41 protein-coding genes are annotated in these 43,396 nt (G+C 62.0%); 28 read left to right on the plus strand and 13 right to left on the minus strand.

Going from position 1 to position 43,396, the window contains the following annotated elements; all coding sequences use genetic code 11:
• Positions 1–75 precede the first annotated feature (75 nt).
• Entirely contained in the window at positions 76–1,227 is a 1,152-nt protein-coding gene (locus V7Q53_RS12815; RefSeq protein ID WP_333829011.1) for an MFS transporter, read from the minus strand.
• A 353-nt stretch (positions 1,228–1,580) separates the two neighbouring features.
• Here V7Q53_RS12815 and V7Q53_RS12820 point away from each other — a divergent pair, with 353 nt between their 5' ends.
• On the plus strand, positions 1,581–3,188 hold the full coding sequence (locus V7Q53_RS12820) for an MBL fold metallo-hydrolase (protein ID WP_333828965.1): 1,608 nt from the start codon (positions 1,581–1,583) through the stop codon (positions 3,186–3,188).
• A gap of 18 nt (positions 3,189–3,206) precedes the next feature.
• Here V7Q53_RS12820 and V7Q53_RS12825 read toward each other — a convergent pair whose 3' ends face one another.
• Positions 3,207–4,106 carry an EamA family transporter gene (locus V7Q53_RS12825; RefSeq protein WP_333828966.1) on the minus strand — a complete coding sequence of 300 codons (900 nt, stop codon included), beginning with the start codon at positions 4,104–4,106 and terminating at the stop codon, positions 3,207–3,209.
• Positions 4,107–4,178: 72 nt separating this feature from the next.
• Here V7Q53_RS12825 and V7Q53_RS12830 point away from each other — a divergent pair, with 72 nt between their 5' ends.
• The gene (locus V7Q53_RS12830) at positions 4,179–4,712 is read left to right on the plus strand and encodes an MgtC/SapB family protein (RefSeq protein WP_333828968.1); all 534 of its coding nucleotides are present in this window, start codon (positions 4,179–4,181) and stop codon (positions 4,710–4,712) included.
• A 6-nt stretch (positions 4,713–4,718) separates the two neighbouring features.
• Here the strand turns inward: V7Q53_RS12830 and ftsY are convergent, their stop codons facing one another.
• Positions 4,719–5,738, minus strand: a complete 1,020-nt coding sequence (ftsY, locus tag V7Q53_RS12835) for a signal recognition particle-docking protein FtsY (RefSeq protein ID WP_333828969.1) — start codon at positions 5,736–5,738, stop codon at positions 4,719–4,721.
• Positions 5,739–5,910: 172 nt separating this feature from the next.
• Between ftsY and V7Q53_RS12840 the strand changes: the two genes are divergently transcribed.
• Together V7Q53_RS12840 and V7Q53_RS12845 are read left to right on the plus strand one after the other, a co-directional pair.
• Positions 5,911–6,978, plus strand: a complete 1,068-nt coding sequence (locus V7Q53_RS12840) for an alkane 1-monooxygenase (RefSeq protein WP_333828970.1) — start codon at positions 5,911–5,913, stop codon at positions 6,976–6,978.
• 72 nt (positions 6,979–7,050) lie between these two features.
• Positions 7,051–7,458 (plus strand): hypothetical protein, encoded by a 408-nt coding sequence (locus V7Q53_RS12845; RefSeq protein WP_333828971.1) that lies wholly within the window; start codon positions 7,051–7,053, stop codon positions 7,456–7,458.
• Between the two features lie 30 nt (positions 7,459–7,488).
• Here the strand turns inward: V7Q53_RS12845 and V7Q53_RS12850 are convergent, their stop codons facing one another.
• From V7Q53_RS12850 to radA, 4 genes are all read right to left on the minus strand, one after another.
• Positions 7,489–8,763: an NAD(P)/FAD-dependent oxidoreductase gene (locus V7Q53_RS12850; protein ID WP_333828972.1), complete on the minus strand. Its 1,275-nt coding sequence runs from the start codon at positions 8,761–8,763 to the stop codon at positions 7,489–7,491.
• A gap of 144 nt (positions 8,764–8,907) precedes the next feature.
• Positions 8,908–10,392 carry an amidophosphoribosyltransferase gene (gene purF / locus V7Q53_RS12855; protein WP_333828973.1) on the minus strand — a complete coding sequence of 495 codons (1,485 nt, stop codon included), beginning with the start codon at positions 10,390–10,392 and terminating at the stop codon, positions 8,908–8,910.
• A gap of 101 nt (positions 10,393–10,493) precedes the next feature.
• The gene (locus V7Q53_RS12860; RefSeq protein ID WP_333828975.1) at positions 10,494–11,057 is read right to left on the minus strand and encodes a CvpA family protein; all 564 of its coding nucleotides are present in this window, start codon (positions 11,055–11,057) and stop codon (positions 10,494–10,496) included.
• Positions 11,058–11,077: 20 nt separating this feature from the next.
• Positions 11,078–12,436 (minus strand): DNA repair protein RadA, encoded by a 1,359-nt coding sequence (gene radA, locus V7Q53_RS12865; RefSeq protein WP_333828977.1) that lies wholly within the window; start codon positions 12,434–12,436, stop codon positions 11,078–11,080.
• A gap of 253 nt (positions 12,437–12,689) precedes the next feature.
• Between radA and V7Q53_RS12870 the strand changes: the two genes are divergently transcribed.
• The 21 genes from V7Q53_RS12870 to V7Q53_RS12970 all read left to right on the plus strand — a co-directional run bounded on the left by V7Q53_RS12870 (position 12,690) and on the right by V7Q53_RS12970 (position 34,280).
• Positions 12,690–13,061: a MarR family EPS-associated transcriptional regulator gene (locus tag V7Q53_RS12870; protein WP_333828978.1), complete on the plus strand. Its 372-nt coding sequence runs from the start codon at positions 12,690–12,692 to the stop codon at positions 13,059–13,061.
• Between the two features lie 142 nt (positions 13,062–13,203).
• Positions 13,204–13,986, plus strand: a complete 783-nt coding sequence (locus V7Q53_RS12875; protein WP_333828979.1) for a phosphoadenylyl-sulfate reductase — start codon at positions 13,204–13,206, stop codon at positions 13,984–13,986.
• Between the two features lie 309 nt (positions 13,987–14,295).
• Positions 14,296–14,691: a hypothetical protein gene (locus V7Q53_RS12880; protein ID WP_333828980.1), complete on the plus strand. Its 396-nt coding sequence runs from the start codon at positions 14,296–14,298 to the stop codon at positions 14,689–14,691.
• Between the two features lie 5 nt (positions 14,692–14,696).
• The gene (locus tag V7Q53_RS12885; RefSeq protein ID WP_333828981.1) at positions 14,697–15,377 is read left to right on the plus strand and encodes a hypothetical protein; all 681 of its coding nucleotides are present in this window, start codon (positions 14,697–14,699) and stop codon (positions 15,375–15,377) included.
• Positions 15,374–16,279: a sulfotransferase family protein gene (locus V7Q53_RS12890; protein WP_333828982.1), complete on the plus strand. Its 906-nt coding sequence runs from the start codon at positions 15,374–15,376 to the stop codon at positions 16,277–16,279. Before V7Q53_RS12885 ends, V7Q53_RS12890 begins: the two co-directional genes overlap by 4 nt.
• Positions 16,273–17,718 carry a lipopolysaccharide biosynthesis protein gene (locus V7Q53_RS12895; RefSeq protein ID WP_333828983.1) on the plus strand — a complete coding sequence of 482 codons (1,446 nt, stop codon included), beginning with the start codon at positions 16,273–16,275 and terminating at the stop codon, positions 17,716–17,718. The genes V7Q53_RS12890 and V7Q53_RS12895 overlap by 7 nt, the downstream gene beginning before the upstream one ends.
• Positions 17,715–19,178 (plus strand): alkaline phosphatase family protein, encoded by a 1,464-nt coding sequence (locus V7Q53_RS12900; protein WP_333828984.1) that lies wholly within the window; start codon positions 17,715–17,717, stop codon positions 19,176–19,178. Before V7Q53_RS12895 ends, V7Q53_RS12900 begins: the two co-directional genes overlap by 4 nt.
• On the plus strand, positions 19,175–20,326 hold the full coding sequence (locus V7Q53_RS12905; protein WP_333828985.1) for a polysaccharide pyruvyl transferase family protein: 1,152 nt from the start codon (positions 19,175–19,177) through the stop codon (positions 20,324–20,326). The genes V7Q53_RS12900 and V7Q53_RS12905 overlap by 4 nt, the downstream gene beginning before the upstream one ends.
• A complete protein-coding gene (locus tag V7Q53_RS12910; protein ID WP_333828986.1) occupies positions 20,323–21,201 on the plus strand; it encodes a glycosyltransferase family 2 protein in 879 nt (292 codons plus the stop codon). Before V7Q53_RS12905 ends, V7Q53_RS12910 begins: the two co-directional genes overlap by 4 nt.
• Positions 21,198–21,989 carry a glycosyltransferase family 2 protein gene (locus V7Q53_RS12915; RefSeq protein WP_333828987.1) on the plus strand — a complete coding sequence of 264 codons (792 nt, stop codon included), beginning with the start codon at positions 21,198–21,200 and terminating at the stop codon, positions 21,987–21,989. Before V7Q53_RS12910 ends, V7Q53_RS12915 begins: the two co-directional genes overlap by 4 nt.
• A 47-nt stretch (positions 21,990–22,036) precedes the next feature.
• Positions 22,037–23,269, plus strand: coding sequence for a hypothetical protein (locus V7Q53_RS12920; RefSeq protein ID WP_333828988.1), 1,233 nt, complete (start codon positions 22,037–22,039; stop codon positions 23,267–23,269).
• Position 23,270: 1 nt separating this feature from the next.
• Positions 23,271–24,368, plus strand: coding sequence for a glycosyltransferase family 4 protein (locus V7Q53_RS12925; protein WP_333828989.1), 1,098 nt, complete (start codon positions 23,271–23,273; stop codon positions 24,366–24,368).
• A 44-nt stretch (positions 24,369–24,412) separates the two neighbouring features.
• Positions 24,413–25,480: a glycosyltransferase gene (locus tag V7Q53_RS12930; protein ID WP_333828991.1), complete on the plus strand. Its 1,068-nt coding sequence runs from the start codon at positions 24,413–24,415 to the stop codon at positions 25,478–25,480.
• Positions 25,477–26,631 carry a polysaccharide pyruvyl transferase family protein gene (locus V7Q53_RS12935; protein ID WP_333828992.1) on the plus strand — a complete coding sequence of 385 codons (1,155 nt, stop codon included), beginning with the start codon at positions 25,477–25,479 and terminating at the stop codon, positions 26,629–26,631. Before V7Q53_RS12930 ends, V7Q53_RS12935 begins: the two co-directional genes overlap by 4 nt.
• Positions 26,628–27,209, plus strand: a complete 582-nt coding sequence (locus V7Q53_RS12940; RefSeq protein ID WP_333828993.1) for a hypothetical protein — start codon at positions 26,628–26,630, stop codon at positions 27,207–27,209. The genes V7Q53_RS12935 and V7Q53_RS12940 overlap by 4 nt, the downstream gene beginning before the upstream one ends.
• Positions 27,199–28,161, plus strand: coding sequence for a nitroreductase family protein (locus tag V7Q53_RS12945; protein ID WP_333828994.1), 963 nt, complete (start codon positions 27,199–27,201; stop codon positions 28,159–28,161). Before V7Q53_RS12940 ends, V7Q53_RS12945 begins: the two co-directional genes overlap by 11 nt.
• A 4-nt stretch (positions 28,162–28,165) precedes the next feature.
• A complete protein-coding gene (locus V7Q53_RS12950; protein ID WP_333828995.1) occupies positions 28,166–29,065 on the plus strand; it encodes a glycosyltransferase family 2 protein in 900 nt (299 codons plus the stop codon).
• Positions 29,066–29,349: 284 nt separating this feature from the next.
• Positions 29,350–30,471 (plus strand): GDP-mannose 4,6-dehydratase, encoded by a 1,122-nt coding sequence (gene gmd / locus V7Q53_RS12955; protein WP_333829012.1) that lies wholly within the window; start codon positions 29,350–29,352, stop codon positions 30,469–30,471.
• Between the two features lie 6 nt (positions 30,472–30,477).
• Positions 30,478–31,449 (plus strand): GDP-L-fucose synthase, encoded by a 972-nt coding sequence (fcl, locus tag V7Q53_RS12960; RefSeq protein ID WP_333828997.1) that lies wholly within the window; start codon positions 30,478–30,480, stop codon positions 31,447–31,449.
• 24 nt (positions 31,450–31,473) lie between these two features.
• On the plus strand, positions 31,474–32,919 hold the full coding sequence (locus tag V7Q53_RS12965; RefSeq protein ID WP_333828998.1) for a mannose-1-phosphate guanylyltransferase/mannose-6-phosphate isomerase: 1,446 nt from the start codon (positions 31,474–31,476) through the stop codon (positions 32,917–32,919).
• Entirely contained in the window at positions 32,916–34,280 is a 1,365-nt protein-coding gene (locus V7Q53_RS12970; RefSeq protein WP_333828999.1) for a phosphomannomutase, read from the plus strand. The genes V7Q53_RS12965 and V7Q53_RS12970 overlap by 4 nt, the downstream gene beginning before the upstream one ends.
• 115 nt (positions 34,281–34,395) lie before the next feature.
• On the opposite strand, the gene V7Q53_RS12975 is transcribed toward V7Q53_RS12970, so the two are convergent.
• The 5 genes from V7Q53_RS12975 to V7Q53_RS12995 form a co-directional block, all read right to left on the minus strand.
• Complete coding sequence (locus V7Q53_RS12975) at positions 34,396–35,142, minus strand: glycosyltransferase family 2 protein (RefSeq protein WP_333829000.1); 747 nt, start codon at positions 35,140–35,142, stop codon at positions 34,396–34,398.
• Between the two features lie 110 nt (positions 35,143–35,252).
• On the minus strand, positions 35,253–37,472 hold the full coding sequence (locus V7Q53_RS12980; protein WP_333829001.1) for a polysaccharide biosynthesis tyrosine autokinase: 2,220 nt from the start codon (positions 37,470–37,472) through the stop codon (positions 35,253–35,255).
• A complete protein-coding gene (locus V7Q53_RS12985) occupies positions 37,469–37,933 on the minus strand; it encodes an arsenate reductase/protein-tyrosine-phosphatase family protein (RefSeq protein WP_333829002.1) in 465 nt (154 codons plus the stop codon). Before V7Q53_RS12985 ends, V7Q53_RS12980 begins: the two co-directional genes overlap by 4 nt.
• Positions 37,934–37,938: 5 nt before the next feature.
• A complete protein-coding gene (locus tag V7Q53_RS12990; RefSeq protein ID WP_333829003.1) occupies positions 37,939–39,021 on the minus strand; it encodes a polysaccharide biosynthesis/export family protein in 1,083 nt (360 codons plus the stop codon).
• Positions 39,018–39,440, minus strand: a complete 423-nt coding sequence (locus V7Q53_RS12995) for a hypothetical protein (protein ID WP_333829004.1) — start codon at positions 39,438–39,440, stop codon at positions 39,018–39,020. The genes V7Q53_RS12990 and V7Q53_RS12995 overlap by 4 nt, the downstream gene beginning before the upstream one ends.
• Before the next feature lie 473 nt (positions 39,441–39,913).
• On the opposite strand from V7Q53_RS12995, the gene V7Q53_RS13000 reads away from it, so the two are divergent.
• The gene (locus tag V7Q53_RS13000) at positions 39,914–41,032 is read left to right on the plus strand and encodes an MraY family glycosyltransferase (protein ID WP_333829005.1); all 1,119 of its coding nucleotides are present in this window, start codon (positions 39,914–39,916) and stop codon (positions 41,030–41,032) included.
• A gap of 37 nt (positions 41,033–41,069) precedes the next feature.
• Positions 41,070–41,624, plus strand: a complete 555-nt coding sequence (gene nusG, locus V7Q53_RS13005) for a transcription termination/antitermination protein NusG (protein ID WP_333829007.1) — start codon at positions 41,070–41,072, stop codon at positions 41,622–41,624.
• Here nusG and V7Q53_RS13010 read toward each other — a convergent pair.
• Positions 41,533–42,681 carry a helix-turn-helix transcriptional regulator gene (locus tag V7Q53_RS13010; RefSeq protein ID WP_333829008.1) on the minus strand — a complete coding sequence of 383 codons (1,149 nt, stop codon included), beginning with the start codon at positions 42,679–42,681 and terminating at the stop codon, positions 41,533–41,535. The two genes, nusG and V7Q53_RS13010, sit on opposite strands and share 92 nt — an antisense overlap.
• Before the next feature lie 149 nt (positions 42,682–42,830).
• Here V7Q53_RS13010 and V7Q53_RS13015 point away from each other — a divergent pair, with 149 nt between their 5' ends.
• Positions 42,831–43,229 carry a hypothetical protein gene (locus V7Q53_RS13015; protein WP_333829009.1) on the plus strand — a complete coding sequence of 133 codons (399 nt, stop codon included), beginning with the start codon at positions 42,831–42,833 and terminating at the stop codon, positions 43,227–43,229.
• The last annotated feature ends 167 nt before the right edge of the window (positions 43,230–43,396 follow it).

Here is a 43,396-nt window from a genome sequence, read left to right on the forward strand (position 1 = left end):
CGGACAACAGAAAAGAGCTTGACCAAAATGCCCGATTAGAGAAGCGGACGTTCGCTGCGTTTCGACCAAGTTCCGCTATTTGGTCATCATTGCCCCGCTGTTCAGAGCGCGTTCGTCCTCCGGCGACAATTCCGCGTAGCTGCGGACGCCGCGCAAATCGCTGAATAGCGCGGCGAGGAACGATGCCGTATATGCGAGAACGACAAAAACCAGTCCGGTTTGCGGACCCCAGTTACCCGCTACCAGTCCACCCGCCAAAGCGCCGAGCGGGCGGATGCCGTAGATTGCGGTTTGAATGACGGCGTTGACCCGACCCAAGCGCTCGGATGGCGTGACGAGCTGACGAACAGAGTTCTGTGTCACCAACCACATAGACGGCCCAAAACCAAGCAGGAACATGCAGGCATAGAAGAGCAGAGGTGAACCGCCAGAAGGGATCAACGCCATCCCGAGAGCCGCGAGAACGCTGCTTCCAGGTCCAAAAAGCAGGATTATGTTTGGAGCGATCCGGTCCGAGAAACGCCCGATGACCCATGTGCCGAGGATCATCGCCAAACCAAAAAAGGACAGCCCGATGCCGAACGCGCCCGGATCTATCAAGTAAACTTGCCGGATGACCGGAACGAGGACCACAAGCAAGGCCGCGAAGGCAAGATTCCAGAAGATCGCACAGAGCGAGATCGGCAGCAAAAGCCGATGACGAAGAACGAATGTGCCTCCTTCGACAATCCGCTTGAGGACGCGGGAACTGGCGGGCGGTTCCATCTCTACGGCCGGAAGCGAGCTGGTGAAACCTACCGCTAATAACGACCCGATCACGGCAATCGCGATGATCAGCACAGGCGGAACGGCGGTGAAATAGAGGCCGATCAGAAGCGGCACAACAAAAGAGGCGATGGCCCGTGGCACTTCGATTGCCGCGTTTGCTTTGGCAAGACCTTTCCGCACAGTAACCTTGGGAAGGATGGAAAGGGCTGAGAGGACAAATAGCACAACACCGAAGCCCGCTATGGTCACAGATGCACCGAAGAGCACAATGCTGTCGAGCATGATAGCGGCAACCGCCCCGATGAAGCCGGTCAGGGACCCTAGGCTCGCCGCAATCGTAAGATTTCGCTGTTGAACGCTATCCACCAGAATCCCGAAGGGAATGGACCCGACAAGGTGAGCCATCGACTGGCAAGCGACAAGGATGCCGATCATTTCCGGGGATGCATCGAAAACGATGCGCCGCGATCAGCGGGACCGACACAAGCGCGACCTGATCCGACAAATGCACGCCATAGGCGGCTCCGGTAAGGCGAGAAATCGTCTTCAAGTCTACTACTCCGTCAAAGGTATCTTTGGCGGCAAGGTAGTATTGCGAGGCGGCACCAGACGACCCGGTTCATGCGGAATGTCTATGTAGTGCAGCCATTCGTCTATGGCGCGGCATCAGTCACAGAGGGCTCAAAGCGGCCATTACTACACCGCTGACGAGACCTTCAGCCGGGTCCGATCAACACCAGCCGGACCTCTGCCATCCCCCCTACCCCTCCCCCCCGTCACCCGCTAGGCTCCGCCAGAAAAGGAGCCATCCCATGACCTTCCCCCGCCTGACATTCCACGGTGCCGCGCGTGCTGTTACCGGCTCGTGCTTCCGGCTGGAAACCGAACACGGCGCGCTGCTGGTCGATTGCGGGATGTTTCAGGGGCCGAAGACCGAGAAGGAGCTGAACTATCGCCCCTTTCCCTTTGACCCCGCCGCCATCCGCGCCGTTATCCTTACGCATGCCCATATCGACCATTCCGGCCTGCTCCCCAAACTGGTGCGCGCGGGTTTTGGCGGGCCGGTCCATGCCACTACCGCCACCACCGATCTGGCCAGCGTCATGCTGCCCGACAGCGCGCATATTCAGGCGGTAGAGGTGACGCAGCTGAACCGGCGCAAGGCGCGCTGGCATGATGACCTGATCGAGCCGATCTATGACGGCGCCGATGTCGAGCGAACGCTGGCGCAGATGGTGCCGCAGCCCTATGACCAGTGGTTCAACGTGCTGCCCGGTGTGCGGGCGCGGCTGTGGAATGCCGGGCATATGCTGGGCTCTGCCTCATTGGAGCTGGAAGTGGCGGTGAGCGGGCACAAGGCGCCGCTGCGGCTGCTCTTTTCCGGCGATATCGGCCCGGCGGCCAAGCTGCTGCACCCGGACCCGCAGGCGCCGACGGGCGTGGATTATGTCATCTGCGAGGGCACTTATGGGGATACCGACCGCCCCGCCACCTCGGAAGCGGCGCGCAGGCGGGCGCTGCGCGACGAGGTCCGCGCCGCGATCCGCCCGGACGGGGCGCTGCTGATCCCCTCATTCGCGGTGGAGCGCGCGCAAGAGCTGATCGCCGATCTGATGCAGCTTATGGCCGAGGGGGAACTGCCGCCGATCCCGGTTCATGTCGACTCTCCCCTTGCGCTGAAGGCCACGCAGGTTTTCGCCCGTCACCGGCGCGCGTTGCAGGATGGCAAGCGGTTCAGCGAGGGGCTGGCCTCATCGCTGCTGCACTTTACCCAGTCGGTCGAGCAAAGCATGGCGCTGGATCATGTCCATGGCTTTCACATCGTCATCGCCGCCTCGGGCATGTGCGAGGCCGGACGCATCCGCCACCGGCTGAAAAACTGGCTTTGGCGCGACGAGGCGACGGTGCTTTTTGTCGGCTATCAGGCGCAGGGCACGCTGGGGCGCATCCTGTTCGACGGCGCGCAATCGGTGCGCATTCAGGGTGAGGCCTTTGCGGTGCGCGCCCGTATCCGGTCAATCGACCTGTATTCGGGCCATGCCGACGGCGCCGAACTGGCAGACTGGATCCGCGCGCGCGAACCCATCGCGCAGGCGGTGTTTCTGGTCCATGGTGAGGAACCTGCGCTGGAAGGGCTGGTCGCGCGGCTTGAGGAAGATTACGGCAGCGCGCGGCTGATCCGGCCGGTGCTGGACGAGGGGTTTGAACTGACCCCCGCAGGCGCGAAACGGCTGGATGATTCCGCCGCCCCGCCGCCCCGGCTGAAGCCGCATCAGGTTGCGGTGCCGGACTGGCATAATGAGGTGTCCCGGCTGATTCTGGATGTCAACGACGCGCTCAAATCGACCGCCGATGACCGCGCCCGTTCGGTGCTGATCCGCAGGCTGCGCCGCGCGCTGGACGAGGGCCAGGGCGGATGAGGGCTAAGGCCCTCCGGCTCAGGCGGCCAGTTGCACCACTACCGCCCCGGCGGCGATCAGGCCCATCAGAAAGACCCGCCTTGGCCCGGTCTGCTCACCCAGCATCAGCCAGCCGAACAGCGCCGCGAAGACCGTCGAGGTTTCGCGCAGCACCGCCGCCTGCCCCACCTGCCCCAGCCGTGTCGCCAGCATGATCCCGCCAAAGCTGCCAAAGGCGATCACCGCCCCCAGAAGCCCGCGCCGCGCCAGCCAGATCCAGTCGGCCCGTGGCACGGCGCGCAGCCGGTTGCGCACCATCAGCGGAATGAACAGCCCGTCAATCACGAAAAACCACGCCAGAAAGGTGAAAGGGTCGGCGGTGGCGCGGATGCCATAGGCATCGAACGTGGTATAAAGCGCCACACAGGCCCCGGTCAGCACCGCGAAACCCAGTGCCGGCACCAGCGTATCGCGGTCCACGGTGATATGGCGCAGGTTATAGAGCGCAAGGCCGTAAATGCCGCTCAGCAGCACCCCCACGCCCAGCCATTGTACGGCATTGAAGCTTTCGCCGAACAGCACCCCCGCGCCGATCACCGCAAACAGCGGCGCCGTGCCGCGCACCACCGGATAGACCACGGTATAGGCGCCCCGGCTGTAGGTCATCGCCTGCAACACCTTGTAGAGCGCATGGATCACGAAGACGCCGGCAAAAATCGGCCACATATGCGGCTCTGGCCAGGGCACCACGAAAAGCGCCACCGGCAGCATCAGCGAAAAAGCCCAGAGGTCGATTGCGGCGCGCGAGACCCAGGGGTCGAACCGCCCTTTCTGAAGGGCGCCAAAGACCGCATGCAGCACCGCCGCAAGCAGCGCCAGCATCAGTGCAAGCGACTGGCCCGCCTCGGTTCCCTCAAATCCCGTCAGCCACGCGCTCATCGTGGCGCTGCGGAACCGCGCCCGGCCCCGGCGCGTTGACAAAAACGGCATTTGCACAACCGGCGGGCACACATGATCGACAATATGATTGACCAATCCTTTTCGGGCACGGCTCCGGAGGTGGCGCTGTTGCGGCTGGGCATGGCCGTGCTGCTGGGCGGGATCATCGGGTATGAGCGCGCGCTGCATGCCCGCACTGCCGGATTGCGCACGCATATCCTGATTTCACTGGCATCGTGCCTTTTCGCGCTTCTGACATTCGAGATCATGTCGCGCTTTGAAGACGAAGCCGCCGACCCGCTTCGCCTGATCGAGGCCGTCACCTCGGGCGTGGCGTTTCTGGCTGCCGGTTCGATCATTCTTGCCGGGAACCGGGTGGTAGGGCTTACCACCGGCGCGGGCATGTGGCTGGCGGGCGCGATCGGTCTGGCCTGCGGCATCGGCGCGCTGGCGCTGGCGGTGCTTGCCACGGTGATCGTGGTGCCGGTTCTGTGGATCCTGCGCCGCCTGTCGCACAGCCTTGAAAACGGGATGGCGGATGAGGACGAAGACAGACCGCGCGGGCATTCCGAAGCCGAGGCGCGCACCGAAGGGAACACGCGCTGACCGGCGTCAGACCCCATCTGTGACCCCCAGCAGGGCCGCAGCAAATTCTTCCGGTTCAAAGGCTTGCAGATCGTCGATCTGCTCGCCGACGCCGATGGCATGGATCGGCAGGCCAAAGCGGTCGGCCAGCGCCACCAGCACACCGCCGCGCGCCGTGCCGTCAAGCTTGGTCATCACCAGCCCCGTCACATCGGCCATGGCGCGGAAAATTTCGACCTGTTTCAGCGCGTTCTGCCCGGTGGTGGCATCCAGAACGAGAAGGGTGTTATGCGGTGCCTCGGGGTCTTTCTTCCGGATCACGCGAATGATCTTGGCCAGCTCTTCCATCAGATCGGCGCGGTTCTGCAGCCGCCCGGCGGTGTCGATCATCAGCAGGTCCGCGCCTTCGGCCTGCGCCCGCGTCAGCGCATCGAAAGCCAGCGAGGCCGGGTCTGACCCTTCGGGTGCGGTCATCACCGGCACGCCAGCGCGCGCACCCCAGACCTGCAACTGCTCAACCGCGGCGGCGCGGAATGTGTCCCCCGCCGCGATGATCACCGTCTTGCCTGCCGCCCGGAACTGCGCGGCCAGCTTGCCGATGGTCGTGGTCTTGCCCGCGCCGTTGACACCGACCACCAGCACCACCTGCGGGCGTTTGGCGTAAAGCGGCATGGGGCGGGCAACCGGGGCCATGATGCGCGCGATCTCCGCGCCCAGCAGGCCCTTGATCTCACTGGTGGAAAGCCGCTTTCCCAGCCGCCCCTCGGCAAGGTTCGCGGTGACCTTGAGGGCGGTATCGACCCCCATATCGGCCTGGATCAGCAGATCCTCCAGCTCTTCCAGCATGGCATCGTCCAGCACCCGGCGCGGTGCCTCCGGCCGTCCGATAAGCCGCCCCAGAAGCCCGGGGCGCGCCAGATCGGCTGCCGGTTCGGGCGTGGCGGGCGGCGTATCGCCGGCGCCCGCGGTCACCAGCGCATCCAGCCCCTCATCAAGCTTCGAGGATGAGCGGAACATCCGCTCCTTGAGTTTATTGAAGAAGGACATCGCAGGCTTTCCCTTTCGGGGCAGGGCTTTGTTAACGCCAGAGTGCTACCCCATGGGCGGCGGCGATGGAAGGGGCGAAAGGCCCGCATGGCAGCCTGCCCCGGTGCGCAGCGCGCCGGGCTGTGCTATGCAGCGCCCCGACAGATGACGCCGACAAGATGACGGAGTGCCGATGCCGATTGCCGTTTTCGCCCTTGCCTCGCTGACGCCCGCGCTGCTGCTGGCGCTTGGGGCGCTCTTTGGAGGCGGATGGCTGCTGGCGGCGCTGATCCATGTCACGCTCTTTGCCTTTCTGATGGACCGGCTGGTGGCCATCGTCCCTTCCGAGGGCGCTGAGTTTCCGGCGGGCGACGGGCTTCTGGTGGCGCTCGGCCTGTCACAGCTGGCGCTGCTGCCGCTGGGGGTCTGGGCGCTGACGACGCAGCTGAGTGGCACGCAATGGCTGGCGGGCTTTGCCGCCTTTGGCCTGTGGCTGGGGCAGATCGGCAATTCCGCCGCGCATGAGCTGATCCACCGCCGCAGCCGGGCGCTGTATCAGCTGGGGCGCTGGATGTTCACCGCCATCCTCTTTGGCCATCACACCTCATCCCACCGGCTGGTGCATCACCCGCATGTCGCCAGCCCCGCTGACCCCAATTCCCCGCGCCGGGGGCAAAGCTATTACGGCTTTCTGCCGCGCGCCTGGATCGGCTCGTTCAGGGCCGGGCTTGCCGCCGAACGCGCGCTTCTGGCCCGGCAGGCGCAGGGGCGACGGCGGCTGAACCCCTATGTCGTGCATGTCGGCGGGGCGCTGGCCTTCATGGCGCTGGCCTTCGCGACGCTGGGCTGGAAGGGGCTGGCGGTCTATCTGGCGCTGGCGTTTCATGCGCAGTCACAGATCCTGATGTCGGATTATGTGCAGCATTACGGGCTCAGGCGCCAGCGACGCGCCGACGGGCGACTGGAGCCGGTCAGCGCCGCGCATAGCTGGAACGGCGGGCAGTGGTTCAGCGCCGCCATGATGCTCAACGCCCCGCGCCATTCCGATCACCACGCCCATCCCGCGCGCCCCTATCCGCAGCTTCGCCTGCCCGAAGGCGCGCCGATGCTGCCCGCCCCCCTGCCCGCGATGGCGCTGGTGGCGCTTGTGCCCCCGCTGTGGCGCCGGGTGATGGACCCGCGGGTGGACGAAGTGCAGGCGGGGGTGCAGGCGGATGTCCGGGCAGGTATCGCTGCGCATGGCAGCATCGATTCCGCGTGAACAGAACGCGGGTGCGCTGGCAAAGGCGCGCGCGCTCTGGCACAGTAAAATACACGTCAACCGGAGAGCATCATGCGCCTGTCCCTTCTGCCCGCCGCCCTTGCCTGCCTGATGGCTTTCCCCGTTGCCGCCGCCGAAGAGCGGATGAACGCCGAGAGTTTTGAGCGCTACACCACCGGGCGCACGCTCAGCTTCAGCTTCGAGGGGGTTCCCTTCGGGATTGAGCAATATCTGCCGGGCCGTCGCGTGCTCTGGGCGTTTCTGGGAAATGAATGTCAGGAAGGCGTCTGGTATGAGCGCGAGGGGATGATCTGCTTTATCTATGATACCAACCCGGACGAACAATGCTGGCATTTCTATCGCGGCGAAGCAGGGCTTCGCGCGACATTTGTCGGGCCGGACGGGCCGGGCACCGAGCTTTACGAGGTTGAGCGCAGCGGCAAGCCGCTGATCTGCGAAGGGCCGGACGTCGGCGTCTGAGCGAAAGCGGCGCGTCTTGCGCGCCGCCCTTCAGCGGCGCCGGTCGGCAAGATGCCAGAGCGCGGCGCCGGTCCGGATGAACAAGCTGCGCGGCTGGCGCAGGCGGTCCGGCTCTGCGGCTTGCAGCGCGGGCAGCGCCGCCTCCTGCCCCAGCGCCACGCGGGCCAGAATCTGGCCCAGCACGGTTCCCGGCCCGATCCCGCGCCCGTTGTAACCCATAAACCCGAAGGCCCCCGGCCCCGGTTGCCAGAGGCGGGGCAGCGCATCCGGCGTGGTGCCGATCCGGCCAAACCACTCATGCGCAAAGGCCTGCCCCTTGAGCTGCGGATAGAGCCGCGCCATCTGCCGTGCGGCCCAGGCGGTATGCGCGCCACGGTCGGCGGCCCCCAGCGCGCCGACCGAGCCAATGATGAACCGCCCCGCCGCATCCAGCCGGAACGAGGTCAGGATCTTGGCACTGTCCCACGCCCCCTCGCCGCCCGGCAGAATGCCCTCGCGCAGCGCCTCGGGTAGCGGGTTGGTGGCGAAGTTGAAATAGGGCAGCACGGCCAGGGCCTTGGCAGGTTCTTCTGCCGGGCCCTGCGCATAGGCATTGGTAGCCCAGATCACCCGGGGCGCACGCAGGGTGCCGCCGGGCGTGGTCAGTTCCCAGATACCGCCGGACTGCCGGGCATCGGTCACCGGCGCGCGGGTGAATATCTGTGCGCCCGCCGTCAGCGCCGCCTGCGCCAGCCCGCGCACATAGCCAAGCGGCTGGATCGTGCCCGCGCGCGGATCAAAGAGCGCGCCGCGAAAGGCATCGCTGCCGGTGCGGGCGCGGGTCTGGGCGGCGTCCAGCAGCGCGACCGGCACGCCGCGCGCGCGCCATTGCATCGCGCGCTCGCTCAGCGCATCCAGCCCGGCGCGGTCAGGGGCGCAATGCAGGGTGCCGACCGGCCGCGCCTCGCAGTCAATGCCGTGGCGCTCGATCAGTGCCCAGACAGCGGCCGGGGCCTGCGCCAGCAGGGCGGGCAGCGGGCTGTCGGGCGTGTGGCGTGCAAGGCGCTTTTCCAGCACCTCGGGCATCAGCCAGAGCCCGGCATTGACCAGCCCGACATTGCGCCCCGAACCGCCCGCGCCAATTTCCGCCGCTTCAAGCACCACCACCCGCGCGCCCGCGCCAGCCGCCTCAAGCGCCGCCGCCAGCCCGGTGAAGCCCGCGCCGACAATGGCGATATCGGCCTCATGCGCGCCGGAGAAGCGTTCGGTTTGCGGTGCGGGCGGGGCGGTCTCGGCCCAGAGGCCCGGAGAATCGAGGGGGTGCATGCGGTGCTTTCGTCTGATGTCATGCGAACGATCAACAGGCCCGGCAGGCGGCGTCAAGAGGTGTTTGCGCAGGCGCGGGCGGGCAGCGCGAAAACCGGCCCGCGCCCGCCTCAACATCCTGGATGACGGTGAAGAAACAACCGTTTATTCGGCTGCGGCGCTCTGCACTTTCAGCTCAAAACCGCGCGCGATCATGTCGGTCGGCGCGACCGGGTATTCACCCGAGAAACACGCGTCACAAAACTGCGGACAGGACGCCTTGCGCCCGCCGCTTTCGCCCGCCGCCCGGTAAAGCCCGTCGAGCGAGATGAACTTGAGGCTTTCGACGCCGATGTAATCGCGCATCTCGTCCTCAGTCATGTTGGCCGCCAGCAGCTTCGAGCGCTCGGGCGTGTCCACCCCGTAGAAACAGGGCCAGGCGGTCGGCGGCGAGGCGATGCGGAAATGCACCTCCTTCGCGCCGGCTTCCAGGATCATCTGCTTGATCTTCTGGCTGGTGGTGCCGCGCACCACCGAATCATCGACCAGCACGATCCGCTTGCCCGCGACCAGCGCGCGGTTGACGTTCAGCTTGAGGCGCACGCCCATGTTGCGGATCTGCTCGGACGGCTCGATGAAGGTGCGGCCCATATACTGGTTGCGCGTGATCCCCATGGCAAAAGGGATGCCCGATTCATGGCTGTAACCGATTGCCGCAGGTGTGCCCGAATCGGGCACCGGGCAGACCAGATCAGCCTCGACCGGGGCCTCGCGCGCCAGTTCCACGCCGATCTGGTGGCGGGTTTCATACACCGATCGGCCACCCAGAATGCTGTCAGGGCGCGAGAAATAGACCTGCTCGAAGATGCAGAAGCGCGATGCCAGCCGCTCAAACGGGCGGGTGGAGGTGACGCCGGTCTTGTCGATCACCACCATCTCACCCGGCTCAATCTCGCGGATGAAATCGGCGCCGATGATATCCAGCGCGCAGGTTTCCGACGACAGCACCCAGCCGGCATCCTTTTCCGGCCCGATCCGGCCCAGAACCAGCGGCCGTACACCCAGCGCATCGCGTACGCCGATCAGCTTGGTGCGGGTCATGGCGACGATGGAAAACGCGCCTTCAATGCGGCGCAGGGCGTCTTTCATGCGTTCAGGGATGTTCTTCTGGATCGAACGCGCCATCAGGTGAATGATGCATTCGCTGTCAGACGAGGACTGGAAGATTGAGCCGCGCTCGATCAGTTCGCGGCGGATCGCATGGGCATTGGTGATGTTGCCGTTATGCGCAATCGCCGCCCCGCCCATGGCAAACTCGCCAAAGAAGGGCTGCACGTCGCGCATGGCGGTGGCGCCCTTCGATCCGGCGGTGGAATAGCGCACATGGCCGATGCCGATGGCGCCCGGCAGCGTGTCCATCAGCCGTGCCGAGGTGAAATTGTCGCGCACCAGTCCGAAACGATGGGCTGACTGAAACCCCTGCTCGGGTGAATGGGTGATGATTCCCCCGGCCTCTTGCCCGCGGTGCTGAAGCGCGTGAAGGCCAAGGGCGACGAAATTGGCGGCATCCTGCACGCCGATCACGCCAAAAACGCCGCATTCCTCCCTCAGTTTGTCATCATCGAAGGGGTGGCTGAGCCATTGCTGCATCGGCGTGAATCCTCGAAGCTGCGTTCGGGCCTGCTTTAGGCCGTCGCGCGCCGCCAGACAAGCCCGCGACGTCACAGCCTGTCACAAAGTTGAAGAACTTTTCAGCCCTGCTGCGCAGTGCAGTTGCCCACGAGCTCCTCATAGCGGTCAACGATCCAGTTGGGCGCGTTTTCCGGAAGCGCATCGGTAATCGCGTTCTGGACACGGCCAAAGATGACGGCGGAGCGGCTGTTGTCGACCATTTCGACATTGCCCGGCGGCACCGCACGCTCAAACACCATCAGCGCCACCGCAACAAGAATGATGCCGCGCAGCACGCCGAAGAAAAAGCCCAGGCCCTGATCAATGCCCCCCAGCGCCGAGTTGCGGATCAACCCGGAAAAGACCGGCGTGAACAACGCCACAACCATCAGCACGATGGCAAAGACCGCCGCAAAGGCCGCAATGATCGTCAACTCGCAACTGTCACCCAGAATGCTGCCCAGATAGGGAATTTCGCGCATCAGCGGCTCTACCGCAGGTGCCAGCACAAAGGCGAGCATCGCTGCCGCGATCCAGCCAAGGATGGCCAGCGATTCGCGCACCAGACCACGCGAATAGGCCAGAATGGCCGAGACCACGATGACCAGCGCCACCACGCCGTCCACGAGGGTGAAGGCATCCATGCGTTACTCTCCTATAGGCGCTAACCTGCGCCGAATATCTCGCCGACGAAACCGGCCAGATCCGCGAATGCGCGCAGATCGACCCCGGTGTCCTCGCTCTGTTTGCCGCCCGCTGGCAGCATGGCGCTGGTGAAACCAAGTTTTCGCGCCTCTTTCAACCTGTTTTCCGACTGGCCGACCGGGCGAAGCGCCCCGGAAAGCGAGATTTCTCCGAAAACCACCGTTTCGGGCGGGATTGCCACGTCTTCGCGCGCACTCAGAAGTGCGGCCGCCACCGCCAGATCGGCGGCGGGCTCGTTGACCTTCATGCCACCGGCGACATTGAGGAACACATCCAGCTCGGTGAAAGGGATGGCGCAGCGCGCCTCAAGCACCGCAAGGATGGTGGAAAGGCGCCCGCCATCCAGCCCCACAACGGTACGGCGCGGCATCGACAGGGTTGAGGGGGCGACCAGCGCCTGAATCTCGGTCAGCATGGGCCGCGTGCCCTCGATCCCGGCGAACACCACCGAGCCGGGGGCGTTCTGCCCACGCTCGGACAGAAACAGCGCCGAGGGGTTGGCGACTTCGGCCAGCCCCTGCCCCGTCATCTCGAACACACCGATCTCATCGGCCGGGCCAAAGCGGTTCTTGACCGCGCGCAGGATGCGGAACTGATGGCCGCGCTCACCCTCGAAATACAGCACGCAATCGACCATATGCTCGACCACGCGCGGCCCGGCGATCTGGCCTTCCTTGGTGACATGGCCCACCAGCACGACTGACACACCGCGCCGCTTGGCGAATGTCACCAGCTCATGCGCCGAGGCGCGCACCTGCGCGACCGAGCCGGGCGCGCTTTCCACGCTGTCCAGCCACATGGTCTGAATGGAATCGATCACCACCAGATCCGGGCGCTCGGTATCCAGCGTGGTGAGGATGTCGCGCAGACTGGTCTCCGCCCCCAGCCGGACCGGCGCATCGCCCAGCCCCAGCCGCTGGGCGCGCATGCGCACCTGCGCCGCCGCCTCCTCGCCCGAGATATAGAGGCACGACAGCCCGGCGCGGGCAAAAGCCGCCACAGCCTGCAGCAGAAGCGTGGATTTGCCGATCCCCGGATCGCCGCCCACCAGAATCGCCGAGGCCGCCACCAGCCCGCCGCCCAGCACCCGGTCAAATTCGGCCATACCCGAAAGCGCGCGGGGGGGCGGGGTTTCCTTGGTCTGAAGGGTGCTGAGCTCGATCACCTTGCCGCGCGCACCCGGGCTGCGCGGCCCGGTGGCCAGCGGCGTTTCCTCGATGATGCTGTTCCATGCACCACAGGCCTCGCAGCGGCCCATCCATTTGCGATGGCGCGCGCCGCATTCGGTGCAGGTGAACTGGGGCTGTGCTTTGGCCATGCCCGGTTATTGCCCGTCGCGCCGGGCGGTGCAAGCGCCGGATGGGGGCCCGCGCAGCCAGCCGCGCTCTGCGCGCGAAGGTTGACCGACAGGAAAAAGTGGATTCTTTTAGAGGGTATTCGCAAGTGCAGCATTGTGATACCGCTCGAAACTGAGCGATGCTGATGATTCAGTCCTTGCCATATACTTCTTCCTCTGCTGGGCGCCCCTCGGGCAGGTCTTGTGCGGTAGCCTTTGAAGAGCGTTTCCCCTGATGGCCGGCGGTCGCCGCAAGATCAACGAAGATGCGCGTTTCCGGGTTTTGCGGCTGCTTCACGAAGACCCCGAGATGTCGCAACGTGAACTCGCAAAGGCGGCCGGAGTCAGTGTGGGGGGACTGCACTATGTCCTCAGTGCGCTGATCGAAAAGGGTTTCGTGAAGCTGGGCAACTTCACCGCCGCCCGCGACAAACGCCGCTATGCCTATAATCTGACCCCGAAAGGCGTCACCGAAAAGGCCGTTCTGACCCAGAAATTCCTGACCAGGAAGATGGCGGAATATGAAGCGCTGAAGGCAGAGATCGCCGAGATCGGCAAAGACCTTCCCGCCAAGGAGTCGGACAGGATCCGCCCGAAAGCGCGCTGAGCAGACAGCATGCCATTCGCAGGGGCCATGCCGAGGGCCGGAGCAGGCGTACGCGTGCAAGTTCCGCAGCAGCAACACGCGATACGTGTTGGGCACCATGGCCGTGCGTGTGAATATTCAAAGAATCACAGGGGGTTGCGACATGAGTTCAGGGCATAACCAGCCACCGCTATGGCCCGAAAGCTGGCCGCCCGGCGGGCATGATACCGCGCTGACGTTGCTGCAGATGCGCCACCTCGCTGACCTGACGCGGCAGGATATTCCGAGCCTGCTGCAGGATCCTTTCCTTGGCACACGCGCGATCGTCTCGTCCTTTGGCGCCGAAAGCGTTGTTCTGCTGCATTATGTGTCCCGCATTCTGCCCGGGGTTGATGTGATCTTCCTTGATACGGGAATGCACTTTCCCGAAACCCTGGAATACCGCGCGACACTGGCTGAACGGCTGGACATCAACATCGTGGATATCCACCCTGAGCGCGCCCTGCGCGACGAGGTTGACCCCCAAGGCACGCTGCACCTGCGCGATCCCGACGCATGCTGCCGGGTGCGCAAGACCTTTCCGTTGCAGGACGCGCTGGCGGGGTATGACAGCTGGATCTCAGGCCGCAAACGCTTTCAGAGCGACACCCGCGCCGCCTTGCCCGTGCTTGAACGCGATGGCAGGCGCATCAAGCTGAATCCGCTTGCGCATTGGTCTGCCGAAGAAATCACCGCCTATCAGAAGCGCCATGACCTGCCGCCTCACCCGCTCCAGTCCCGTGGCTATCGCTCCATCGGCTGCGCCTGCTGCACCCGGCCCGTTGCCGAAGGCGAAGACCCCCGCGCCGGACGCTGGCCGCAGATGCCTGACAAGGTTGAATGCGGAATCCATCTTGGGCCGGACGGGCGCTTTCACCGGAGCAAATCGAGCGGGGTGACGGAATGATCATTTTACACTCAAAGAAAATCATCTTTGTTCACGTAAGCAAGTGCGCTGGAATGTGGGTTTCAAGCGTCATGAAAAGTAATTCCGAGAGGGGGGATTATTTTCTTACGGGGCCAAATGGGCTATATATTGATCAAAGAATAAAAAATAAAGCTACATAATATTGAGCGGTCGTTTCTGCGAAAATACGGAAAAGAAAAGATTTTAAAGCATTCTTTTTCGAGTGAAATAAAGATCCAATACCCGAATGAATGGTCAACATATAGATCTTTCGCAGTTGTGCGGGATCCGGTTGATCGGGTTCTCTCGATGGTCCGTTACGCTCGTGAATGCAAAGTTATGCCTGCGAACAAAAAATTGAGAGCAATATTCGAGTGGATGCGTCGCTTCAATGATCCTGAAGAAATCTTCTTTTCTTCAGAATTTTCCACTTTGTCCTCGCAGAGATTTTTCTCAAGCCAAGCTGATTATATTTGCGACGGCAACGGCAAGGTGGTCGTCAGCGATGTTCTTTATCAGAAAAATCTTGCCCGCAGCATTCAGAAATTCCTGCATGTTCCGGCAAACTTGTTAGATCAAAAGATCAATGTTTCGAGCGATGGCAGCGACACCTCACCAAAGGTTCGGGCCAGAATAGAAGATGTTTATCGTGCAGACATCGATTTGATCCATTCTCTTCAAAAGCACCCCACCCAACCGAGTTAACACCCGTGCATCCCAAGACCCATATAAAGCACCTGCTCCAGCGCACCGTTCCCACGCGCATTCCGCCGCTGATCGTGGCAAGCATGGGCCGCTCCGGTTCCACCGTTGTGTGGGACGCCGTGCGCCATGCCGTGGCCCAGTCTCGTTTCCCCGGCCCGCTGAAAGCGCAGGGCCTGCGTATGGTGTCTGATCAGGCCTGGGACCTCGACAAGACACAGTTCGCGCCGGGCGTTGTTTACAAAACCCATGGTCTGGCGCAGGAGCTGCCCGACAGGACGGGCGCCAAAGTGGTCTTCCTGTTCGGCTCGGCCACCGATGCGGCGCTTTCCGTACTTGCTTGCCGCGACCGTTATGGTCCTGACTGGATCAAGCTTCATTTCGAGCATCTGCGCGCCTCGGGTCCGTTCGATGACCTCGCCACCCGCGACGTACTGCGCTTCAGTGACCAGCTGGACGGCTGGATCGGCAAGGCAGGAACCCGGCGCTTGATCCTGCATTATGACGCGCTCTGGGACCATCAGGACACGCTCTCGGACTTCGTCGGCGTCCCGGTCACGCTGCCTGAGCGCCGGGCGCGAAAAGGTGCCACCGCCGCCGATCCGCAGACCCGGTCTCGATTCGAAGAGACCTACGCGGCCCTTGACGCCCGCATCGCCGCCCTACCCGCCTGTCAGGTGCTGGAATGAGCCGCAAACCGGATTTCGTAGTCATAGGCGCGCAGAAAGCCGCCTCGACCTTCGTGCAGTTCTGCCTGTCAGATCATCCGGACATCTGGATGCCGCATGGCGAAACGACCTATTTCGAAGACCCTGATTATGGCCTTGCGCCCCCCGATTACTTTGATCGTCTGTTCAGGGGCCGCCCGGAAAAGATTGTCGGAATAAAGCGCCCACAATACATCGGCCGCAGCGAAGTTCCTTCCCGGATCTGCCGTGACCTTCCCGATGCAAAACTGATTGCCGTCTTGCGTGATCCGGTAGATCGCGTGGTCTCTGCCTATTATCACTACATCCGGGGCGGGTTTCTTCCCGTTGCAGACCCTGAAGCCGGGCTCACAAAGCTGCTTGACGGCGATCAAGCGCTTTTGTCTGCCTATCCGCGAAGCTGGGAAGTTCTGGAGTTTGGCCTTTATCACAAACACCTCCAGAATTTTGGCCCGTTCTTTGAGCGCGGACGCATTCATGTTCTGCTTCAGGAGGAGATTACCGGCGATCCGGTTCGCATAAGCGCTGATCTCTATCGTTTTCTGCAGGTTGATGACAGCGTCTTACCAAAGAGAACATCCTCCCGTCCACAAGCAGTGATCTATAACACCCGCAGGCTGGCTTTGCTCCGGCGCATGGCGCTTCTGACCAGCCGGTACAATGCCGATAAAACCCGCTCATATGGAGCAAAGAACGCCATCGCGCGCGGTGTGCAGATCGGATATTCGCTTTTCGATGCGGCTGTTCTGGCGAGGGTCTGGCCTAGTGCGCGTCCGACACTGTCACCCCGGCTGCGCGCACGGCTTGCAGATTTCTACCGGTCCGACGTTGAAGGCCTGTCGCTGCTCATCAACCGCAACCTCTCCCACTGGTTGCCATGCTGAAGCAACGCGCCCTTTCCGCCACCTTTTGGTCCGCGATTGAGCAGATAGGCGCACGCGGGCTCAGCACCATTTTCATGCTGATCTTCGCCCGGCTTCTGACGGCAGAGGACTTCGGCATTTTCGCGGCTGGCACACTTGCCATCGGCTTCGCTTCAAGGCTTGCCGTGTTTGGCCTCAATACCGTTGTTGTTCAGCGCTCTGAGTTGGATACTCGGGCGCTGAGCACCGCGTTCTGGATAGCGCTGTCGGCGTCAACGCTGCTGGCGCTTGCCCTTGTGGCCATGGCAGAGCCCCTGGCCGCTCTGTTTGAAGAGGCGGCAATCGCACCGCTCATTCCGGCACTTGCGCTGGGTATGGTGCTTTCCAGCGCGACATCGCTGGTCACAGCGCTTTTGCGCCGCGAGTTGAACATGAAGGCCATCGCACGGCGCACTCTGCTTGCGAACGCCCTCTCGGGGCTGATCGCAATGCCGTTCATCCTCAATGGTTACGGTGCATGGGGACTCGTGGTGCAGTCCGTCGGGGGCGCGGCGCTTACGCTGATCCTGACGGTCATGCTGGTTGGCTGGCCTGTGAAGGCAGTGTTCGATACGGGTGTCGCGCGCGAGATGCTTCGCTTCGGCGCGCCGGTGACCGGGGCAGATCTGCTCACCTATTACAACCGCGAAAGCCCCAAACTTTTTGTCGGCCTCATGCTTGGTGTCGAGGCGCTGGGGCTTTTCGCAATGGCAATGCGGGTCATGAACCTGCTGCTGCAGGTTCTGGGCGTGACATTGACGAAAGTCACCTTGCCGGTGATGTCACAGGTCAATCGCGCGACACCCGACCGTATGGGCGAGATCTACCTGCGGCTGGTACGGCTTGCCGGGGCTGTGATCCTGCCGATCTTTCTTCTGGTCATCGTATTCAGAGAGCCGCTGGTAACCGCCCTCCTAGGCGCGCGCTGGGTTGAGATCATTCCCGTCGTCGCGCTGCTGTGTGGTGCCGGGCTTCTGACGACCTTCAATTATCTGAACGGCTCAACCATCGTTTCCCTCGGAAAACCGCAGGCACGCTTATGGTTTTCGATCATCCGCGCCTCTGTCGGAACGGCCTTGTTCCTGCTTGCCACCCCCTTCGGCATTGTTGCCTCTTCGGCGGCCTTCCTGTTGCGGGGTGTCATCGTGGAGCCGATTCAACTGTTGTACCTGCTGCGCAAGCTGGGCCTGAGTATGCGGACCTATCTGAGTCAGACCGGGCGTTCGGCATTGGCCACACTGGCTATTGTAATTATCGGAACCGGGAGCACCTTCGTCCTGCAAGGCCTGCCGCCCCTCGTCATTCTGATCATCGGCAGCAGCCTTTCCGTGCTGGGTTACGGGGCCGCCCTTTATCTGTTTGACAAGTCGCTCATAACCGAGTTGCGCGGAATTACATCGTCACGCCGGAGGGCAAAATGAAACTTCTTATTGTGGGAATCGATGGCGGCACCGCCGGGATTTTTGATGCTTTCGACATGCCGTTCTGGCAATCGCTTCGGAGAAACGATGTGACATTTGATGTCACCGAGGATCTGAACCAGCGCGGCTGGGCGCGCATGCTTTCCGGAAAGGGTGCCGAGGAAACGGGTGGGCTTTATATGCGCCCGAAACTGGATAGCAGCCGCAAATTCGATATCTCTTACGGCTATAAAGACCTGGCCAAGACTCCCGGTTTCACTCCGATCTGGAAACTTGCAGAGAATGCGGGCGCGCGCATTGGCATGATGAACGTACCAACGACATCTCCATCGCAGGCTGTGAACGGATTTTATGTCAGCGGTGGCGGTGGCGGGATAATGCAGGGCAGCATGCCTGCAAATGCAGCCTATCCGGAGGTGCTTGCCGCTGAACTTGATGAGATGGGATATATTTTCGACACGCGTCTTGGCGCGCAGAGCTTTGACGATGCAAGAACTCTGAGCGAACGTCTGAACAATATGATGGAGGCGCGCGGACGCTGCTTTGGTACGATCGCGAAGAGAGAACAAGTCGATTTCGGCTTCCTCGCCTTCCGTGCGCCGACGGTGCTAATGTATCTGGCAATGTCAGAGATTGCGCATATCATGCGTTTTCCTCCTGATCATCCCGAGCGCAAGAGCTGGTCCAGCCCGTGGCTGAAGCTTGTGAACAGTCATATGAGAACTCTGGATGATACAATGGCGCGCTTGTTTGACACGCTGCAACCTGAGCACCATATTATAGCATCAGATCATTCCATCGTGCCTTGGACTCACAATGTGGATTTCAATGGATTTCTGTCTGAATCCGGGCTCTCAAAGAGAGTGGGCACTTCAAGATCCATGGCTCGCAACGCCGCGCGCGCTGCCTTGCGCCCCAAGTTCCGCAAACAACTGGGGCAGCTACCGTTTGGCAAAATGACAGCGGCACTGAGGGATGCAGGGGCGCCTCTGGCGCGCGATACACGCGCCTTCTCCAGCACCTATGTGTACGGCATCTATGTGAACGACGCAGAGCGTTTTGGCGGTCCCGTTCGTGAAAGCGAAGTCCATGGCGAGACCGAAGCGATTGTTGATGCCTTCAACTGGTCAGCGCTGCGCCATGGAATGGACATGCGCGCGGCCCCTTATCGCGAAGTCTATGCGGGAGCGCCGCAAGAGGCCGTGCTTCCGGATGTTACCATCCTGCAATCAGGGCATGCTTTCCCAGCCAGCACCGTTGGGCACTGGTACGTACAGAACCCGAATTTCGGACCCGTCCTGTCTGTCAAAGGTGTCGGCGGCATGCATTCGGGCCAGAAGGGCCGCCACCCCATTCTGATGGCGAACAAGGCGCTGGCAGGGCGCCATGATGCAGATGTGCCTGCGGATCTGCGCCTTGTGCATGCCCTGACTGCTGCTGTGTTCGAAGGCGCATCATGACCGGAACCGCGTATATCCTGACGCATTTCGCCGTTCCTAACTTCGGGGCGAACCTGCAGGCATGGGCAACCGCGCGCGCCCTTTCCTCGCGTGGTTTCTCACCTCATTTCGTTGATTTCCGCCCTGAGGAGCTGGAGCAGAAATACGCGAAATCGGTTTCCGAAGCGCAGCGCGCGGCCCATACCGCGTTTGTAGCCGAGCATCTGACAGTGACCGCCCCCGTCGCCTCGCAGGAAGCCTTTGAAGCGCTCTGCGCATCGGCACCGGCGGACCTGTACCTGACCGGGTCGGATGCCGTATTCCGACTTGCCCCAGACAGCCAGCGTGAGGATCTGCGCTTTCCCAACCCCTACTGGCTGGTGGGGGCGGCAGGCGTGGATGGCGCAGCGGCCCGCAAGGTATCGGTCGCGCCAAGTGCGATGGGTTGCGCGCTCTCCGAGTTTCCGGAAAGCACACGTCAGAAAATGCGCGCGGCACTCGACGACTTCGCCCATGTCTCAGCCCGGGATTCGTGGACGGCGGGGCAGATCGCGGCGATCGGGTACAAGGGTGCTGTGACCGAGGTTCCTGATCCGGTGTTCTCGCTGGCGCCGGTCCTGCGCGGCCTGAGAGACAAGCGCGCCTCCGGCCGCCCCTATATCGCGCTCTGCACCCAGGGCCGCAAACCGCGCGCCTGGGTCGAGGCCTTCACGCGCAAAGCAGCGGCGGCAGGCTATGACACGCTCGCCCTGCCCACGCCCGAGGGCCGGCTGGACGAAGGAACAACGCGCCGCGCTAACCTGCCCCTCTCACCGCTGGACTGGGCCGCGCTGATCGCCGGGGCCGAAGGATATGTCGGCGGGCGCTTCCACCCGGTTGTGATCTCGCTGGCCACGGGGAATGCCGCGGTCGCGCTGGACCTGTATCATCGCCATCCTTTCGAGCGTGCGCGCTCCAAGACCTGGCAGATCATGCGCCGGTTCAACACCTCCCAGGCCTGCCACAGCCGCGCCATGCACAGGTTTCTGACCCCGGGCATGGTCTGGGCACAATTGCGCGGGCAGATGCGCAACCGCGCCGCGCGCCTTCGCACCGCCGATCTGCTGGCAGCAGAGGTGACCGCCTGGTATGACCGCGTATGCGACACCAGCAGGCCTGACGCATCATGACCGCGCCCGTCAGCTGCATCATCACCAGCTACAACAAGCAGCGCGAACTGCGTGCCGCTGTGATGTCGGTGCTGCGCCAGACCCTTCCCGTCGCCGAGATCATTATCGCCGATGACGGCTCCTCCGACGGCTCGCGGGAGATGATCGCCGCGCTGGCGCAGGAGCATGCCTGCATCACCCCCCTGTTGCGCGAGCGCAATCTTGGCGTATCGGCCAACCGTGACCTTGCGATCCGCGCTGCCAGCCAGCCCTTTGTCACCCATCTTGACGGCGACGACCTGTTCGCGCACGGCAAGATCGAAGGCGAGTGGCGGGCGCTGGAGGGCCGCACCGACGCGGTGGCCTATTCGCTGGTCGCCCGTGTCTGGCCGGGGAAATGGTGGCGCAGCCGCGTGCTGGACCCTGCGGAAACCGTGGGCAACCCGCAGGACGCCTTCGCCCGCCTGCTGGCGCGCGCCGGGGCCATTCCGCGCGACATGATGCTGTCGCGCGCCTTGTTCGAAAGCGCGGGGGGCTTTGACCATTCGGTACCGCTTTATGAGGACTGGGATTTCAAGCTGCGTCTGGCCGGGAAAGCGCGGGAGTGGCGGGCCAGTGGTGTGGTAGGGACCTTGTATGTCCAGCATGCAAGCGGCCTTTCCTCGGCAGACCGGGCACGGCATGCTGAGTGGATGGCATCGGTGAGACAGCGGTTCCTGCCACAGTCAAGGCGCATAGACCCCGTTCAGCCGGTATCGGGGAGTGTGCTCAACAAGGCTTCCAGAAAACTTCATCAGCAGATCAGAAGCACAGTTCAGAGGCTTGGCGCCATAAGGCATCACAAAGAACTATTCTCAAATGAGACTGTACTCATTGAAAGAGGGCGTAGAACGTGAAAGTTTCAATTGTCATCCCAACCTATAATGCCGAGAAATTCATTGAGGATACGCTGACAAGTATCGCCCGCCAGACGCATTCAGACCACCAGGTGATCATCTCTGACGGAGGTTCCACCGACCGAACACTCGAGATTGTACGGAGCTTCTCGTTCGCGGATATCAAGATAGTTTCCAAGCCAGATCGTGGAGTCCCTCACGCGCTCAACCGTGGCTTCGCTCTAGCCGATGGAGAAATAGTGTGCTGGCTCAACAGCGATGATGTCTATGTCTCAAGACATTGCCTGTCAGAAGCAGTCACTACCATACGGAATGGTGCTGATGTCGTCTTTGGTCATTGTGCCGTTCTGGATGCTGAGGGAACTATCAAGCGGAAAGTCTATTCTTTTATATCCTCCCTGGGCCCTGAAAGACGTAACTCAAACCTCTTCACTGGTGCCTTGTTCTTCAGGAAAGAAGTCTGGGAAAGCTTCGGAGGTTTTTCCGAGAAGTACCAACTGTCTTTTGAGTCAGAAATATATATTCACGCACTAAGAAACCACAAAGTGGAAGTTAACAATGGCGTCCTGGCGGGTTTCAGGAAGCATGGGGGCGGCTTAAGCGATGTTTATCGGGAGAAACTTGCCAGAGAGCGGGATATGATTTATTCCGATTTTCGAGAGATTTCACCCTTATCAAGAAAGCTGCACCGAATAATTGCCCACATCAAGCAGCGAAATTTGCATTTTGTAATTTCTAACGCAGTACGCTCTAGAGTGGCTGGTGCTTCTTGGAGAGAAATTGACTGACACAAGGGCATCACTCAAGACTGCCGGCATCGACTTGAGTGCCACATGTGATCCGAAAACTCGAACAACGACGGACAATTCACTTGCCTATTAGCCACGCATTTATTCTCTGCTTTGGGTTCGTCTTTGGCAGCTTGATCGCTGAATCCCTCAAAGCAAGTGGATTTTTGAATTATCCATTTTATGTAACTTATTTACCCGGAGAGCGAGAGTTCAGCTTTGCCTTGATCCAATGCATTGTTTTCTGCGCAACGGTTTTGGCAGGGCAGAGGTTGTTAGGAAAACCAAAATTTGATGTAAAGACTTTCTTTCACAGCAAACCCCTGCTAATCAAGCATAGGCATAGAGTCTTATTTCTTGCATTCATTATTGTTTACGGCACGATGATAACAATCTATTCATGGGACTCTCTCTCCGCAGAATATGCGTACAGACATTCGGGGAATCACGACTTATCACGATTCACGCTCCTTTTGGTAACCGCCTCTATTGTAGTGTTCTCCGGCGGAAGTTACGCCTTCCGATTGATGACATGCCTTTTCCTCATCTATCTCGGCACCTTATCTGGTGCGGCCGGTGCAAGCCGTTCTACCGCCATTCCTTTTCTACTGGTTTCGTTTTCTTTCTTACAACGAAAGAATTATGTAACCGGAGCCGTATTCTTCTACCTTTCTTTAATCGCCATCCGAACAGCCTTCGCGGTACGTGGCGATCCATCTTTTCTTAATTACTGGGAGGGATTTTTCTATGGAACTATCTCATTCGAGCTTATCAGTGTCTCAAGATCAATTATGCAAAGCTCGTTTCCCGGACTTGCGACAATTCAGGCTTCGATGACTGAACCAGGAACTTTTTCTATAGACTCAGTTTTCTGGTTCTTGGTCTACGTTTCGCCAGTTCCCTCATCGTTCCTTCCAGGTTGGCTTTTTTCTAATCTCAGCCTTTCCTACGTTCTCGGGATTGATAAATCCGTACTGGGCATTAACTACGATATATTCTCCGAAGGAATATTTTGGTTCGGCACAGGATTCGCTTGGATTTACACTATTTTCCTAGGCATCATTGTTCTGTTGCCGTATTATTGCGCTACGTATCTCGTCAAAGCACAGTCTTCCTCGATTTATGTTCTTTGCCTTATGGTAAACATGTACATGGTTTATGGCGGACAGGTTTTCATCCTGCGCTCGGGATCCAGAGCGGTGTTTGCTTTGTCCCTATTGTTTATTGCGTACTGGCTCGTTCGCCGATTGAAGTTCAGACCTGTGCATTACAAGCTCTGACATGCCCAAAATCCTCCACATCCAGCCAGCCCTCCCCCGCTACCGCCTCGATTTCTTCGAGCGGCTCAGCCAGCGGTATGGGGCGGATATGCGGGTCTGGTACAGTCCCGGCTCTCTGGGGGCCCTGACCAGCCCCGTGCAGGCGGAATGGGCGATTGCTGTCGGCCCTATGCGCCACCTTCCGGCTGGTCTTGTCTGGCAACCGGGGATCGCGTTTCTGCCGGTGCGCGGGGGTGATGTCGTCGTGCTGTCGGGCAATCCGCGGTACCTCAGCACGCTTGTTCTGCTGCTCCGCGCGCGACTGCGTGGGGCGCATGTTGTCTGGTGGGGACATTACTGGAGCTCGACCAGCCGCCGCTGGCGCCAGCTGCTGCGCTACCTGCCGATGTCGCTGGCCCATGCGCTGCTGTTCTACACCGATGATGAGGTCGAAGCCTTTCGCGCTGACGCTCTGGGGCTTGGCAAAGGGGCGGTTCTGGCGGCGCTGAACAACGGGATTGATATCGCCCCGATCCGCGCCCTGCGCACGCCCTACCGCGCGCCGGACCGTGACCGCGCGCTTCTGTTCATCGGCCGCCTGACCGTCAAGGCGGATCTTGCGCTGGGGCTGGAGGCGCTTGCACGGATGGGGCCTGAGGCGCCGGTGCTGCATGTGGTGGGTGATGGTGAAACCCGTGAGGCGCTGGAAGCACGGGCCGCGCAGCTGGGGCTGGGCGAAAAGGTGGTCTGGCATGGGGCGCTGACCGATGAGGCGCGTATCGCCGCCGTTGCCAACCGTTGTCAGGCGTTTCTCTATCCCGGCGAGGTGGGGCTGAGCCTGATCCATGCGATGGCCTATGGGCTGCCAGCGCTCGTTCATGACACGCGCCGCCACCATATGCCGGAAATCGCCGCGTTCCGCGACGGCGTGACCGGGCAAAGTTTCCGGCACGGGGATGCGGCGGCGCTCGCGGTGGTGATGCAGGACATGCTGGCCGATGCGTCGGCGCTGGAGGCGCTGTCAGGCGGCGCGAGGGCGGCCATCGGCCCGGATTTCACGACCGAGGGCATGGCCGCCCGCTTCGAGGCGCTGGTCCGCACACTGGAGGAATCGCGTTGAGAATTGTCCATGTCGCTTCGGCCCTTGTCAGGAAAGCCGCCGGAGTGCGCGAGGTTCTTCTGGGTCTTGCGCGCGCGCAGTCAGAGGCTGGTGCGGATGTGACGGTTCTGGGGCTGGACCATCCGGACTGGGCAGCGGAACAACACGAATGGGAAGGGATCAGGACACGGGTGGTGCCTGTGGCAGGCCCTCTGCGCCGCCTTGGCTATTCCGGCAAGATGACGGAGGCGCTGCGCGCGCTCGACCCTGACATTGTGCATCTGCACGGGCTCTGGATGCATCCGGGCCGCAGTGTTCTGCAATGGCACAGGGCGACCGGCAAGCCCTATATCCTCTCGCCGCACGGGATGCTGTCGGATGTGGCCCTGTCCTACGGGCGCAGCAAGAAGGCTGCCATTTCGTGGTGGTTTCAGAACGCGGTTTTTGCCAGCGCCGAGCGCATGCATGCCACCAGCGAGGCCGAAGTGGCGGAGATCCGCAAGAAGTGCATTGCCGCCCCGGTCTGTGTGGTTCCCAACGGCATTGCTGACCCCGGCGTGCAGGATTACCCCGCGACGCCCGGCAGGACGATCCTGTCGCTTGGCCGCATTCACCGCAAGAAGGGGCTGGATTTTCTGATCGAGGCCTGGAGCACGCTTGAAGCGGATTTTCCCGGATGGTCCGTTCAGATCGTCGGGCCCGATGAGGGGGGGGAGGCTGCGCGCCTGAAAGCCCTTATCGCCAGGCTGGGTGTGAGCCGGATCGCGCTCACCGGGCCGGTGTTCGGCGATGAGAAGCTGGCGCTGATGCGCCGGGCGGGCATCTTTGCCCTGCCCACCCGCAGCGAGAATTTCGCGCTGACCGTTGCGGAAAGCCTGATCCTTGAAGTGCCGGTCGTCGCCTCGGAAGGGGCGCCATGGGCCGGGCTGGAAACCGAAAGATGCGGCTACTGGGTGCCCATCGGAGCCGCGCCCATGGCCGAGGGCCTACGCAGGATGATGACACTGGATGACGGCGAGCGCCGCCAGATGGGGGAGCGCGGGCGTGCATGGATGCTGGGCGCCTATTCCTGGCAATCGGTCGCGGGTGATTTGTTGAAATGCTACGCGCAAACACTGGAACGCACGCCATGAAAGTCGGCCTTCTCACCTACCATTTCAGCGACAATTACGGTGCGCTCATGCAGGCCTATGGGCTGCGCCAGTGGTTCCTTGATCGCGGTATCAGCGCGGAATTCGTGAACTATGAGCCTCCCTATGTCGAAGAGGGCGGACCGCTGGACCGGCCCTGGAAACCGGCGTTGTGGCGCAAGAACGCGACGATTCTGTATATGAAACTGTCGCATGTGCAGCGTCAGCTGTTCGGGAACCGCGCCCAGCGGGCCGCTTTCGCTGATTTCCGGGCAGAACATCTGGGAATCAAGGGGGCGCGCCTACGCGATGCGGCCTCGACTTCACCCGGGATCGGCGGATTTGACATGCTTGTCTGCGGGTCTGATCAGATCTGGAACCCCTCGATCCAGCGCGGGCTCGATCCGGTTTACTTCCTTGATATTCCGGGCGCGGAGAAGGCGCGGAAAGTGGCTTATGCGCCCAGCTTCGGGCGCAGCAGCATCGAGGCCATGCATATGCCTGAGCTGGCGCGTCTGGTTCAGGGGCTTGATGCGGTTTCGGTGCGCGAAACCAGTGGCCTGTCCATCCTGCAACAGGCAGGTATCGAAGGGGGTCAGGCACATGTTGTCCCCGATCCGACCGTTCTTCTGGGGGCTTTTCCGAAACTTCTGAACCAGCCCCTTGTGCCGGACGACAGTATTTTCTGCTACGCCCTGCGCAGCGATGCCGTCATCCGCGACGTGGCCACCGCAGCGCAGACGCATCTGGGAGGCCGCATCATCGGGCCGCGCAACACACGTCAGCGATGGGCCGATATCGGTGAAGGGGTCATTCCCGGCCCGGTGGAATGGCTTCAGATGCTGGCACGCGCGCGCATGGTGGTGTCGAACTCATTCCACGGTGTTGCGCTGAGCCTTGTGCTGAACCGCCCCTTCATCGCCGTCGCCCTGCCGGGAAAGCGCGCGGGCATGAATGCGCGGGTTCTGAACCTGCTGGAACTGACCGGGCTTAAGGAACGGCTGGTGGAAACCGCCGACCCTGCCACCATCCGCAGGCTTGCCGACACGCCGGTTGACTGGTCGATGGTCAATGACCGGCTGGCACATCTACGCGCGGATGCAGAGGCCTATCTGGAGGCCGAGATTGCCCGGCTGCGGGCACAAACCGTATGAAGCAATATAAATACGTCAACCATCTGTCGCGCCGGAATCAGATGGCGCGGCTGATCTGGGGCATAAGCTGCGGGCTTCTTTTTCGCCCGACACCACGCTGGGCGCTGAACGGATGGCGCTGCACGGTGCTCCGGCTGTTCGGTGCGGAAATCGGAACGGGCTGCAGGATCGACCCCAAAGTGCGTATCTGGGCGCCGTGGAACCTGTCGCTGGGCGATTATGTCGCGCTTGCTGAAGGGGTGGATGTCTATTGCGTTAGCCGCATCACCATCGGCTCAAAAGTGACAATCAGCCAGCGCAGCTTCCTGTGCACCGCCAGCCACGAGACAACCAGTCTGAACCGGCCGCTGATTCACGCACCGATCAGAATTGGCGATCATGTCTGGGTCGCTGCCGAGGCAATGATCCAACCGGGCGTCGTGTTGCATGAGGGTGCGGTTGTCGGTGCCCGGGCGGTCATTCGCCGCGACGTTCCGGCATGGACGATCTGGGCCGGAAACCCAGCGCGCGAGGTCGGAAAAAGACGGATCGCCGAACAGGCAACACAGATATCATCGGAGCAGCAACGTGCGCGGTAAGATCATTCGGATTGCCAAAATCTTTCAGGTATTTGGCGAATATGCTCAGGATATCTGGCTGTTCCTGCGCCACAACGGGTTTTCACCCTTTGAAGAGCAGGCGCGAAGGCTTTCGCACAAGACGATCATCGAGGCACATACGATCGAAAAGGGGCTGGCGCTGCCACGTCCGAAGCCACATTTCGGGCAGGACAAGATCAAGGCGCTGCTCGACATGAACAAGGGCTGGACGCCCCCGGCAAACGATCTGTCGCGCAGCATGCTGCTGGGCGCGCTGCGCGATTACCGCACAACATTCGCGGCGATTGATCCGCCCAGTCCCGCACTGGCTCAGGATGTCGCGCGCTTTCTTGAACAGCCGGAAACGGCGGGCGCTGCCGGAGGGGTGACAACCCATGCGGGGCATGAAATCGCCCGAAACGCGCAGGCGATCGACTTTCTTGGGAGCCGGTTTTCGGCGCGTGACTTCGGCCCTGAACCACTGAGCGCCGCGCAGGTCCGGGACGTGGTGGAGCTGGCCCAGAAAGCACCATCCCAGTGCAACCGCCAGTCCGTGCGCCTGCATGTTTACCGTGACCGCGCGATGATCACCCGGTTGCTGGAACTTCAGGGCGGGGCGCGCGGCTTCATGGAGGTTGTTCCGACCCTCTTTGTCGTTACCTCGGAAATAACAGCCTGGGGCGGGCCGCAGCAGCGCAACCAGCTTTATGTGGATGGCGGTATCTACACCACCATGCTGCTGCTTGCGCTGGGGGCACATGGCTTTGCCTCCTGCCCGCTGAACCTTGCGGTGACCAACGGCACGGAAAGAAAGATCAAGGCCACAGGTGGCATTCCGGGCCGGGAGCGCCTTGTGGTGATGATCGCCGCGGGCTCACCGCCGGAAGGCACGCTCAGGGCTGCACGCTCGCCGCGATGGGCTGCCGATGCCGTGCTCAGCCTGCACGACTGACGCCATGACCCTGACCACCGTCATCCTGACCTTCAACGAAGAGCGCCATATCGCGCGCGCCATCGGCGCTGTCGCCGCGGTGTCGGACCGGGTTGTGGTGGTGGACAGTGGCTCCACCGATGGCACGGTCGATATTGCGACAACGCTTGGCGCGCAGGTGCTTGTTCATCCGTTTGTCACGCAGGCCAGGCAATTCAACTGGGCGCTGAGCCAGCTTCCCGCAGATACGGACTGGGTGTTCCGGCTGGATGCGGATGAAGTGGTATCCCCGGCGCTGGCGCAATCCCTCGCCGCTTTTGTCGCGCAGGACGGCGCCGGTGCCGCCGGTGCCGAGGTTCTTCGCCGCATCGCCTTTCTGGGCAGGCCCATCCGCTGGGGCGGGCTGTTCCCGGTGCCCATCGTGCGGGTGCTTCGCTTTGGCAAGGGACGCTCGGAAGACCGCTGGATGGACGAGCACATTCTGCTGGATGGTCCGGTTGCCGCCCTCAAGGGTGAACTTCTGGATGATAACCTGAACTCGCTCACCTGGTGGACGGCGAAGCACAACGCCTATGCCAGCCGCGAGGTGGTGGAACTGCTTGATCTGGAACATGGATTCCTTCAGCGCGGCACCGCAAATACCCTTGGCGGCGGGCAGGCCGGGCTGAAGCGGTGGCTGAAGGAAAAGGTCTATTCCCGCCTCCCCGGCGGGCTTCGGGCGCTGGTCTATTTCCTTTACCGCTACCTGCTGCGCGCCGGTTTCCTTGATGGCCGCGAGGGGTTCGCCTTTCATGTGCTTCAGGGCTTCTGGTACCGCTTTCTGGTGGACACCAAACTGTCGGAGGTGCGCGCCTATATGGCCCGCCAGTCCTGCAGCGCGCCCGACGCCATTGAGGCGGTTCTGGGCATAGACGTCACCCGCTAACCCCCGCGCAGGTTTTGTCCGTCAGCCAATGCCGGGCATATGCGCCCCAACCTGCCAGCTACGGCTGGGGATCCCTGTCACCACACGCGGCCCAGTCAGCGCGCCGCAAGGGCCTGGCGCTGCATCCCCGGCTGCATCCAGTCACAACACCAAGGCCGGGCCAGCCAAAACCCTGTTTCCCCTGGCGCTGACCACCCTCCGTTCTCACAGGCATTAAGCCTGAGGTCGGTAGAAAACTGGCCGCGCGCCACCACTCTCCAAACTTCCAAAAAAAGGCATGAATGATGACCAAACGGGCACTCATCACCGGAATCACTGGCCAGGATGGCTCTTATCTGACCGAGTTCCTTCTTGAGAAAGGCTATGAAGTGCATGGCATCAAGCGCCGCGCCTCGCTCTTCAACACGCAGCGGATTGACCATATCTATCAGGGGCCGCAGGAAAGTCACCGCCGCCTGAAGCTGCATTACGGCGATCTGACCGACAGCTCCAACCTGACCCGCATCATCGCCGAGGTTCAGCCCGACGAGGTCTATAACCTTGGCGCCCAGTCCCATGTCGCGGTCAGCTTCGAGGCACCGGAATACACCGCCGATGTCGATGCAATGGGCACCCTGCGCCTGCTTGAGGCGATCCGGTTTCTGGGGCTTGAAAAAAAGACCCGCTTCTATCAGGCTTCCACTTCTGAGCTCTACGGCCTGGTGCAGGAAATACCGCAAACCGAAACCACGCCTTTCCACCCCCGCAGCCCCTATGCTGTGGCCAAGCTTTACGCTTACTGGATCTGCGTGAATTACCGAGAGGCGTATGGAATGTTTGCCTGCAACGGCATCCTGTTCAACCATGAAAGCCCGCGGCGCGGTGAAACCTTCGTCACGCGCAAGATCACGCGCGGGCTGGCCAATATCGCGCAGGGGCTGGAGACTTGCCTGCATATGGGCAATATCGACAGCCTGCGCGACTGGGGCCATGCGAAGGATTATGTGCGCATGCAATGGATGATGCTGCAGCAGGACGCGCCGGAAGATTTCGTGATCGCCACCGGCACGCAATATTCGGTGCGCGAGTTCATCACCTGGGCGGCGTCAGATCTGGGGATCACGCTGGAGTTTTCGGGCAGCGGCGTGAATGAGACCGCCACTGTGGTCTCGGTCAAAAGCAACATGGCTCCGGCAGTGAAGGAAGGCGATGTTATCGTCCGCATCGACCCGCGCTATTTCCGCCCCGCCGAGGTGGAGACGCTGCTGGGCAACCCCGCCAAGGCCAAGGCCCGTCTGGGCTGGGAGCCTGAGATCACGGCGCGGGAGATGTGCACCGAGATGGTCATCGAAGACCTGAAGACCGCGCGGCGTCATGCGCTGCTCAAGGAACACGGCATGGAACTGCCCATGACACTGGAAGGGTGAGGGAACATGCAGAAGATCTATATCGCAGGGCATCGCGGCATGGTCGGCAGTGCCATCCTGCGCCGGCTTCAGGCACGCGCGGCGGCGGGCGAGCCGCTGGCGCTGATCACCCGCACGCATAGCGAGCTGGACCTCACCGATCAGGAGACGGTGCGCGGCTTCCTGCAATCCGAGCGGCCGGATGTGGTGATCCTTGCCGCCGCCAAGGTCGGCGGTATCCATGCCAACAACACCTGGCCTGCCGATTTCATTTATGAAAACCTGATGATGGAATGCAATGTGATCCATCAGGCCTTTCTGGCCGGGGTGCGGCGGCTTCTGTTTCTGGGCTCATCGTGCATCTACCCGCGCGAAGCTCAGCAGCCGATGGCCGAGGATGCCCTGCTGACCGGCGTTCTGGAGCCCACGAATGAGCCCTATGCCATCGCCAAGATTGCGGGAATCAAGCTGTGCGAAAGCTATAACCGGCAGCATGGCACTGATTACCGCTCGGTCATGCCCACCAACCTCTATGGGCCCGGTGACAACTTCCACCCTGAGAAATCGCATGTCCTGCCCGCGCTGATCCGCCGTTTCCACGAGGCAGCAGCCGCGGGCCGCGCCGAGGTGGTGATCTGGGGCTCAGGCACGCCCCGGCGCGAATTTCTGCATGTCGATGACATGGCCGACGCCAGTCTTTTCGTGCTGGATCTGCCGCGCGACACCTATGAGGCGAACACGCAACCCATGCTGAGCCATATCAATGTCGGCGCGGGTGAGGACATCTCGATTCTGGAGCTGGCGCAGCTTGTGGCCCGTCTGACGGGGTTCACTGGCCGGATTGTCACCGACCCGTCAAAGCCTGATGGAACACTGCGCAAGCTGATGGATGTCAGCCGTCTGGCCGCCATGGGCTGGCGCGCCGGTATCACGCTGGAGGACGGCGTGGTTGACACCTATCGCTGGTATCTGAACAACCTTGAAACGGCACGGCTTTAAGTCACACTTAATAGGATACTTCCAATGACAGTTCTGGTGCATCCCGTTCTTTTGTGCGGCGGTTCCGGCACGCGGCTCTGGCCGCTGTCGCGTAAGTCTTTTCCCAAGCAGTTCGCCCGCATCACGGGTGACACAAGCCTGTTTCAGGAGGCCGCGAAACGGCTTTCAGGGGCGGGATTTGCCGCGCCGATGGTCATCACGGGCAATGATTTCCGTTTCATCGTGACCGAGCAGCTGGCGGCGATCGAGATCGCACCCCAGGCCATCCTGATCGAGCCGGAGGGGCGCAACACCGCGCCCGCCGCGCTGGCGGCGGCGCTGGTTCTGGCCGCGCAGGACCCGAAAGCGCTGATGCTTCTTGCGCCCTCTGACCATGTCATCCCTGATGCGGCAGCCTTCCGTGCCGCCGTCACCGCCGCCGCGCCGCGCGCGCTGGCGGGTGACTTCGTGACCATGGGCATCACCCCTACCCGCGCGGAAACCGGCTATGGCTATCTTGAGCTGGCGCCGGGCGGCCACCCCGATGCCACCGAGCCGCAACAACTGGCCCGTTTCATCGAAAAGCCCGATGCGGAGCGTGCGGCGCGGATGATCGCCTCGGGGAACTTCCTGTGGAACGCAGGCATCTTCCTGTTCACCGCAGCCACGCTGATCTCGGCCTTCCGCACGCTCGCCCCCGAAATTCTCGGCCCGGTCGAGGGGGCGGTGGCCGAAGCGCAGCCTGACCTGTCGTTCCTGCGCCTTGCCCCCGGCCCCTGGGACAAGGTGCCCGATATCTCAATCGACTATGCGATCATGGAGAAATCCGCCAATCTGGCGGTGATGCCCTATTCGGCGGGCTGGTCCGATCTGGGTGGCTGGGATGCCGTCTGGCAGGAAAGCGGGCCGGACGGGGCGGGCAATGTCACCTCGGACCACGCCACGGCGATTGATTGCCGCGATACGCTCCTGCGCTCGGAAAGCCCGCGCATTGAACTGGTGGGCATCGGGCTGGAAGACATTCTGGCCGTCGCCACCACCGATGCGGTGCTCATCGCCCATAAATCCGAGGCGCAGCGGGTGAAAGAGGCGGTGTCGGCGCTCAAGGCGCGCAAGGTGCCGCAGGCCACGCAGTTTCCCACCGACCACCGGCCCTGGGGCATGTTCGAAAGCCTGATCACTGGCCCGCGTTTTCAGGTCAAGCGCATCGTGGTGAAACCCGGCGCGGCCCTGTCGCTGCAATCGCATCATCACCGCTCGGAACACTGGATCGTGGTCGAGGGCACCGCGAAGGTGACGATTGATGACAAGGTGCAACTGGTGACCGAAAACCAGTCGGTCTATATCCCGCTGGGCGCCGTGCACCGGATGGAAAACCCGGGCAAGGTGCCGATGGTGCTGATCGAAGTGCAGACCGGCAGCTATCTGGGCGAAGATGACATCATCCGCTACGAGGATGTCTATGCGCGCGGACAGGGTGCCAAGGGATGAGCCTGACCTGCTTCAAGACCTATGACATCCGCGGCCGGTTGGGTGTCGATCTCGATGAGGGTATCGCCTTTCGCATCGGGCGTGGCTTTGCCCGGGCGCTGGGGGCGCGGCGCGTGGTGTTGGGCCGCGATATCCGCGCCTCGTCCGAAGCGCTGGCCGCCGAAGTGGCGCGCGCGCTGGTGGCCGAGGGCTGCGAAGTGCTGGATCTGGGCCTTTCCGGCACCGAAGAGATGTATTTCGCCACCACCCATTTTTCGGCCGATGGCGGCATCTGCGTAACCGCCTCGCATAATCCGATGGATTACAACGGCATGAAAATGGTGCGCGCGGGTTCTGCGCCGCTTGATGCGGCTACCGGGCTTGCCAGCATCCGCGCTTTGGCCGAGGCGGATGAATTTGGCCCCGCCCTGCCCGGCGGCAGCCAGCGCGATGTCGCCACTGAGGCCCGCGCGGCCTATGTGGCGCAGGTGCTGACCTTCACTGACCTCACTGCGCTCAGGCCGCTGAAGATTGTCGTCAATGCGGGGAATGGCGCAGCGGGGCCGACCTTTGACGCCATCGCCAGCGCGCTGGCCGCGCGCGGCGCCCCGCTTGAATTCATCCGCATGCATCACGAACCCGACGGGCGCTTCCCCAACGGAATCCCCAACCCGCTGCTGGTGGAAAACCGCCCCCCCACGGCGGAAAGGGTGCGCGCCGAGGGGGCTGATATGGGCGTGGCGTGGGACGGCGACTTTGACCGCTGCTTCTTTTTCGATCACAACGGCGACTTCGTGGATGGCGAATATATCGTCGGCCTGCTGGCGAAGGTCTTTCTGACACGTGAGCCCGGCGGCTGCATCATCCACGACCCGCGCGTGATCTGGAACACGCGCGATGTGGTGGCGCAGGCGGGCGGGCAAGCGGTTCAGGCGCGCACCGGGCATGCCTTCATCAAACAGGCAATGCGCGATCAGGGCGCGGTTTACGGCGGCGAGATGTCGGCGCATCACTATTTCCGCGATTTTGTCCATTGCGACAGCGGCATGATCCCCTGGCTGGTGATGGCCGAACTGATCAGCCGTGAAGGCCCGCTTGCCGCCCTTGCCGCCACCCGCCGCGCGGCCTTCCCGTCGTCAGGCGAGATCAACTTTCACCCTGCCGACCCGCCCGCCGCCATGGCCCGCGTCCGCGCCCGGTTTGAACCGCTGGCGCACGCGGTCGATGAAACCGACGGGATCAGCCTCGATATGGGTGACTGGCGGTTCAACCTGCGGGCATCCAACACCGAGCCGGTGGTCCGGCTGAATATGGAAAGCAAGGGGCGGGCGCTGGACCCGTTCATTGCCGAGGTAAAGGCGCTGGTGGGCGGGGGGCCGTAAACAGCCGGTCTTCCCCCATTGCAAAAACACATCGTCAGGCCCCAGGGCCTGACTTTTTCGTTCAGCGGATACGTATCAAGGCCTGATGCTTATTTATTAAGCGATCGCCCGGCCTTCAACGCGAAACAAACTGTCCGAGTTTTGAGAAATTCTTGGTCAGCAAGGTGCCCATTCCGCCAATCCGGTTGCGCCGCAGCGCTATAAGGTCTTCCCGGCTTTTCTGATAGATCTTGGAAAGGTCACGGTTACTGACCCCACCCAACCGCATCCGGTACAGCACTTCGGGAATATAGACCGGGGTTGCGGTGGTCTGCGAGAAATAGCGCAGGATGAAATCGTAATCCGCCGCGATGCGGAACTGCGTGTCGTAAGAGCCGATCCGGTCAAATACCTCCCGCCGCAGATACAGTGTCGGATGCGGTGGCATCCAGCCGCGTTTCAGCCGCGCCGGGTTGAAAGCTCCCGATGACCAGTGCCGGATCACCCGCCTGGTATCGCCCTGCGCGACATAATCGAGGTCGCCATAGACCGCCTCGACCCCGGGCGCGGAAAAGGCACTGGCTACACGCTCCAACACCCTGTCATCGGCCAGAAAATCATCGCTGTGCACCAGCCCGACCACATCGCCGGTGGCCCGCAAAATTCCCTTGTTGATGGCGTCATAAAGGCCGCTGTCGCGCTCACTGTGAACAACCATCCTGTCGTGTCGCACGGTATCGAGCGCCATCAGCGTATTGTCGCGGGATTTGCCGTCAATGATCACATGCTCGATGTCAGCGTGGCTTTGACGCGCAACGCTCCGGACGGCTTCGGCGATAGTATATTGCGCGTTGTAGACGGCCGTGACGATAGAGATCTTCATGATGGTTCGCCCTGCCCAGAATTCTACGGGTTTGTGTGAGTCGCTTCGCGCTCAGGAAATGCCCGATGGTTGTGAGGTCTCAGACTGAGGCCGGCGTGTTCACACTGCCCTCAGTCCTCGCGCGAACGGTATTCGTAGCGGTAGGAATAGCCGTAGCCATAGCCATAGCCGACGTCCCCTGCCTTGCGCGGATCAAAGCCATTGAGCACCACGCCGGTTAGCCGAACACCGGCCGTGCTCATTGTTTTCCTGACGGCTTCAATCTCGATCTTGGGCGTAAGGTCATGGCGCGCGATCAGCACGGTCGCGCCGACTGAGCGGCCCACGATGACCGGGTCAGTCACCGCCAGCGCCGGAGGACAGTCAAATATCGTCAGGTCAAACTCGGCGTCAAGGGCATCGACCAGGGCACCAAAGTCACGCCGCATCAGCAGTTCCGAGGGGTTGGGCGGGTAGCTGCCACTGGCGAGGAAAGAGAGATTGGGCAATATCTCGTAGCGCAGCGCGTCCTCCAGCGGGACAGCGCCCGCCAGCACTTCGGCCAGACCGGGCTGGTGGCGCGGAAGATCAAAATGGCGCCGCAACTGGCCGCGGCGCAGGTCGGCATCCACCAGGCAGACCCGCTGTCCCGCCTGCGCGGCAACGACGGCAAGGTTGAGCGCGGTAAAGCTTTTGCCCGCCTCGGGGGCAGAACTGGTGATCGCCAGCGAGCGCGTGCGCGCGTCGATCATGCCGAAGTGCAGACTTGTCCGCAGCGAGCGCAACCCCTCGACTGCAAGATCGGTCGGCTCGTCAACCGCCAGAATCGGCAAATGGCCTTTGCGCTTGTGCTTGATATCGGCATGCACGGTGTAGTTGATCGTGGCGAAGACCGGCAGCCCCATCTGCTCCAACTCTTCCGCCGATTGCACACCCCGCCGCATCCAGCTGAGCATAAGCACAAAACCGCAGCCCGTCAGTGCACCCAGCAGAAGCGCGATGGCCAGAATCAGGTTGCGTCGGGGCGCCACAGCCCCACCGGACGAGGCGGCCGGATCAACGATGCGGACATTGCCCACCGTGCTGGCCCGCAGCATCTGCATTTCCTGTGCGCGACTCAGCAACCCGGTATAGACGCTCTGCGCCATTTCCACGTCGCGCGACAGGTTCAGAACCTCACGCTGGGTCACTGGCAGTTCGCCGATCTCCTCGCGCAGAACCTCCAGCCGGTCTTCCAGCCGCGCGCGCTCGGCGAGGAACTGCTGGTAGGTCGGATGGCTCGGGGTGTAGCGCTCACTCAACTCATCATCGCGCACCTGAAGCTCGCGCAACTGCGCTTCAAGGCTTGTGACCTGGGTCAGCAGGTTCTGTGTCTCAAAGGACAAGTCGATCGAGCCCTGTTGCTGGCGATACTCGTTCAGCGCCCGTTCGACGTTGCGCAGCTCAATCTCGGCCTCGGGCAGTTGCGACTCGATGAACGCAAGGCCGCTCTCAGCCTCGGCCGCACTGCGAATGATATTCTGGCGCAGATAGGCCTGAATGACAGCGTTGAGGACACGCGTCGCTTCAGCCCCATTCGGCCCCTGAAACCGCGCCTCCAGGATGCCGGTCTGCCGCCCGCGTTCGGAAATCGAAAGCCCGCCACGCAGCCGTCCGATGGCCTGGAGTTCGTTGGTCTGACGGATCGTGAATTCCCGATTAATCGGCGCATTGATCTCTTCGATGCGAAGGGCAAACCCCCGCACATCATCACGCAAGGTCTGGCCTACAACGCCCTCATGCGTCTGGCCTGACGGATCAGTCACGCGATAGCCTGTCTCGGTCACCTGCAGCAGGAACTGCCTGCCCAGCCATGCCGGCGGCACCTCCAGAAACGACAGCGCAAGCGACTCACCGGGACGCGCATAAGGCTCCATGAAAGCGACGCTCGGCAGCGGCAATGAATAGCGTGACAGCATGGTGCCGATCAGTGGCGCCAGTCTGGGCTGAACCTGCCAGTCAAGACTGAGGTCAGCAACCACCTGCCCAAGAACCAGTCGTGAGCGAACAATTTCCACCTCGGTCATCGTACGCGGACTGTTGTCTGCCAGGTCACCCAGCCCTGCGGGAAGTGCGAGCCGGCCCCCGCGCGATTCCAGTTGCAGCAGGGCATCGGCCTGATAGGTCGGCGCTGTATTGGCGACCTGAAACGCGCCAAGAGCCAGCGCCAGCGCCGAAAACAGCGCGATGCGCCAGCGCCCCGCCCACAGGATGCGGGTCAGGCGGCCCAGGTCAATCTCATCACTCGGTTCCGGCTCGCGGGACATCGCTTGCCGTTCCGGAATATCCTGCATGTCGCGCAACGGCTTCATCTCCTGTCCAGAACGTTCTTCAGGAGCCAGTCGCTCCAGGCGTCACCGGCAGCAGAAATTGCCTGAAACACGTTTTCATGAAATTCCAGTGATTTCCGGTAAGGGTCTGCGATACCGCGCGCGCCCGTCCACTGGTCAAATAGAAGGCAGCGCCCGGATAATTCGGGTGCCTGCCAGGCAATGGCATTTTTATGAACAGTTTCCATAACAAGGATCAAATCATTCTTGCGCCCCAGCGCGGGCGTGAACTGCCGCGCCACATGCCCCTCAAGTGACAAGCCATGCTGCGCGGCAATCTGCGTGGTGCAATCATCTGCACCTTTTCCTTCCAGCGCCCCCAGTCCGGCAGAGCTGACCGAAATCAGCGTCTCATCAAGCCTGGCGCGCAGCTTGCGCTCAGCCACAGGAGAACGACAGACATTGCCCACACAAACCACCAGAACCGACCGGATCATGCCCATGGGCGCTACCGCGTCACGCGTTCGACAGCCCAGACCGCCTGAACCGAGGGCATGAGCCGGCTGATCGTGTCATTCCAGCGCTGCAGCGGTGAGCGGACGACATAGACCACATCGCCGGGCTCAAGCACGAAGCGCGTTCCCAGCAGGAGCCCTTCTGGCCGGTCTGTCTCCAACTGGAAGACACGCATGCGCGCCTCGTGCTGACGGAAAACAAATACACCGCGCGCATCGGCGCGCCCGTTCGCAAGGCCGCCCTGCCGGGTTATGGCTTGGGTCAGTGTAACCGGCTCACGCGACAGGTCGATTGCGTCGGGCTGGCTCACCTCACCCAGCAGAAAGGCCTCCTGCGCATGGCGACGCGGCACATGCACGACATCTCCGTCACGCAACAGCGGGTTGTTGCTGGTGATCGCGGCGGTGAAGAACCCTTCCACATCAATGATGTGGCGTTCCCCGCCGCGCAGCAAGGTGACCGCCCGCGTGTCAGCGCTGTCACTCATGCCCCCTGCGGCGTTGATCGCGGCGACAAGGTTGAGCGGCACAGTGGTCACTGCCTGGCGGTTGGGCCTTTCCACCTCACCAGTAACCACCACGGCCTGCGAGTTGAATGCGGCCACCCGCACCTCAAGTTGCGGATTGGGGATGAATTCTGACAGGCGCTGCGTCAGATCTTCGCGGATCTGTTCCAGCGGGCGACCACGGGCCTGAACCTGCCCGATGAACGGGTAGAAAAAAGTGCCGTCGGCCTGCACCCGAAAGCCTGATTCCTCAGCCGTGCGCTGCGGCCCGGCCGGCAATGTCAGTTCGGGGTGGTCGAAAACGATGATCGACAGGATGTCGCCCGGCCCCACCCGGTAATTCCAGCCACCGCCTGACGGCAGCCTGCTGACCGCATGCCCGCGCGCGGGCGTGACGAAGAAGGCGATATTGGTGGCATCAAGTCGGATGATCTCGACGGTATCGGCAAGCCCGCGTTGCGCACCGGGGGTTACCGGGAAAGAAAGGGTGCCGTCTGCGCAAGCGCCCAGCGCAGCCAGAAGAACAGCAGCACCAAGTGTGCGCCATCGGATACCTACGTTTAATATCATGTTTTCACTGAGCTCTTGAGGACTTGCACTGTCCGGTCGCCGGGTAGATACGAGCCCGAACCCTGGACCTCAAGCGCGTTAAGCCGGATGTTGCGTTCTTCAAGCAGGTTAACAAGCTCACCATGCAGTTCCGATGACAAGCGCAGTCGCCACATGCTTTTCTTGTCATGCTCCTCGAACTCCAGCAATCCGTCAGAGCGCCGGTCGCGCAGAAACTTCAGCATTGCAGACTGGCCCAGATAGCCTGTCTCAAGCTGGTCCAGCGTGTTGTAAAGCCCAAGATCCGACTTGCCGTTATGCGCCGCCAGCATCAGCAAGAGCTCCCAGGTGGTCGCATTCCGACGGAAGGCAGACAACTGCCGCGAACGGGCGACCCTTCTCTCTGTTTCAAGCTCGAGTTCAAAGAAATGCCCGCTCACGGATGATCCTCTTGAGATGCAGCGCCTATCCGGATGAAACTAGGATGATCCGCGCAAGCGACATCACGGCACAGAAGCAAAGTATCATCTGGATCGGCGCACTAAAACAGATACAGGGCTACGCAACTCAAAAACCAGTACCAAATGTTCTCCAATAATAATATCCACATATTTTGTGCTTAATTTGAACACGCCATTACTGTTGTTATTTTGGAAACAACCAAAAGCTGAGCCGCGCTTGCAAAAAATAGCGATATTTTTTGGTCTCTTAATTTCGAGATGTCTTGCGGAGATCAGTGGGTTAGGCATTGACCGAAACAAAAAGTCGGTTCTCTCATAAATACCGGACAAGATCTGTGCTCTTTGCTGTCCGCGGTTATTAAATGCCAAAGGCGGCATATAAGTCATTTATCATGCCGGTCGCACACTTGTACTAGGTCATCCGCGCTGCGGCGCGAAGGAGCCACGCTGCCATGTATCTCGCCCAGCTCTTCGACCCCAGATTGCTCTACGCTTTTCTTGCTTCTGCACTGACCTGCGCAGCGATCATCCTCGCATTTTCATCGACCCATTTCCGATGGTTCCGCAGCGAAGACTCCCGCGCCGTCCAGAGCGCCCACAAGCGCCCCACGCCCCGGATCGGCGGCGTGGCGCTCATCGGGGCGATTGTGTTTTTTGCCGCCTTCCTGGCCGAAAGCGTGCTGCTGCGGTATCTGACCTTCTGCGCCACCCTGCTGCCGGTTTTCGCGGCTGGCCTTTCCGAGGATCTGGGTCTCCGGATTTCACCACGCCACCGGCTGTTCGCCTCGGCGCTCTCAAGCCTGCTGGCTGTTACCTTCCTGCAGATATGGCTGCCCCGCACCGATGTCCCGATGCTGGACGCGCTGATGACCTTTGCACCCTTCGCCATCGTGCTGACGGTCTTCCTGGGCGCCACGGCCTGCAATGCTTTCAACCTGATCGACGGGCTGAACGGCATGGCGGCGGGTGCGGCGGTGCTGAGCGCGCTGGCGCTTGCGGCCATCGCCCATACCGCCGGCGAGACGCTGCTGGCGCAGGCGTGCCTTCTGCTGGTCGCCGCGGTCACCGGCTTTCTTGTCTTCAACTACCCGCTCGGCCGGATCTTCCTGGGCGATGCCGGGGCCTATTCGATCGGCCATATCCTGTTCTGGCTGGCCCTCTTGCTGATGAACCGGGTGGAGAGTGTCAGCGGTGTGGCCCTTCTGCTGGTCTTCTTCTGGCCGGTCGCTGACACGATCTTCTCCATCTACCGGCGCAGCCTGCACCGGCGCGCCATCTCGCAACCTGACCGCCTGCATTACCACCAGTTCGTGATGCGTGCGCTGGAAGTGGTCTGGCTGGGCCGCGCAAACCGGCACATCGCCAATCCGCTGGCGACGGCGGTGCTGATGCCCATGGTGGCTGCCCCTGTCGTGGCCGGGGTGATGTTCTGGGACAACACGCCTGCCGCCGCCCTGTCGCTGCTGGTTCTGAGCACGCTCTTTGTCGGCAGCTACATCGTCGGCGTCCGCCTTGCCCCCCGGTTCCGCCGGGGGTCGCCGGTACGGCAACTGGCTATGGCGGGTGAATGACACCCACCTCGGCACACAGACAGAAAGGCTGATCCTCATGCACATGCGTCACGCAAATGCCGATTTTCTCGCCCGGTCTGACAGCCCTGCCGCGCAAAGCGATCCATGGTTCGTCGCACAGCTGAAGCCCAATTCCGAGGCCATCGCCCTGCGCAATCTGACACGGCAGGGTTTCAATGCCTTCGTGCCCCGCCATCGCACGACGCTGCGCAAGGCCGGGCAGTTCCGTGAAACCTTGCGGCCCCTGTTTCCCGGCTATGCCTTTGTGACCTTCAATCCAGAGGGCGGGCACTGGCGCGCCATCAACAGCACACAGGGCATTACCCGGCTGGTCAGTTTCAGCACGCGGCCCAACCCGCTGCCGGAAGGGTTTGTCGAAGGGCTGCGCGACCGCTGCGACACGCAGGGCCAGCTGCGCCCGATCGAGGCACTTGCCCCCGGCGACCGTGCCCGCATCACCGAGGGGCCCTTTTCCGATTTCCTGGTTCAGGTCGAATCGGTCAGCGATGATCAGCGGCTCTGCGTTCTGTTCGATCTGCTGGGCAGACAAACCCGCCTTGCCCTGCCCCATGCCGCGCTGTGCAAGGCCTGAACGGGGGCTGAACGGCACCTGAACAGGGGCCATCTGCGCACACGCCCTCCCGGCAGGGTGGTGCAATCGCTCTGCGCTGCAACCCGGCCACCCTATCGGCCAGCTTGGCAGGCGCCAGAACGAAAACCTTGTCGTCCCATTGATACAGAAGCCAGGCCATCTCCTGCCAGCCGCAGGAACGGAACCGCACGGTCAGCGCGCCATCGTCTTCCACGGTCACTTCCTGCGCGGGATGAAACATGAAGGTGCGCGCGCGATCGGCAACGCTGGGATGAAAGCGCCAGACGATCGCGCCGTTTTCGTTTTCTTCGTGGCGGCCACCAAAGGCGCGCGCCGCATGCGCTTCGATGCTGAACGCGGGATCGCGCTGGAATGTGCGCATGACCAGCCGCGCGGCGCGTATCTGTTCCAAGGGAAAGTCGCACATCGTTGCCCCCCGGTCCGGATCGCGCGCCACAAGGCAATGGCCGCCGTCCATGATCAGCCCGTGCGGCTCCACGAGGCGCGGAGCACGGGCATGGCCGTCCTCCCCGGCACAGTCAATCTCAAGCTGGTAGGGCCCTTTGAGCGCCTCTGCCACGGCCTCCAGCACCTGCGGCACAATCCCGTCCGGCGCAGGCGCCGGGAAGGACGCAAAGGCATAGGCCTCAAGGATCGGCTCGGCATCGGCTTCGATCCGTCGCGCATGGGCGGCGGGCATGGCCGCTAGCAGCCTGTCGCGCAGCGATTGCAGGGCGTGCACCTCGTTCTCGGCACCCTCGCGCTGCGCCCGCCGGATACCGATTTCCAGCGCGACAAGCTCATCGCTCCGCATGCCCTGCATGGCAACCAGACGCGTGCCGCGTAGCCGCCAGTGGCGGCGGCGCTCGTCATCGATGGTGATCTCGACATTGTCGAAAACCGTTTCGAACGCGCGCACCATGCGTTGCGCCGACCGGTGATCGGTGCCAAATTCCGCTGTTATATCTGTCAGGGTGACGCCACCATGACGGGCGGCAGCCATTTCAGCCAGACGTAGCAGATCTCGTGCCTTGCAAAGAGACAGGTCAGCCTCCATGTCATGTTTCGTCACCCTGTTTAGGGTAGAATGGAAACTGGACAATCCCGCATCTGATTCTCGCCGGATTCCGGACCCGGCATAGGGGCAGTTTTTGTAGGGTTCCGCCCGTTTCTTTGCCAGACGGCACAAATTGAAGGCACAAAAAGATGAACGTATTCAGAAGTGATCTCGCGGGCACGGCGGTGCCCCTGCTTCATCTGGAAAGCAACCAGGTTTCCGCCGACCTGTATTTCGAGCGCTCCGTGTCAGCTTCCCGGCGCCTTGCCGCCTTCCGGCGAAACGCCGCCACATGGGAGCTTTTGCTGCTGCTGGCAGCGGCGGACGGCTCGGATGAAACCGGTGTGTATCAGACGGTCGACAAGGTTCAGTCCATTGCTTTGGGCAGTTCGGCCTTGCTCAAATTCATCCGGGAACAAACCGACGCGGGAAATCTTCACCTTGAGGAAAGCGAACACAAACGCAGCAAACGGCTGATCCGGCTGGATCCCGCGCTGATGGAGGAGCTGTCAAAGCAGCTCAGTGAGCGGAACCGGGTGCTGATGTAAGCGCCCGCACTGCCTGACCCTTCCTGAGGTTTCCCCCGACCGCCGGCTTCCGGCGACAAAAGGCTGTAGCGGACCCTTGATCCGGGCTGACCGCTGACCTCGTCCGCCGGTCACGCAGGTGCCTGTTTTTTCAGAAGAGGGGGCGCTGCCCCCGTCCCTTCTGCTGT

The sequence above is a fragment of the Pararhodobacter sp. genome, assembly GCF_036802785.1.
In the GTDB taxonomy this organism is placed as follows: Bacteria; Pseudomonadota; Alphaproteobacteria; order Rhodobacterales; family Rhodobacteraceae; genus Pararhodobacter.

Excerpts from the sequence above, each read along its gene's own strand:
- V7Q53_RS12820 (WP_333828965.1), top strand. The coding sequence starts at position 1,581 with ATGACCTTCCCCCGCCTGACATTCCACGGTGCCGCGCGTGCTGTTACC.
- V7Q53_RS12825 (WP_333828966.1), bottom strand. The coding sequence starts at position 4,106 with ATGAGCGCGTGGCTGACGGGATTTGAGGGAACCGAGGCGGGCCAGTCG.
- V7Q53_RS12830 (WP_333828968.1), top strand. The coding sequence starts at position 4,179 with ATGATCGACAATATGATTGACCAATCCTTTTCGGGCACGGCTCCGGAG.
- ftsY (WP_333828969.1), bottom strand. The coding sequence starts at position 5,738 with ATGTCCTTCTTCAATAAACTCAAGGAGCGGATGTTCCGCTCATCCTCG.
- V7Q53_RS12840 (WP_333828970.1), top strand. The coding sequence starts at position 5,911 with ATGCCGATTGCCGTTTTCGCCCTTGCCTCGCTGACGCCCGCGCTGCTG.
- V7Q53_RS12845 (WP_333828971.1), top strand. The coding sequence starts at position 7,051 with ATGCGCCTGTCCCTTCTGCCCGCCGCCCTTGCCTGCCTGATGGCTTTC.
- V7Q53_RS12850 (WP_333828972.1), bottom strand. The coding sequence starts at position 8,763 with ATGCACCCCCTCGATTCTCCGGGCCTCTGGGCCGAGACCGCCCCGCCC.
- purF (WP_333828973.1), bottom strand. The coding sequence starts at position 10,392 with ATGCAGCAATGGCTCAGCCACCCCTTCGATGATGACAAACTGAGGGAG.
- V7Q53_RS12860 (WP_333828975.1), bottom strand. The coding sequence starts at position 11,057 with ATGGATGCCTTCACCCTCGTGGACGGCGTGGTGGCGCTGGTCATCGTG.
- radA (WP_333828977.1), bottom strand. The coding sequence starts at position 12,436 with ATGGCCAAAGCACAGCCCCAGTTCACCTGCACCGAATGCGGCGCGCGC.
- V7Q53_RS12870 (WP_333828978.1), top strand. The coding sequence starts at position 12,690 with ATGGCCGGCGGTCGCCGCAAGATCAACGAAGATGCGCGTTTCCGGGTT.
- V7Q53_RS12875 (WP_333828979.1), top strand. The coding sequence starts at position 13,204 with ATGAGTTCAGGGCATAACCAGCCACCGCTATGGCCCGAAAGCTGGCCG.
- V7Q53_RS12880 (WP_333828980.1), top strand. The coding sequence starts at position 14,296 with ATGGTCCGTTACGCTCGTGAATGCAAAGTTATGCCTGCGAACAAAAAA.
- V7Q53_RS12890 (WP_333828982.1), top strand. The coding sequence starts at position 15,374 with ATGAGCCGCAAACCGGATTTCGTAGTCATAGGCGCGCAGAAAGCCGCC.
- V7Q53_RS12895 (WP_333828983.1), top strand. The coding sequence starts at position 16,273 with ATGCTGAAGCAACGCGCCCTTTCCGCCACCTTTTGGTCCGCGATTGAG.
- V7Q53_RS12900 (WP_333828984.1), top strand. The coding sequence starts at position 17,715 with ATGAAACTTCTTATTGTGGGAATCGATGGCGGCACCGCCGGGATTTTT.
- V7Q53_RS12905 (WP_333828985.1), top strand. The coding sequence starts at position 19,175 with ATGACCGGAACCGCGTATATCCTGACGCATTTCGCCGTTCCTAACTTC.
- V7Q53_RS12910 (WP_333828986.1), top strand. The coding sequence starts at position 20,323 with ATGACCGCGCCCGTCAGCTGCATCATCACCAGCTACAACAAGCAGCGC.
- V7Q53_RS12925 (WP_333828989.1), top strand. The coding sequence starts at position 23,271 with ATGCCCAAAATCCTCCACATCCAGCCAGCCCTCCCCCGCTACCGCCTC.
- V7Q53_RS12935 (WP_333828992.1), top strand. The coding sequence starts at position 25,477 with ATGAAAGTCGGCCTTCTCACCTACCATTTCAGCGACAATTACGGTGCG.
- V7Q53_RS12940 (WP_333828993.1), top strand. The coding sequence starts at position 26,628 with ATGAAGCAATATAAATACGTCAACCATCTGTCGCGCCGGAATCAGATG.
- V7Q53_RS12950 (WP_333828995.1), top strand. The coding sequence starts at position 28,166 with ATGACCCTGACCACCGTCATCCTGACCTTCAACGAAGAGCGCCATATC.
- gmd (WP_333829012.1), top strand. The coding sequence starts at position 29,350 with ATGACCAAACGGGCACTCATCACCGGAATCACTGGCCAGGATGGCTCT.
- fcl (WP_333828997.1), top strand. The coding sequence starts at position 30,478 with ATGCAGAAGATCTATATCGCAGGGCATCGCGGCATGGTCGGCAGTGCC.
- V7Q53_RS12965 (WP_333828998.1), top strand. The coding sequence starts at position 31,474 with ATGACAGTTCTGGTGCATCCCGTTCTTTTGTGCGGCGGTTCCGGCACG.
- V7Q53_RS12970 (WP_333828999.1), top strand. The coding sequence starts at position 32,916 with ATGAGCCTGACCTGCTTCAAGACCTATGACATCCGCGGCCGGTTGGGT.
- V7Q53_RS12975 (WP_333829000.1), bottom strand. The coding sequence starts at position 35,142 with ATGAAGATCTCTATCGTCACGGCCGTCTACAACGCGCAATATACTATC.
- V7Q53_RS12980 (WP_333829001.1), bottom strand. The coding sequence starts at position 37,472 with ATGAAGCCGTTGCGCGACATGCAGGATATTCCGGAACGGCAAGCGATG.
- V7Q53_RS12985 (WP_333829002.1), bottom strand. The coding sequence starts at position 37,933 with ATGGGCATGATCCGGTCGGTTCTGGTGGTTTGTGTGGGCAATGTCTGT.
- V7Q53_RS12990 (WP_333829003.1), bottom strand. The coding sequence starts at position 39,021 with ATGATATTAAACGTAGGTATCCGATGGCGCACACTTGGTGCTGCTGTT.
- V7Q53_RS13000 (WP_333829005.1), top strand. The coding sequence starts at position 39,914 with ATGTATCTCGCCCAGCTCTTCGACCCCAGATTGCTCTACGCTTTTCTT.
- nusG (WP_333829007.1), top strand. The coding sequence starts at position 41,070 with ATGCACATGCGTCACGCAAATGCCGATTTTCTCGCCCGGTCTGACAGC.
- V7Q53_RS13010 (WP_333829008.1), bottom strand. The coding sequence starts at position 42,681 with ATGGAGGCTGACCTGTCTCTTTGCAAGGCACGAGATCTGCTACGTCTG.
- V7Q53_RS13015 (WP_333829009.1), top strand. The coding sequence starts at position 42,831 with ATGAACGTATTCAGAAGTGATCTCGCGGGCACGGCGGTGCCCCTGCTT.